Annotated in this window: 51 protein-coding genes and 1 riboswitch (1 of these 52 running past the window's edge); of the genes, 21 read left to right on the forward strand and 30 right to left on the reverse strand. The window is 72.5% G+C overall.

The annotated features are described in order from the left end of the window. The 5 genes from dnaK to BM237_RS20555 form a co-directional block, all read right to left on the reverse strand. Positions 1–1328 (reverse strand): molecular chaperone DnaK (gene dnaK, locus BM237_RS20535; RefSeq protein WP_093851192.1); only part of this gene is annotated, 1328 nt, incomplete at its 3' end. 216 nt (positions 1329–1544) lie between these two features. Beyond that, positions 1545–1730, reverse strand: a complete 186-nt coding sequence (locus BM237_RS20540; protein ID WP_093851193.1) for a DUF397 domain-containing protein — start codon at positions 1728–1730, stop codon at positions 1545–1547. Continuing rightward, positions 1727–2608 carry a helix-turn-helix domain-containing protein gene (locus BM237_RS20545; RefSeq protein ID WP_093851194.1) on the reverse strand — a complete coding sequence of 294 codons (882 nt, stop codon included), beginning with the start codon at positions 2606–2608 and terminating at the stop codon, positions 1727–1729. The genes BM237_RS20540 and BM237_RS20545 overlap by 4 nt, the downstream gene beginning before the upstream one ends. 139 nt (positions 2609–2747) lie before the next feature. Further along, positions 2748–3449 (reverse strand): hypothetical protein, encoded by a 702-nt coding sequence (locus BM237_RS20550; RefSeq protein ID WP_093851195.1) that lies wholly within the window; start codon positions 3447–3449, stop codon positions 2748–2750. A 107-nt stretch (positions 3450–3556) separates the two neighbouring features. Then, the gene (locus BM237_RS20555; protein WP_093851196.1) at positions 3557–3967 is read right to left on the reverse strand and encodes a nuclear transport factor 2 family protein; all 411 of its coding nucleotides are present in this window, start codon (positions 3965–3967) and stop codon (positions 3557–3559) included. An 88-nt stretch (positions 3968–4055) separates the two neighbouring features. Between BM237_RS20555 and BM237_RS20560 the strand changes: the two genes are divergently transcribed. Continuing rightward, positions 4056–4496 (forward strand): MarR family winged helix-turn-helix transcriptional regulator, encoded by a 441-nt coding sequence (locus tag BM237_RS20560; protein WP_093851197.1) that lies wholly within the window; start codon positions 4056–4058, stop codon positions 4494–4496. 86 nt (positions 4497–4582) lie between these two features. On the opposite strand, the gene BM237_RS20565 is transcribed toward BM237_RS20560, so the two are convergent. After that, the gene (locus BM237_RS20565; RefSeq protein WP_093851198.1) at positions 4583–5575 is read right to left on the reverse strand and encodes an alpha/beta fold hydrolase; all 993 of its coding nucleotides are present in this window, start codon (positions 5573–5575) and stop codon (positions 4583–4585) included. 507 nt (positions 5576–6082) lie between these two features. On the opposite strand from BM237_RS20565, the gene BM237_RS20570 reads away from it, so the two are divergent. Both BM237_RS20570 and BM237_RS20575 read left to right on the forward strand, forming a co-directional pair. After that, the gene (locus BM237_RS20570) at positions 6083–6466 is read left to right on the forward strand and encodes a hypothetical protein (RefSeq protein WP_139238140.1); all 384 of its coding nucleotides are present in this window, start codon (positions 6083–6085) and stop codon (positions 6464–6466) included. Then, a complete protein-coding gene (locus BM237_RS20575) occupies positions 6441–8549 on the forward strand; it encodes a caspase, EACC1-associated type (RefSeq protein WP_093851200.1) in 2109 nt (702 codons plus the stop codon). Before BM237_RS20570 ends, BM237_RS20575 begins: the two co-directional genes overlap by 26 nt. A 235-nt stretch (positions 8550–8784) precedes the next feature. On the opposite strand, the gene BM237_RS20580 is transcribed toward BM237_RS20575, so the two are convergent. From BM237_RS20580 to BM237_RS20595, 4 genes are all read right to left on the reverse strand, one after another. Continuing rightward, entirely contained in the window at positions 8785–9261 is a 477-nt protein-coding gene (locus BM237_RS20580) for a hypothetical protein (protein WP_093851293.1), read from the reverse strand. A gap of 68 nt (positions 9262–9329) precedes the next feature. Then, positions 9330–10397, reverse strand: a complete 1068-nt coding sequence (locus BM237_RS20585) for a DNA polymerase III subunit beta family protein (RefSeq protein ID WP_093851201.1) — start codon at positions 10395–10397, stop codon at positions 9330–9332. Between the two features lie 66 nt (positions 10398–10463). Continuing rightward, positions 10464–11105, reverse strand: coding sequence for a DJ-1/PfpI family protein (locus BM237_RS20590; RefSeq protein WP_093851202.1), 642 nt, complete (start codon positions 11103–11105; stop codon positions 10464–10466). A 54-nt stretch (positions 11106–11159) separates the two neighbouring features. Then, entirely contained in the window at positions 11160–12137 is a 978-nt protein-coding gene (locus BM237_RS20595; protein WP_093851203.1) for a GlxA family transcriptional regulator, read from the reverse strand. 154 nt (positions 12138–12291) lie between these two features. On the opposite strand from BM237_RS20595, the gene BM237_RS20600 reads away from it, so the two are divergent. Beyond that, complete coding sequence (locus BM237_RS20600; RefSeq protein WP_245793854.1) at positions 12292–12642, forward strand: VOC family protein; 351 nt, start codon at positions 12292–12294, stop codon at positions 12640–12642. A 260-nt stretch (positions 12643–12902) separates the two neighbouring features. Beyond that, positions 12903–14324 carry a rifampin monooxygenase gene (gene rox, locus BM237_RS20605; protein ID WP_093851205.1) on the forward strand — a complete coding sequence of 474 codons (1422 nt, stop codon included), beginning with the start codon at positions 12903–12905 and terminating at the stop codon, positions 14322–14324. A gap of 235 nt (positions 14325–14559) precedes the next feature. Here the strand turns inward: rox and BM237_RS20610 are convergent, their stop codons facing one another. The 4 genes from BM237_RS20610 to BM237_RS20625 all read right to left on the reverse strand — a co-directional run bounded on the left by BM237_RS20610 (position 14560) and on the right by BM237_RS20625 (position 20426). Continuing rightward, positions 14560–18276 carry a CHAT domain-containing protein gene (locus tag BM237_RS20610; protein ID WP_245793855.1) on the reverse strand — a complete coding sequence of 1239 codons (3717 nt, stop codon included), beginning with the start codon at positions 18274–18276 and terminating at the stop codon, positions 14560–14562. Further along, the gene (locus BM237_RS20615; protein ID WP_093851207.1) at positions 18273–18950 is read right to left on the reverse strand and encodes an RES family NAD+ phosphorylase; all 678 of its coding nucleotides are present in this window, start codon (positions 18948–18950) and stop codon (positions 18273–18275) included. Before BM237_RS20615 ends, BM237_RS20610 begins: the two co-directional genes overlap by 4 nt. Beyond that, on the reverse strand, positions 18950–19660 hold the full coding sequence (locus tag BM237_RS20620; protein ID WP_093851208.1) for a hypothetical protein: 711 nt from the start codon (positions 19658–19660) through the stop codon (positions 18950–18952). Before BM237_RS20620 ends, BM237_RS20615 begins: the two co-directional genes overlap by 1 nt. 148 nt (positions 19661–19808) lie before the next feature. Then, positions 19809–20426 (reverse strand): hypothetical protein, encoded by a 618-nt coding sequence (locus tag BM237_RS20625; protein ID WP_425443721.1) that lies wholly within the window; start codon positions 20424–20426, stop codon positions 19809–19811. A gap of 160 nt (positions 20427–20586) precedes the next feature. Further along, positions 20587–20771: riboswitch (cobalamin riboswitch) on the forward strand. Positions 20772–20801: 30 nt separating this feature from the next. Between BM237_RS20625 and BM237_RS20630 the strand changes: the two genes are divergently transcribed. The 5 genes from BM237_RS20630 (at position 20802) to BM237_RS20650 (ending at position 24730) form a co-directional block, all read left to right on the forward strand. Beyond that, positions 20802–21512 (forward strand): energy-coupling factor ABC transporter permease, encoded by a 711-nt coding sequence (locus BM237_RS20630; RefSeq protein WP_093851210.1) that lies wholly within the window; start codon positions 20802–20804, stop codon positions 21510–21512. Next, positions 21512–21976 carry an energy-coupling factor ABC transporter substrate-binding protein gene (locus BM237_RS20635; protein ID WP_245793858.1) on the forward strand — a complete coding sequence of 155 codons (465 nt, stop codon included), beginning with the start codon at positions 21512–21514 and terminating at the stop codon, positions 21974–21976. Before BM237_RS20630 ends, BM237_RS20635 begins: the two co-directional genes overlap by 1 nt. Positions 21977–21980: 4 nt before the next feature. Beyond that, the gene (gene cbiQ / locus BM237_RS20640; protein ID WP_093851211.1) at positions 21981–22730 is read left to right on the forward strand and encodes a cobalt ECF transporter T component CbiQ; all 750 of its coding nucleotides are present in this window, start codon (positions 21981–21983) and stop codon (positions 22728–22730) included. Beyond that, the gene (locus BM237_RS20645; protein WP_093851212.1) at positions 22727–23608 is read left to right on the forward strand and encodes an energy-coupling factor ABC transporter ATP-binding protein; all 882 of its coding nucleotides are present in this window, start codon (positions 22727–22729) and stop codon (positions 23606–23608) included. The genes cbiQ and BM237_RS20645 overlap by 4 nt, the downstream gene beginning before the upstream one ends. 294 nt (positions 23609–23902) lie before the next feature. After that, on the forward strand, positions 23903–24730 hold the full coding sequence (locus tag BM237_RS20650) for a pentapeptide repeat-containing protein (RefSeq protein WP_093851213.1): 828 nt from the start codon (positions 23903–23905) through the stop codon (positions 24728–24730). Between the two features lie 157 nt (positions 24731–24887). On the opposite strand, the gene BM237_RS20655 is transcribed toward BM237_RS20650, so the two are convergent. Then, on the reverse strand, positions 24888–26420 hold the full coding sequence (locus BM237_RS20655; protein WP_093851214.1) for a fused MFS/spermidine synthase: 1533 nt from the start codon (positions 26418–26420) through the stop codon (positions 24888–24890). 206 nt (positions 26421–26626) lie between these two features. After that, the gene (locus tag BM237_RS20660) at positions 26627–28051 is read right to left on the reverse strand and encodes a non-reducing end alpha-L-arabinofuranosidase family hydrolase (protein WP_093851215.1); all 1425 of its coding nucleotides are present in this window, start codon (positions 28049–28051) and stop codon (positions 26627–26629) included. Positions 28052–29771: 1720 nt separating this feature from the next. On the opposite strand from BM237_RS20660, the gene BM237_RS20665 reads away from it, so the two are divergent. Continuing rightward, on the forward strand, positions 29772–30887 hold the full coding sequence (locus BM237_RS20665) for a hypothetical protein (RefSeq protein ID WP_093851216.1): 1116 nt from the start codon (positions 29772–29774) through the stop codon (positions 30885–30887). 79 nt (positions 30888–30966) lie between these two features. On the opposite strand, the gene BM237_RS28800 is transcribed toward BM237_RS20665, so the two are convergent. Together BM237_RS28800 and BM237_RS20675 are read right to left on the reverse strand one after the other, a co-directional pair. Next, positions 30967–32958: an SNIPE associated domain-containing protein gene (locus tag BM237_RS28800; protein ID WP_107415248.1), complete on the reverse strand. Its 1992-nt coding sequence runs from the start codon at positions 32956–32958 to the stop codon at positions 30967–30969. Between the two features lie 382 nt (positions 32959–33340). After that, positions 33341–33931: a tellurium resistance protein gene (locus BM237_RS20675; RefSeq protein ID WP_245793860.1), complete on the reverse strand. Its 591-nt coding sequence runs from the start codon at positions 33929–33931 to the stop codon at positions 33341–33343. Between the two features lie 287 nt (positions 33932–34218). On the opposite strand from BM237_RS20675, the gene BM237_RS20680 reads away from it, so the two are divergent. The 6 genes from BM237_RS20680 to bla all read left to right on the forward strand — a co-directional run bounded on the left by BM237_RS20680 (position 34219) and on the right by bla (position 40058). Then, the gene (locus BM237_RS20680; protein WP_425443722.1) at positions 34219–35640 is read left to right on the forward strand and encodes a hypothetical protein; all 1422 of its coding nucleotides are present in this window, start codon (positions 34219–34221) and stop codon (positions 35638–35640) included. After that, complete coding sequence (locus BM237_RS20685; protein WP_093851218.1) at positions 35637–36143, forward strand: hypothetical protein; 507 nt, start codon at positions 35637–35639, stop codon at positions 36141–36143. The genes BM237_RS20680 and BM237_RS20685 overlap by 4 nt, the downstream gene beginning before the upstream one ends. A 33-nt stretch (positions 36144–36176) precedes the next feature. Next, complete coding sequence (locus BM237_RS20690; RefSeq protein ID WP_093851219.1) at positions 36177–36848, forward strand: vWA domain-containing protein; 672 nt, start codon at positions 36177–36179, stop codon at positions 36846–36848. Between the two features lie 8 nt (positions 36849–36856). Next, positions 36857–37990 (forward strand): protein phosphatase 2C domain-containing protein, encoded by a 1134-nt coding sequence (locus BM237_RS20695; RefSeq protein WP_093851296.1) that lies wholly within the window; start codon positions 36857–36859, stop codon positions 37988–37990. Continuing rightward, positions 37987–38943: a hypothetical protein gene (locus BM237_RS20700; protein ID WP_093851220.1), complete on the forward strand. Its 957-nt coding sequence runs from the start codon at positions 37987–37989 to the stop codon at positions 38941–38943. The genes BM237_RS20695 and BM237_RS20700 overlap by 4 nt, the downstream gene beginning before the upstream one ends. Positions 38944–39119: 176 nt before the next feature. Beyond that, positions 39120–40058, forward strand: coding sequence for a class A beta-lactamase (bla, locus tag BM237_RS20705; RefSeq protein ID WP_093851221.1), 939 nt, complete (start codon positions 39120–39122; stop codon positions 40056–40058). A gap of 225 nt (positions 40059–40283) precedes the next feature. On the opposite strand, the gene BM237_RS20710 is transcribed toward bla, so the two are convergent. The 6 genes from BM237_RS20710 to BM237_RS20735 form a co-directional block, all read right to left on the reverse strand. Further along, complete coding sequence (locus BM237_RS20710) at positions 40284–40958, reverse strand: lytic polysaccharide monooxygenase auxiliary activity family 9 protein (protein WP_483883297.1); 675 nt, start codon at positions 40956–40958, stop codon at positions 40284–40286. A gap of 672 nt (positions 40959–41630) precedes the next feature. After that, positions 41631–42074 carry a PIN domain-containing protein gene (locus BM237_RS20715; RefSeq protein ID WP_093851223.1) on the reverse strand — a complete coding sequence of 148 codons (444 nt, stop codon included), beginning with the start codon at positions 42072–42074 and terminating at the stop codon, positions 41631–41633. Then, positions 42071–42331, reverse strand: coding sequence for a ribbon-helix-helix domain-containing protein (locus tag BM237_RS20720; RefSeq protein ID WP_093851297.1), 261 nt, complete (start codon positions 42329–42331; stop codon positions 42071–42073). The genes BM237_RS20715 and BM237_RS20720 overlap by 4 nt, the downstream gene beginning before the upstream one ends. A gap of 548 nt (positions 42332–42879) precedes the next feature. Further along, complete coding sequence (locus BM237_RS20725; protein WP_425443725.1) at positions 42880–44286, reverse strand: AAA family ATPase; 1407 nt, start codon at positions 44284–44286, stop codon at positions 42880–42882. A gap of 466 nt (positions 44287–44752) precedes the next feature. Continuing rightward, positions 44753–46132, reverse strand: a complete 1380-nt coding sequence (locus BM237_RS20730) for a class I SAM-dependent RNA methyltransferase (protein WP_093851224.1) — start codon at positions 46130–46132, stop codon at positions 44753–44755. Positions 46133–46199: 67 nt separating this feature from the next. Next, complete coding sequence (locus BM237_RS20735) at positions 46200–48257, reverse strand: APC family permease (RefSeq protein WP_093851225.1); 2058 nt, start codon at positions 48255–48257, stop codon at positions 46200–46202. A gap of 140 nt (positions 48258–48397) precedes the next feature. Between BM237_RS20735 and BM237_RS20740 the strand changes: the two genes are divergently transcribed. Further along, positions 48398–50122 carry an SDR family oxidoreductase gene (locus BM237_RS20740; RefSeq protein WP_245793864.1) on the forward strand — a complete coding sequence of 575 codons (1725 nt, stop codon included), beginning with the start codon at positions 48398–48400 and terminating at the stop codon, positions 50120–50122. On the opposite strand, the gene BM237_RS20745 is transcribed toward BM237_RS20740, so the two are convergent. Beyond that, a complete protein-coding gene (locus BM237_RS20745; protein WP_425443723.1) occupies positions 50019–50573 on the reverse strand; it encodes a MarR family winged helix-turn-helix transcriptional regulator in 555 nt (184 codons plus the stop codon). The two genes, BM237_RS20740 and BM237_RS20745, sit on opposite strands and share 104 nt — an antisense overlap. A gap of 95 nt (positions 50574–50668) precedes the next feature. Here BM237_RS20745 and BM237_RS20750 point away from each other — a divergent pair, with 95 nt between their 5' ends. The 3 genes from BM237_RS20750 (at position 50669) to BM237_RS20760 (ending at position 54273) form a co-directional block, all read left to right on the forward strand. Further along, on the forward strand, positions 50669–52816 hold the full coding sequence (locus BM237_RS20750) for an MMPL family transporter (RefSeq protein ID WP_093851227.1): 2148 nt from the start codon (positions 50669–50671) through the stop codon (positions 52814–52816). 108 nt (positions 52817–52924) lie between these two features. Continuing rightward, positions 52925–53593, forward strand: a complete 669-nt coding sequence (locus BM237_RS20755) for a potassium channel family protein (RefSeq protein ID WP_093851228.1) — start codon at positions 52925–52927, stop codon at positions 53591–53593. Then, positions 53590–54273: a potassium channel family protein gene (locus BM237_RS20760; protein ID WP_093851229.1), complete on the forward strand. Its 684-nt coding sequence runs from the start codon at positions 53590–53592 to the stop codon at positions 54271–54273. The genes BM237_RS20755 and BM237_RS20760 overlap by 4 nt, the downstream gene beginning before the upstream one ends. Positions 54274–54378: 105 nt before the next feature. Here the strand turns inward: BM237_RS20760 and BM237_RS20765 are convergent, their stop codons facing one another. The 5 genes from BM237_RS20765 to dut all read right to left on the reverse strand — a co-directional run. Continuing rightward, positions 54379–55161, reverse strand: a complete 783-nt coding sequence (locus BM237_RS20765) for a DUF3159 domain-containing protein (protein WP_412719462.1) — start codon at positions 55159–55161, stop codon at positions 54379–54381. Positions 55162–55164: 3 nt separating this feature from the next. Next, positions 55165–55572, reverse strand: coding sequence for an OB-fold nucleic acid binding domain-containing protein (locus BM237_RS20770; protein ID WP_093851230.1), 408 nt, complete (start codon positions 55570–55572; stop codon positions 55165–55167). A gap of 147 nt (positions 55573–55719) precedes the next feature. Then, complete coding sequence (locus tag BM237_RS20775) at positions 55720–56430, reverse strand: ABC transporter ATP-binding protein (RefSeq protein ID WP_093851231.1); 711 nt, start codon at positions 56428–56430, stop codon at positions 55720–55722. A gap of 180 nt (positions 56431–56610) precedes the next feature. Further along, positions 56611–57399 (reverse strand): DUF3710 domain-containing protein, encoded by a 789-nt coding sequence (locus tag BM237_RS20780; RefSeq protein WP_093851232.1) that lies wholly within the window; start codon positions 57397–57399, stop codon positions 56611–56613. A gap of 1 nt (position 57400) precedes the next feature. Further along, positions 57401–57671: the final stretch of a dUTP diphosphatase gene (gene dut / locus BM237_RS20785; RefSeq protein WP_237883939.1), read on the reverse strand. The gene runs 290 nt beyond the window's last position; only the last 271 of its 561 coding nucleotides appear in the window; its start codon lies beyond the right edge, outside the window; it ends in the stop codon at positions 57401–57403.

The raw sequence follows: 57671 nt of genomic DNA on the forward strand, positions 1-57671 counted from the left end.
CCGCGCGGCGCCGGCGGCAGCCCGGTCAGCTCGAACATGCCCAGCTTCTTGTTGTACGCGGCGATCTCCCGCTCGCCCTGGTACACCTGGATCTGCACGCTGGGCTGGTTGTCCTCGGCGGTGGTGAAGATCTCCGAGCGCTTGGTCGGAATCGTGGTGTTGCGCTCGATCAGCTTGGTCATGATGCCGCCCTTGGTCTCGATGCCCAGGGACAGCGGGGTGACGTCCAGCAGCAGGACGTCCTTGACCTCGCCCTTGAGGACACCGGCCTGCAGCGAGGCGCCGATGGCCACCACCTCGTCGGGGTTGACGCCCTTGTTCGCCTCCTTGCCGGTGAGATCGCGGACCAGATCCGTCACCGCGGGCATCCGTGTGGACCCTCCGACCAGCACGACGTGGTCGATCTCGGAGACCGGGATCCCCGCGTCCTTCACGGCCTGGTGGAAGGGCCCCTTGCAGCGCTCCAGCAGGTCGGCGGTCAGTTCCTGGAGCCGGGCCCGGGTCAGCTTCTCGTCCAGGTGCAGCGGGCCCTGGTCCGACGCGGTGATGTAGGGCAGGCCGATGGTCGTCTCCGTGGCGGAGGACAGCTCGATCTTCGCCTTCTCCGCCGCCTCGCGCAGCCGCTGGACGGCCATCTTGTCCTTGGACAGATCGACCCCGTGGGCGTTCTTGAACTGCTTGACCAGGTGGTCGACGATCCGCTGGTCCCAGTCGTCACCGCCCAGGTGCGTGTCACCGTTGGTGGCCCTCACCTCCACCACGCCCTCGCCGATCTCCAGCAGCGAGACGTCGAAGGTGCCGCCGCCGAGGTCGAAGACCAGGACCGTCTGGTCCTCCTTCTCCATGCCGTAGGCCAGGGCGGCCGCGGTCGGCTCGTTGATGATGCGCAGGACGTTCAGGCCCGCGATCTCCCCGGCCTCCTTCGTCGCCGTGCGCTGGGCGTCGTTGAAGTAGGCGGGGACGGTGACCACCGCGTCGGTGACCTTCTCGCCCAGGTACGCCTCGGCGTCCCGCTTCAGCTTCTGCAGCACCCGCGCGGAGATCTCCTGGGCGGCGTACCGCCTGCCGTCCACGTCTCCCGTCGCGGGGAAGCGCCAGCCCTCCTCGCCCATGTGCCGCTTGACCGAGCGGACGGTGCGCTCCACGTTCGTCACCGCCTGCCGTTTGGCCACCTCGCCCACCAGCACCTCGCCGTTCCTGGCGAACGCCACCACCGAAGGGGTGGTCCTGGCGCCCTCGGCGTTGGCGACGACCGTGGGCTCGCCGGCCTCCAGCACGGACACCACGGAGTTGGTGGTGCCCAGATCGATGCCTACCGCTCGTGCCACTTGTGGTCCCTCCTCTCGCCACCGCCGCCCACCGGCGCACGGTGCGGGAACCGGGCTTCTTATGCCTGCACCTCCTGCATAAAACTTGAGCCGACCCAAGTCAAGCGCGGCCGGGCGCTGCCGGAGGCCGTCACCCGGGAACACGACGCGGCGGGCGGCACCCCATGGGGTGCCGCCCGCCGCGTCGGAGCTTCTTCCGCCGGGACTCGTCCCGCGCTACTCCCCCGTTATGTGCCGCACGAACCGGCCCCAGCCCTCGCGGCCGACCGCGAAGGCCGGGCGGCTGATGTCCTTGGAGTCCCGCACGTGCACGGCCTGCCCGGTGACGGCGACCTCCACGCAGTCATCGCCCTGGGCGCTGCTGTAGCTGGACTTGAACCAGCCGAGTTCCGTCGTCCTCACAACTCTCCTCGCATCCGCTCCAGCAGGCCCGCGGACTCTTTCGGGGACAGGGCCTGCGAGCGCAGTCTCGCATAGCGCTTCTGGATGCGACTCACCTCTTTCCGGTCAGCGATCAGGCGCCCGTTCTCCTGTCCCTCCGAGTACGCCAACCACTGTCCGTCCGGTGTCTCAAGCAGCCGGACGGGACCGGCGAGGCAGGCGTGTTGCTCGCTGTCCGCAGCCATGACCTGGAGCGTCACGTTACGCCGGGAGACGAGGCCGAGGATGTGGTCGAGCAGTTCGCGGGTGACTTCGATCCCGCCGAGACGGCGCATGAAGACAGCCTCCTCAACGATGAAGTCGAAGGTGGTGCCGGGCCTCTCATGGAGCAACCGCTGCCTCTCCAGACGGGCCCGTACGGTAGCTTCCAGATCCTCGTCCGTGAGGGGCGGAATGTCGTTCTCGCAGAGGGCGCGCATGTACCCCTCCGTCTGCAGCAGCCCCGGCACCAGCCTGCACTCGTACGTGGCCAGGCTCACCGCGAGCCGTTCCAGGCGGGCCCACTGGCGGAACCAGGCGGCCAGGCCCGGTTCGCCGCGCGTCAGGTGCTTGGCGGCCTTGCGCAGGGCGCCGGTGTCGCCGAGGGCGATCTCGGCCAGTTCCACGAACGACTCGTCGGGCATCCGGCGGCCCAGTTCCACCGAGGCCACCGTGTGCTTGGAGTACCGCACCCAGGTGCCCAGTTCGGCGCGGCTGAGGCCGGCGTGCTCGCGCAGGGCCTGGACGACGGCCCCGAAAGTGCGCAGGCTGCTGGAGGGGTTCGGCTCCCCTCCCAGATCCACTCCCGCGTCCGTTTCCGGGTCCACTTCCTCCGTGGCGCAGGCGTCGTCCGTGGTCATGAGCGGCCCTCCCGGTGCTGTGCTGTACGCGCGGTCTCCCCCGCGGCCGAACCCGCCCAGAGTTACCGAAAGGGCCGCGCACCGTCCACCCGGAGTGCGCGTACGGTCACCCGGCGTACGCGGTCCGCCGCCCGGGCGGTCAGCGCAGCGGCTCGAAGGGGACCTCGCCCTCTTGGGCGTAGTAGGCGTGCAGCAGCGAGACCCTGGCGACCCGGCGTCCTTCCGCCACCGCCTCCCGCGCCGCTTCCCGCCCGGTGAAGTCCCGCCGCTCCCGCTCGTGTTCGACGAACGGCTCGATGGTGGGCGGGGCGTACAGCAGCGGCAGGTCGGCGCCGTCCCGGACCAGCGTGACGACGAGGTGGTCACGGGTGCGCGCGTCGCGGTACTCGTACCGTTCGGAGGAAGGGGAGAAGTTCAGGGGCAGCGGTTCCGGCGAGCCGGTCCACCGGTCCTCGCCGAGCGCCTCCGTCCACTTCTCGCCGACCTCGCCCGGGTCGCCGTCGAGGACGACGTACCGCTCCAGCCGCCACTGGCAGCCCAGCGGGCCGGGCGGCTCGCCCTCGAAGGCGGGGTGGCGCAGGCAGTGGTCCTTCGCGGCGGCGCCCAACTGCCGTGACACGCCCGGCAGGCGGTCGACGATCTCCTCCAGGCGGCGTTCCCCCTCCGGACCGGCATCGCGACTGGCCGCGTCGACCTCGCCGGTGCTCGACAGGACGTCCATCGGCTCGGCCAGCCACACATAGCCGTACCACCCCGCCGTGGCCAGGGCCGCCAGCACGGCCGCCGCCACTCCCACGCCGACGACCCTGCGCCGCGCCCGCGATCCGGTCTTCCCCGTCATCCTCGACTCCTCCCGCACCCCTGTCACCGCACCACGCTATGCCCCGGCCCGCTCAGCGCCCGGACGGGGATCGCGGCAGGGGCGGGCTCCGGGCCCGCCCCTGCCCGTCACCCCTCCTGCGCCCAGGCGAGCGTGATCCGCATGTCGCCGAACCGCCAGCCCGCCGGGGTCCTTACGGCGGTGCCCGCCACCCGCAGGCCGCTCGTGCGGTGGGGCGGTCCGCCGTCGCGGTGGAAGTACACGATCTGGTTCGCGGTGGCCTCGGCGCGGTCGCCGTCCACGCTCACCAGCACGTCCCCGTGCACATGCTGGGTGCGCTCCCCCTCGACCCGGCTCCGCCGCAGAAGGGCGGTCACCTCGCCGAGACCGTGCAGATCGCCGCGCGGTGAGTGCACCACGACGTCGTCGCTGTAGACGGTGTGGGCGTCCTCGTGGCGGTGTTCGTCCAGCAGGTTGGCCAGACGGGCGAACAGGTCGGCGATCTCGATGCGGTCGGCGGTCCGGGTGTCGTCGGGCACGGCATCCCCCTTGCGGTGGAAAAAATGTTGGCCCGACCAACACTAAGGCAGTGTGTTGGTCGGACCAACACCGTTTAGAGTGGAACCCATGGACGAGCCCCCCGAGCGCCTGACGACGAAGCCGAGCTGGCTGATCGGCCAACTGTCCTTGTACGCACGCCGGTTGGCCTTCGACGGCTTCGCGGCCACCGGGGCGCGCGGATACCACTACCGTATCCTGGCCGCTCTGCACGAGTTCGGGCCCGCGAGCCAGGCCGAGCTCGGCCGCCGGTGCCGAGTCGACCGCAGCGACGTCGTGGCGGCCGTCGGCGAACTGGCCGAGCGGGGCTTCGTCGACCGGACGCCGGACCCGGACCACGGACGGCGCAACAGGGTGACGCTCACCGATGACGGCCTGCGGCAACTGCGGCGCATGGACGAGGTGCTCGACCGGGTGCAGGACGACCTGCTCGGGCCGCTGTCGGCCGAGGACCGGCAGATCCTGACCCGCCTGCTCGGCCGCGTCCTCACCCACCACGAACCGCACTGATCCACCCGCCCCGCCCGCCCGGCACACGGCGCCGCGCGGGGGCGCCGCCCAGGTGGTGCGGGCGGAGGTACGGCAGGAGGCGCGGTTCAGGCGGGCAGGGTGGCGAGCCAGTCGGTCAGCAGGCGGTTGACCTCGGCGGGACGCTCCTGCTGGACCCAGTGGCCGCAGCCGTCGAGGACGTGGGAGGCCACCAGGCCGGGCAGCGTGGCCGGGTACGCCTCGATCGCGTCGGCCAGCCAGGTCGTGGAGGCGTCCAGGCCGCCGCCGATGAACAGCGAGGGCTGGGTGACGGGGGCGCCGTCGTAGGCGGCGAGGTCCTCCCAGTCGCGGTCCATGTTGCGGTAACGGTTGAGTGCCCCGGTGAAGCCGGTGCGCTCGAACTCCCCGGCGTAGAAGTCGAGTTCCTCCTCGCCCAGCCAGGCGGGCAGCCGGTCGGCGGGGAACCGCTCCCGCATCGTCGCGCCCCTGCCGACGAAGTGCGGGTCGGGGGCGCCGGGTGCGGGCATGGTGTCGGCGGACAGGGCCGCGTAGAGGCCCGCGAGCCAGCCGCGCACATCGGGTTCGATCTCGGCCTCGGCGCGGCCGGGCCGCTGGAAGTAGGAGACGTAGAGCTCCTCCTCCCCTCCCATCCGCGCGAAGACCTCGCCGGGGCGCGGCCCGCCGCGCGGGCTGTAGGGGACGCTCAGCAGTCCCACGGCGCGGAAGACCTCCGGTCTGAGCAGCGCGGAGTTCGCGGCGATGGGCGAACCCCAGTCGTGGCCGACGACCACCGCCGTCTCCTCGCCCAGGGCGCGTACCACCGCGACGTTGTCCTCCACCAGGTGGAGCATCCGGTAGGCGTCCGTGGCGGCCGGTTTGGAGGAACGGCCGTAACCGCGCACGTCGATCGCGACCGCCCGGTATCCCGCCGCCGCGAGGGCCGGCAGCTGGTGGCGCCAGGAGTACCAGGACTCCGGGAAGCCGTGGACGAGCAGCACCAGCGGCCCGCTGCCCTGCTCCACCAGGTGGATCCGGCCTCCCGGCGAGGGCACCGACCGGTGGGTGGTCTCCGTGGTGTGTCGCCCGTCGTGCTGCGGCATGGGGGCCTCCTCAAGGGCCGTGGGGCGCCGCCACGGTGCGGGCCGGTCCTCTCCGGCCCGTCGGCGGCTCGGCTCCGATCATGTGGGAGACCCCGCCCGGAGGGCGAGCCCGTTTGCCGGTCCGGCAAGCACGGATCCCGGCGGCGTGTGCCGGCACGGCCGGTCGCCCGCACCCGGTGGTTCCCGGGAGGGCGAACCCGTTCGGGGCACCGGTGAGTTCCTCATGAGTCGAGGGCGGCAGGTACTTCACCCGCTTTTCCGGCGGGGTGAGCCCCTGTCAGTCTCCTGTGGAATGCTGTGATCGTGGGCGCCGTCCTCCGGAGGACGGCGCCGTCTGCCGGAGCGTTCCCGGGGGGGTGCCATGACCGGTTGGTCCGGGTCGGACCGCAGCGGGGGCGAAGTCGGCGACTGCGCCGAGGCCGCCGCTCGCTCCTCCGCCGTCCACACGCGCGGCTCCAGGTCTCCGGGCGGCCCTCGTCGCACTCGGCAACGGAAGGTGAGGAAGTCATGGGCGATATGACCACGGAGTCGCTGGTGCTGCGGGTCGTCCCCGAAGCGGACGAGGATGGCGCCGAACTGGATTACCTGGCGGGCCAGTTGCGGACCGAACTGCTCGAACTGGATGTGGCGGGCGTCGATCCGCTGGCTGCGGACGACCTGCCCCCGCTGGCCAAGGGTGTGGGCACCACGGTGGGCGCGCTGCTCGTCCGGGTCGGCATAGCACAGGGCGCGCGTGCCGTGGTGGGCGCCGTCAAGCGGTGGGCGGCGCGCAGTGAGAAGTCGGTGGAGATCACGTTCGGCGAGGACTCGCTGAAGGTGACGGGCATCAGTTCGGAGCAGCAGGACCGACTGATAGAGATCTGGCTTGAGCGGCAGAACATCACTTCCTGAGCTGCCGCCCGGGCGGCGGTCCGCGCTCGTCGTCGCCGTGTCCGCGTACGCGGACGCCGGGCTGGCCCGGCTTCGGGCCCCGGCCAGGGACGCGGAGGCGCTCGCGGAGGTTCTGGGCGCCCCGGACATCGGCGGCTTCGACGTGCGCGGGCTCACCGACCCGACAGCGCAGGAGATCCGCAGCGGCGTCGACGACTTCCTCTCCGGGCGGGGCACGGACGAGCTGCTGCTGGTGTACTTCTCCTGCCACGGTCTGCTCGACGCGCGCGGGCGCCTGTACTTCGCGGGCGCGGACACCCGCAAGGGGCGGCTCGCCTCGACCGGTGTCGAGTCCGGATGGCTGCTGGAGCAACTGGACGAGTGCCGGGCTCGGCGCCAGGTCGTCATCCTGGACTGCTGTTTCAGTGGTGCGTTCGCGCAGGGGGCGAAGTCCGGCGAGCGTGACGTGGACCTGGAGTCCCGGATCGTGGGGCACGGGCGGGGGCGGGCCGTTCTGACGGCCTCGCGGTCCCGTGAGTACTCCTTCGAGGGCGAGAGCCTGACGGGGACGGCCGATCCGGAGGGTTCGGTGTTCACGACCGGTCTGGTCGACGGGCTCCGTACGGGCGCCGCCGACGCGGACGGCGACGGGTACATCTCGGTCGAGGACGCGTTCGACCACGCGTCCGCGTATGTGGCGGAGCGGGGAGCCGAGCAGACACCGCAGCGCTGGGTGTTCGGAGGCGAGGGACGGATCTGGCTCGCACGGGCGGCCACCACGCCCGCGACCACCGGCGCGGCGAAGCTGTGGTGGCCGATCCAGCGGCGTCGCCGGTCGCGACGTCCACACCCGGCCGGTGGCAGGCCCATCGCCCTGCGCGCTACCGCCGGGCCTGCGCCCACACCAGCGCCCGCATCCCCGCCCGCGCCCACGTCAGCGCCCACCCCTGTACCCACGCCGACGGCTGCGTCCGTGCGGGACCATGTCTTCCGTACCCGTGGCCGCACTCGTAGCGACCCACTGCACGCCTTGCCGGTCTGGGGCACCTCCGGCATCCCCGAGCAGGAGCGGCGGGTCACAGCCATGACCATTCGCTCCGGGGTCTCGATCCCGTTGGTCGCCATCTCGGTCGACGGCGGGCCCCCGCAGGTCTGGGAGGCTGTGCAGGGCCGTCACGTGAGCACACTGCCCGGCCTTGACGGCGAGGTCCGGACCATCACCTACGGTCCGAATGGGGATTTCCTCGCCATCTCAAGCGACGACGGCAGCATTCGGCTCTGGGATGAGACCCGGAAACGGCCGCGCGTCCTGGCGGACGGCGAGGCGACACTCGCCACACGAATCGCCATCGCCCCCGGGAGCCGACGGCTCGCCGCCGACGGTGCCGACGGCTCGATCGTCGTCTGGGACACGTTCACGGGGCAGGTGGAGCGCAGCATCGGCAAGGACTCCCAGGGGCGTGATCCGCTCATCACCGCACTGGCCTTCAGCCCCGACGGGTTCACTCTGGCCATGGGGACCAGCACGGGGGTGGTACGGGTGGTGGACACGCACTCGGGTAAACAGGTGGCAAGGGTGCAGTGCCACGAGAGTGAGGTGGCCGGTCTGACGTTCCGGCCCGACGGCCAACGGCTGGTGAGCGCCGGGGGCGCGGACGGCTCCGTGGTCCTCTGGGACACTCGGAAGTGGCGTAAGCCCCGGTACCTCTTCCTGGTCGGCAGCGGGCATGTGGGGCGCGTCGCGTTCAGCCCGGACGGGGAACTCCTGGGTGTCGGTGCCGGATCCGGCGTACACCTGCTGGACCCGGACACCGGCGGCCAACTGGCCGCTCTGGGCCAGGGATCCGGTGAGGCCACCGATGTCTTCGCTTTCCCGCACTCCCACCTCCTGGCTACCGCCGGCACCAACGGTGAAGTGAGTTTCTGGGATCCAAGGACCGCGCGGCGGCTGTATCTCATGACAGGCGGCCACCGGACCAAGCCCGAAGCCCTCGGTTTCCTCCCGAGCGGTCGGCATCTCATCACAGCGGGCCGCGACGGCGTGTACGTCTGGCAGTTCCAGTTCGGCGGCCGTGCGGTCGCTTACGTCTGGGAGCTGCTGTAACACCCGAAACTCCGTTCGCACCGGCCGCTTCGAAGCCACCTGCACGCCCCACCGGCCACAGCGTGTCCAGGGCCCGGATCATGGTCCCGTGCGCGGAAAGCGGGCAGCTGATCGGCAGTGCACGCCCCCTCGACCGTCGCGGACCGCACACCACAGGCGCTGGTCATCGGACGCGGGTACGGCACGGTGCCGGGGCGGTTCGGGAGAGTGCCGTCCGAGGCGCGCTGTACGCGCGTCATGCGGCGGGGCCCGGGGCGGAGGACCGGCGGGTGGTGTCCCGCCGGGTGATGGCCTCGGCCACCTGCTCGACGGCGGTGCGCAGGGAGTCGCCGTAGGGGTCCCGGGGGAGGTCGGGGGTGTGCCCGCGGGCCGCGTCGATGTGCTCGGCGGCGGCGTCGAACGAACCGAGCCGGCGGTAGTCGTCGGCGAGGTTGAGGTGCAGGGAGGGGTGGAAGGCGGCGATACGCAGACCGGCGTGGTGTTCCTGGAGACGCTGCTCGGTCACGGCGTCGGCGGCGTCCAGGGCCCGGACGTCCCAGGCCAGGGCTTGGGCGGGGTCCTCGTGGAGGTCCGCCAGGTGGTGCGCGAGGGCGCAGCGGTGCAGCGGGTCGCCGGTGGGGCCGATCTCGGACCACAGATCCAGGAGTCTGCGGCGGGCGGCCCGCGCCTGGCCGGTCTGCCCTTCGGCGACGGCGGCGCCGATGGCCTCCATCGTCGGGTCGGGGGTGGCAGGTGTGGTGGAGGTGGTGGTCACTGGTGGGTGCTCCTCGTGGTGGTCGGTCAGGCGTGGTGGTCGGGGCCGGCGGGCATGGCCCAGGTGGTCAGGTCGCCGCGGTCGGCGGAGCGGACCGTGGCGGGCAGATCGGTCCCGCGCAGGTCGAGCATCACGTCGGGGCCGATGGCGGTGCTGACGGCCGGGTAGAGGGTGGTCAGCTCGAAGAAGACCCGCACTTCCCCTCCCGTCACGGTGGCCGGGAGCAGGGCGCCGGGGTGTTCGCCGGCCGCCGGGAGGGCCAGTCCGTGCCGGGTGGCGTGCAACTCGATCCGCTCGCCCGGGTGCTCCTCCAGGGCCCGCAGCAGCGCGTCCTTCGCCACCGTCGCGCGGGTGGTGGCCTCCGGCAGCGATGCGAGCATCAGGTGGTGGTCGGGGAACTCCTCCGTCAGCACCCGGCAGTGCCGGTCCTCCCGTCCCGCCATGCGCAGCCGGATCCCGTACGGCGTCGCCTCGATCCGCACCAGCGGGCTGCGGCGCATCTCGCCTGCCGCGGACCGCAGTTCGCCACCGTCGACCGTGGCGGCCCAGGCGGTGGCCGCCGGTTCGGCGGGCACGAGCGTCCGGGTCGAGAGCCGGTACCGGTCGGTCGCGGTCAGCGCGACCGCCTCGGCGGTCGCCTCGACGCGCAGCCCGCCCAGCACCGGCAGCTCCGGATCGCACGCGGTCGCGGTCAGAACCTGCTCGACCGCGTCGGCCAGTACGGGCCCCTTCAGCGCGGCGACCGGCCGGCTCGGCACGCCGCCGAGCGAGGACTTGAGCGCGGCGGCATCCCTCCGTACCGCCGCCGCATCCCCGAGGACCTTCGCGACGTGCTCGTCGATCAGCCGGGACGCCTCGCCGGGCCCGGCGTCGAGCACCGCCTCGGCGGTGGTCAGCGGCATGGTGATCCGGCGGAGCCGGCGCAGGGTGGTGGCCCGTGGCACCTGCTCGGCGCCGTAGTAGCGGTAGCCCGAGACCGGATCGGTCTCGGCGGGGGGCAGCAGCCCGGAGTCGGCGTAGAAACGCAGCGCGCTGGGGGTCAGACCGGTGCGCTGGGCGAAGACCCCGATGGGCATCAGCTCGGAATTCGGCACCCCGTCATCGTCGGGCTTCAAGCAGGTCGAAGGTCAACACCGGGTGCGGGGTGAGGGGTGAGGGGTTCAGGCTCGGGCGCCGACGACGAGGTCGCTCGCGCGCAGGGACTCCACCAGGGCGGCGGGCGCGGTGGCGGTCGAGCCGGCGTTGTAGGGCGGCTGCGGGTCGTACTCGACGACGAGCTGCACGGCCTCGGCCACCTCGTCGCCGGCCATGCGCCCGGCCAGGTGGAGGGCGAGGTCGATACCGGCCGAGACCCCGGCGGCGGTGGCGTACTTGCCGTCGGTGACGACCCGCTCCGGGACGGGGACGGCGCCGAGGGCACGCAGGCGGTCCAGACAGATCCAGTGCGAGGTGGCCCGCCGTCCGGCCAGCAGTCCGGCCGCGCCCAGCAGCAGGGAGCCGGAGCAGACCGAGGCCGTCCAGGCGGTGGCCGCGTCGGCGCCGCGCAGCCAGTCCAGGACGGGCCCGTCCGCGAGCAGGTCCGCGACACCGGGGCCGCCGGGGACGAGGACGGCGTCGGGCGCCGTCACCTCCGGCAGTGCGGCGTCCGCGGTCAGGGCCAGACTGCCCATGTCGGTGCGGACGGGGCCGGGACGGGCGGCGGTGAAGACCACCTCCGCGCCGGGGACGCGGGAGAGGATCTCGTAGGGGCCGACGGCGTCCAGCGCCGTGAAGCGGTCGTACAGCAGGATGGCGATCCGCATCGTCGTTCTCCGGTTCGGTGGGTTCGGTGGGTTCGGTGGGCTTGCGGGCTCGGCTCAGCGGGCCTGGTGGGCTCGATGGGCGGTACGGAAGCGGCGCCGGTACTCGGCGGGCGGTACGGCCAGGGCACGGACGAAGGCGCGCCGCATCGCCTCCGGGGTGCCGTAGCCGCAGGTGCGGGCGATCTCCTCGATGCCGTCCCCGGTGTCCTCCAGGAGCCGGCGGGCCGTCTCCAGCCGGACCCCGTCCACGTAGCGTCCGGGCGTCGTGCCGACCTCGGCGGCGAAGGCGCGGGCGAAGTGGCGGGGCGACATCGCGGCGCGGCGGGCCAGGGCCTCGACCGACAGGTCGTCGCCGGGGTGTTCGGCGATCCAGCGCTGGACCTCGCGCAGCGGGTGCCGCTCGGCGAGCTGGGCGGCCAACTGCGTGCTGAACTGGGCCTGGCCGCCAGGCCTGCGCAGGAACATCACCAGGTGTCTGGCGACCAGGAGGGCTGCGTCCCGGCCGAGGTCCTCCTCCACCAGGGCCAAAGCCAGGTCGATCCCCGCCGTGACGCCGGCGGAGGTGGAGATGTTCCCGTCCCTGACGTAGATCGGTTCGGGATCGACCTCGACGTCCGGGAAGCGCCGGGCGAGGCTGTCGCAGCGCGCCCAGTGCGTGGTGACCCGCCGTCCGGCCAGCAGTCCGGCCTCGGCGAGCAGGAAGGCTCCCGTGCACACCGACACCACGCGCTCGGCGGCCGGGGCCAGTTCGGCGATCCGCCGCACCACGGCCGGGTCGGGGGCGACCGTGCCGCGCCCACCGGGCACCAGGAGGGTGCGGGGCGGCCCGACGCGGTCGAGGTCCTCGTCGGGCAGCAGGCGCAGCCCGCTGCTGGTGCGCACCGGCCCGCCGCCGGGTCCGGCGGTCGTGATCCGGTACGTGCCCGGCCGCCCGGTCGCCGCGCACGCTCCCGCGAACACCTCCAGCGGGCCGGTCACGTCCAGGCTCTGCACGTCGTCGTAGAGGACGATGAGCACGCTGTGGGGTTCCATGCGCCTCAGCCTGGCAGCCGGCCCAGATGGCAGCAATGACGGATTTCCCACCTTTCCCGCCATGGCGGAGCCCACCCCCGCGTGCCGGTGACCGGGCCGGTACGGCGGACGCTCCGGAGCCCGGGGGCGCCGGACCCGCCAGGTCCGCGTGACCGTGGATCTGTTCGCAGGCATCTCCGTGGACGACTACGCGGCGGCACCGGACCGGTGCGAACGGCTGCTCGACTCCCCGCCGACGTTCGTCGCGAGCGAGACGGAGGCCGTGCGGGAACCGGGCGAACACCGTTCGGTGTTCATCGAGGGACGGCCCGAGCACGCCGGCCACGCCCTGCACACCGTCTTCGTCGACGGCCTCGACGACCTCGCGGCCGGTCTCACCGCCCGGGGCCTCACCGCCCGGGGCCTGGAGCGGGCCAAACGGGAGACCTGTCCGAACGGCATCCGCAAGGCCACGTACCGCGCCCCGGAGGGGAACGGGATCGGGGTCGGCGGCGCTCCGTTCTGATCGCGGGCGGCTCCCAAGGCCGACCCGCACGGCCGACTGGCACAGTCGGTGCCCGGCGAGGGAAGAGATCCACCCCGCCACCTTCAACCTATAGCGCACCGGGGGCCTTGCGGCAAGACCCGGGTCATGCCGCAGAATCGTCGCCCTGGGCCGGAAACCGGGTAAATGACGGGTTTCACACACTGTGCGCGCTTCCATGTGCTTACGGGAAGCGCGGAGCGGCCGGCCCGGGACCGAATCTCTTCACATGGGGGACTTCCGTGATCGACGTGATCATCGCCGGCGCCGGGCCGACCGGTCTGATGCTGGCCTGCGAGCTGCGGCTGCACGGTGTACGCGTGGTGGTGCTGGAGAGGGAGGAGGAGCCGACCAGGGTCGTCCGCGCGCTCGGCCTGCATGTGCGCAGCATCGAGGTGATGGACCAGCGCGGTCTGCTGGACCGGTTCCTCGCGCACGGCACGCAGTACCCGGTCGGCGGATTCTTCGCCGGCATCCCCAAGCCCTCGCCCGAGGGGCTGGACACCGCGCACTCTTACGTCCTGGGCATCCCGCAGCCGGTCACCGACCGCCTGCTGGCCGAGCGCGCCGCCGAGCTGGGCGCCGAGATCCGGCGCGGCCGCGAGGTGACCGGGCTGGAGCAGGACGGGGACGGGGTGACCGTCGAGCTGGCGGACGGTACGCGGCTGCGCTCGCGCTACGCCGTCGGCTGCGACGGCGGCCGCAGCACGGTGCGCAAACTGCTCGGCGTCAGCTTCCCCGGCGAGCCCGCCGGGGTCGAGACGCTGCTGGGCGAGATGGAGGCGACCGAGGACCCGGCGGTGATCGCGTCCGTGGTGGCCGATGTGCGCAGGGCCCAGCTGCGGTTCGGCGTCGGGCCCGTCGAGGAGGGCGTCTACCGCGTCGTCGTACCGGCCGAGGACCGCACCGTCCCGCCGACCCTGGAGGAGGTCAGGAGGCAACTGCGGGCGGTCGCCGGCACCGACTTCGGCGTGCACTCGCCGCGCTGGCTCTCCCGCTTCGGCGACGCCACCCGGCAGGCCGAGCGCTACCGGGCCGGCCGGGTGCTGCTGGCCGGCGACGCCGCCCACATCCACCCCCCGGTCGGCGGCCAGGGTCTCAACCTCGGCATCCAGGACGCCTTCAACCTGGGCTGGAAGCTGGCCGCCGAGATCACCGGCTGGGCGCCCGAAGGGCTGCTGGACAGCTATCACGCCGAGCGGCACCCGGTGGCCGCCGACGTACTGGACAACACCCGCGCGCAGATGACGCTGATGTCCACCGATCCCGGCCCGCGGTCGGTGCGCCGGCTGGTGTCGGAGCTGATGGACTTCGAGGAGGTCAACCGGTATCTGACCGAGAAGATCACCGCGATCTCGGTCCGCTACGACTTCGGCGGGGACCACGAACTGCTCGGCCGCCGGCTGCCGGATGTGAAGCTGGGGCGGGGCCGCCGCCTGTACGAGCTGACGCACGGCGGACGCGGGCTGCTGCTGGACGGGACCGGCCGGCTGTCGGTGGCGGGCTGGGCGGACCGCGTCGACCATGTCACCGACGTCGGCGGGGAGTTGGACGCGCCCGCGGTGCTGCTGCGGCCGGACGGCCATGTGGCGTGGGCGGGCGGGGAGCAGTCCGGGCTGCTCGACCACCTGCCCAGGTGGTTCGGCCCGGCCACCCCCGGCTGAGCCGGGGTGGGCGTAGCTCGGGACGGGGCCGGGGCGGCCGCCGCCCGCTCCGCCCTCCCCGGGCTTCTCTCCTTGTCGCTGCCGGCGCCGAAGGTCCCTTGTTCCGTTCAACGCCCCGGAGGTTCCGGCGCCTCCGTTCTGCACTCACCGGTCACTCCGCGGGGACGGGCGCACACCCGGGCAGGCGACGATCCGCGTCGCCTGCGGACGGGTCCCGCCCTCCCGGCCCGCCGCCTCAACCCGCGGGCAGGGGAGCCGGGTTGCCCTGGTGGGTGAAGGCGGCCCAGTGGTGGAGGCGGTGGAGGTCGGGACGGGCGGCCTCGCGGCGCAGGAGACCGCCGAGGGTGGGCGGAGGCTCGCGGTGCGGGTCGAGCATCCACATCTGGGCGGCGCGCAGGGCGTCCGGCGGGGCCAGCCCGCCGGTGGTGAGGTGGTGGTGGAAGACCGCCATCATCACGGAGGTCGGCCCGTCGCGCACCGCCCAGCGGGACCCCACGACATCGGCGGCACCGCCCGCGACCAGTGCGGTGGCGAGGGTCAGCGCCTCGTCGTGGTGGCGCGTGCTCAGATCGGTCTCACAGGCGCTGAGCACGACCAGCGGGCCCGCCGCGTCCGGCCGGCGCCCGGCGGCGCCGTCCAGGATCGCGGCCACGGTCAGCCGGTCGGCGTCCCGGCCCGCGCCGGGCGGGGACGCCAGCCGCAGCGCGGAGTCGGTGGGGCGCGGCGCGGCGAGGGCGTGGCAGGACAGATGGAGCACGGACGCCGGCGACGCACCGCCGGGCAGTACGGCGAGCAGTTCCTCCGGCGTGCCGGCGGCGTCCCGGGTCCCGTCGGCGGTGAGGAACTCGCCGTAGCGGAGCGCCCCGGGGTAGCAGGCGGTGCGCAGAGCGACCGTCTCCACCTCCGCCCACGGCAGGGTCAGTTCCGGGTCGGCGACCAGGACCTGCCGTCCGGCGGCGGGAGGGATCCGGCGCCGGCCGGCCGCGGCCAGGAACTGGGCGCCGGAGGGGGCGTAGCCGAGGACGGCCTCCTGGCAGGCGTACCGGTGGCCGTGCTCCCCGGGGCCCCGGGTGCATGCCGCGTGCCACGGCACGGCGCCGAGCCGACCGCAGGGCACCAGCACGATCCGCGGAGGGCGGGCCGGCCCGTCCGGCGCCGGCGGACGTACGGCCGCGAGCAGCGGTCCCATCACCGCCTGCCAGGCCCACTCGCACAAGGTGTCCAGCGCCTCCTGCCAGCGCTCCTCGCGGCCGGCGAGCCGTGACGCGTCCGCGTCCGGGTCGGCGAGCGCCCGGGAGCGTTCCGCCGCGGCGTCGAGGTACCGCTCCAGCGACGGGCCGCCCGGGTCCTTCAGCTCCGGTAGGGGGAGCGTGGCCGGGGCCGCGCCGGGGCGCAGGATGAGCGCGTGGCCGGGGAACGAGTCGCTGGGCAGTGGCATGCCGGGCACCAGGTAGACCAGCGCGTCGGTACCCGTGGCGGCGAGACCGGCGGTCAGCCCGGCCGCGTCCGCCGCGCCCACCAGCTGCCGGACGCCCGGGCCTTCCCCGGCGCCGGGGCGGACGCCCAGCACGGTCAGCGCCCTGCGCCGCAGGGCGCTGGGAACCGGCGGGCCGGCGGCCGGATGCGGGTCCGCGAGGGCTCGGGCGGGGACCTGGGCACGCCACTGCCGGGCCAGTTGGGGGTGGCCCGCCGCGTCGAGGAGTTCGGGAACGCTCCGGGAGGCGGCGGCCGTCCGGAGCACCAGAGCGCGCCCCTTCTCCAGGTCGGCCACCGCGTCGGCAGGCCGCCGGGTGAGGAGGGCCGTGAAAGCCAGCCGCCGTGACAGCAGGGCGCCGCTGAGGGCCGCCGACAGCCCGTGGTCGGCCCCGGCCTGGAGCAGGACGTCGGCGGCCAGTTCACCCAGCGCCTCGCGGGTGACCTGCACGAACGCCCGTCTGTCCGCGTGCCTGTGCGGGCCGCCCCGCGCGGCGCGCACGACATGGGCCTCGGCCAGCTTCGTCAGGATGTCCACACGGTGCTTTGCGCCACGTCCCCCGGCGAGCAGCGCGCGGGCCCGGGTCAGCTCGGTGACGGCCTCGTCCAGCAGCGCCGGGGCCTTCTCGTCGCGCAGTGCGGCCTGGAACAGCAGCAGGCCGAGTTCCGCGCGCCGGTCGTACTGCTGGTCGTGGTAGATCTCCGGGTCGGCAAGGCTCCGGCGGAGCCTGGCGATCTCCTGCTCCAGGGCTTCCGGCCCGGTCCGCTCCGGCCCGGTGGCCCGCCGGACCCGGCGCGCGCGTGCGCTCAGTTCGTCGAGCCGGCTCAGCCGCTCCGCCAGTTCCTCACGCCGGCCGCTCTGCGGCGGCAGGGCGGCGTACCGGCCGCGGAGCTCCTCCCTCAGACTCGGCAGCGCCCGGTGGTCTCCGGTGCGCTGGGCGCGGTGCAGCTCGAGGTCGGCGGTGGAGAGCACCAGGCCGAGCGCGAACGGCGCGTCGGGGGGCACCGAGCCGTCGCTCTCCAGGGCGGCGCGCAGGCCGCGCAGGGTGGCCAGGGACGCCTCCGCGTCGTGGAAGCTGCCGCCGAACATGGCGGCGTGCTCCAGGACCTCGGCCAGATCCGCCCCCAGGGCCAGCGCCCACCAGGAGCCGGCGGGGCTCGCCCGGACCGCCTCTCCGAGCAGGGCGGCGGCGTCCTCCAGATAGCCCGGATCCCCGGTCCGGTAGGCCAGCAGCCGGTCGAACCTGGCCGCCATGCGCCGCTCGCGCAGGCCGAGGTGGGCGACGAAGTCCCTCAGCCGGCTGTCGAGGTGGGGAACCAGCCCCGGTTCCACGGTGGCGCCGACCGGCCACTCCGCGAAGCGGTCGCCGCCGTCGCCGTCGCCCTCCGGTTCCGGCGCGGGGCGCTCCACGGCGCTGAAGTCGGCCGATCCCGGCGCCAGGGAGTCCAGCGCCACCAGCAGATAGGCGTGGAGCCTCGCCACCCGGGCGCGCTCGGGCGCGCCCGGCGGCAGCGCGCGCAGTGCCCCGAGCACCAGGTCGGCGGCGCGGCGGACACCGTCGGCGTCCGCCGCGCCGCGGGCCGCCGCCCTGCCCAGCAGCGGTACGACTTCCGGGTCCAGTCCCAGGAGCGCGAACGAGCTGTCGTCGAACCCGGACCGCAGGGCGACGACCAGGTGGGCGAGTACACGGGTGAACCGTGGGGTGCTGTACGAGCCGGCCAGGTCCAGCAGGCCGCGGACGGCGGGGAGCAGGGCGTCCTCGATGCCGGAGACCTCGAAATGAGTCTCGGTCCCGGAGGGAGGCTCGGAGTCGGAGCCGGAGGGAGGGGAACCGGCGGCGAGCATCCGCTCGATGTCCTGCTTGATTCTCACGCTCTGCCGGTGGAACTCCCGGTCGAACGGAGCCTGGTCGACCGGGGCCCCGGCGATACGGTCGGCCACCTCCCGGGCCTCGGTGAGGTCCCGGCGCAGCGTCCGCGTCAGCGCCCGTCCGTCGGCCGCGGCGAGCAGCGCGTCCAGAAGGGCCGTGCGGGTGCCGTCGGGGCGGGGCAGGGCCCAGGGCGCGAGCAGGACGAGCAGCACCATGCGGGCCTGCAGCGCGACCGTGTCGGCGAGCGCCCCGTTGCGGTCCGTCCACCGCAGGCGCCGCAGCGCCTCGGCCCGCTCCCCGGGATCGGGGGACGGGCTCTCCCGCCTGCTCATACAGCGCGCGCCGAGCAGGAGGCCCAGGCACACGAAGACGGCGGAGAAGTCCTCCCCGCTCTCCACCAGCTCCCTCTCGACGGCGGCCAGCCGGCCGATCACCGGCCCCAGGTCCTCCTCCGCGGGCCATGTGCCCGGCGCCCGCGGGCTGCCCAGCAGCCGCCAGGCCTCAAAGACCGCTTCGGCCGCCCGCTCCCGCGGCTTTGCCGCCCCGGTGCCGTCGCCCCCTCCGCCCCCGGCGGCCGCCGGCTCCCCCGCCGCCACTTCCCCGCTCACCTCCGTACCGGCCGGGAGATCTCCGCGCGCAGCGGTTCCAGGAGCCCGTTCGCCCGCCCGGTCCCGGCGTCGGAGCCGAGATCCAGGATGCCCCTCCCGGGCATTACGTCCAGTGGTTTGCCGTCGCAGTGCGCGAACCGGTCGTGGAAGAGCACCAGGGCGTGCCGCGGCCTGTCGTGCCGGGACTGCCAGATCAGTCCCATGGCGTCGGGGGCCTGCGCCCGGATCTCGCTCGCCCAGCGCCTGGCCGGCACGTAGTTCCTCTCGTCCTCCAGCAGCGCGGCCTCCTGGCAGACCGCGGCCAGGTCCCTCGACTCGATCAGGGAGACCAGGGTCAGCTCGCACCTGGTGCGCAGCACACTCAGCGAGCGGCCCCGGACCGTGGCGTAGGGGATGCGGCGGCGGCCGGCCGGCGGTTCGAAGGGCCGGGATCGCAGCACGCTCTCCGCGAGGGCCGTGGTCGCGGTGTCCGCCAGGTACAGGCAGTGGTACGGGTCCAGCGGCGTGCCGTCGAAGCGGTTGCCGTCCCTGAACTCGAAGGGGTCGGCGAGTCTCGGGTTGAACTCGTTCGGTTCGTAACGAGTGTTGTGCACCCGCCACAGCTCCGTGCCGGCCGGGATCACCCGGCGGTTGGGGCGCAACTCCAGCGAGGTCATGGGGAAGAGGCCGCTCATCAGTCCCCCTCCACCAGCGCGGCGGCCGCTTCGACCAGCCGTCGGCCGGGCAGCCGGCCGAGGAGCGCCGCCGGTGTCCCGCCCAGCCAGGTGTTCGCGCTGAGCCACCAGGCCGCGGCCCCCCAGGGGTCGATGTCCGCGAGGAGGAGACGGTTGACCTCAAGGACGACCTCGTGGGGGGTGCCGCCGTCCGCGGCGAACTGGAACCGCGGGTAGCGGTCGCCGCGTTCGGGGTCCAGAAGCCTGATCAGCTCGGGCGGCGGTGCGCCGGCGCACCGGGCCCGCGCCTCGTCCGCGGAGAGGGCCGGCGCCCGCAGCAGCTCGTCCGGTGCGCCGTCGGCGCCTTCCTCGGCGGCGGCCTCGGCGACGGCCCCGGCGGCGGGGGGCTGCGAGGGGGCCGCCGCCAGCAGCGCCACCAGCTCCCGTGCCCCCGCCACGGCCCCCGGCCCGGGCGGCGCGGCGGTCAGCCGGACGGAGTCCAGCGCGGCGCTCACCGGATGGCCGAACGGCAGCGGCAGCAGGGCGAGGCGGACGCCCTGGAGTGCCCTGCGGACCGCCGGGCCGTCGTCGGGCGCCGCCGCGGCGAGTGCTTCCAGTCCGGCGAGCAGTTCCGCGTACCGCTCGTCGTCGAGCGCCTCGCGGATGGCGGCCCGGTGTTCCCCGATCAGCGCGAGCAGCCTGTCGGCCCGGCCTTCACCACCCTCGTTCATCCGGCCCCCTTTCCTCCGATTTCCTGCGGTCCTCTCCGGTCCTCTCCGGTTTCCTCCGGCCGTCCCGGTCCGCCCCGGCCCGAATCCTCCGGTGAACGGAGGCGACCGGTGTCTCCGCCACGGCCCGGCGCCCTTGGTGGCAACGCCACTATGCCGACCCGCCGGGCGTACGGTGGCGGGAACCGGCGCTTTCGCCGCCGGACGACCGGAACACGCCCAGGTCGGTCCTCATCTCGCGCCGCGCCTCCCGCAGCCCGCGCCACAGCGCGTCGATCCTCTCCTGTGCGGCGGCGGCGCAGTCCCCCGCCCGCGGCACACCGTCGTCCAGGCGCCGGAGCATGCCGTAGACCGCGCCCAGTTCGCGGCTGAGGGCGCCCGTGAGTTCGAGCACCCGCTCCGGCACCCTCAGCTGGGCCTCCGCGTACACCTCACGGTGCCGGTCGCGCGCCTCGGTCAGCCGCTGCCGCACGGGGCGCGGGTCCTCGTCACGGCCCAGGGCGTGCAACTGGTCGGTGAGCGCGGCCAGATACCGCCGGGTCGCGGTGTTGAACGCCACATAGCACGACCGCAGCTCCTGTGTCCCGCTGCGCCGCTCCCACGTCCGCTCGGCCCGCTCCTGTTCGCGCTGCCGGCCGCGGTCCGCCGCGCGCTGGGTCAGCAGCGCGGACAGCAGCGTCCCGACCACTCCCACGGCCGCGGCCAGCAGGGTGGTCGCGCTCCCCACGTCCATACGGCCTCCGCTGCTCCGCTCCGCGGTGTCGATCACGTCACACCACCAGCGAAGCAGCGCACCTCCCGCGTGTGAACGCCCCGCCCGGAGAACGCCCGGTATCCGGCCCGTCACCGGCCGGACGCGCGGACCGAGGGGCCCGCGAGGGGGCTCATGCGCGGCATAAGGCCTGCTTGCCAACGCTTCCGCGCGCGCACTACTGTCGCCACGCCTTGGTGAACGGGAAATCCGGTGCGATACCGGTGCGGCCCTCGCCACTGTGATCGGGAAGTCCGGCTCCAGCCCTCGCGGGCGGCCACTGGGTCCTTCGGGACCCGGGAAGGCGGAGCCCGGGCGGTGGTACCCGTCAGCCAGGAGACCGGCCAGGGCGCGTCAACCATCCACGAGGTGCTGGAGAGGGTCTGTCCGGTCATGCACATAGCCGAGGGCTTCCTGCCCCCCGCGCACGCGGTCGCCTGGGGCGCCGCGTCCGCTCCGTTCATCGTCCACGGAGTCCGCCGTCTCACCCGTGAGGTCAGGGAACATCCCGGGAGCACTCTGCTCCTGGGCGCCTCCGGGGCCTTCACGTTCGTCCTGTCGGCCCTGAAGCTGCCCTCGGTGACCGGGAGTTGCTCGCACCCCACCGGCACGGGGCTGGGGGCCATCCTGTTCCGGCCGCCGATGATGGCGGTGCTGGGCACCATCACGCTCCTGTTCCAGGCGCTGCTGCTCGCGCACGGCGGCCTGACCACGCTGGGCGCCAACGCCTTCTCGATGGCGATCGCCGGCCCCTGGGCCGGGTACGCCCTCTACCGGCTGTTGCGGCGGTCCGGCGCGCCGCTGATGGTCGCCGTCTTCTCCGGCGCCTTCGCCGCCGACCTGTCCACCTACTGCGTCACCAGCGCGCAGCTGGCGCTGGCGTTTCCCGACCCGTCCGGCGGATTCTGGGGCGCGCTCGGCAAGTTCGGCTCCATCTTCGCCCTCACGCAGATCCCCCTCGCGGTGAGCGAGGGGCTTTTGACGGTGTTCGTGATGCGGCTGCTGGTGCAGTCCAGCCGGGGCGAGCTGACCCGGCTGGGCGTGCTGGTGTCCGGCGGGCGGGCCGGGGCGGAGAAGGCCGCCGGCAGCGGGGCGGTGGCGTGATGAACGTGACGAGGAAGGGCACCGGGATCAACGTCCTGCTGCTGCTCGCCGTGGCCGCCCTCGCGGTCCTGCCCCTGGCCCTCGGCCTCGGCGACCACAAGGAGGAGCCGTTCGCCGGCGCCGACGCCGAGGCGGAGACGGCGATCACCGAGATCGAACCGGACTACGAGCCGTGGTTCTCCCCGCTGTACGAGCCGCCGTCCGGTGAGGTCGAATCGGCGCTGTTCGCCCTGCAGGCCGCGCTCGGCGCGGGCGTTCTCGCCTACTACTTCGGCCTGCGCCGCGGACGCCGCCAGGGCGAGCGGCGGGCCGGGGGACCGGGGGGAGCACCGTCGGAAACCCTGCCGGGGGCACGGCCGGAGGCGCGGCCGGAAACCCTGCCGGGGGCGCAGTCGGGAGCGCCGCCGGAGGAAGCCGGGGACACCGCGGGGGGCGCCGGGGCCTCCGGGGCCCGGGGAGTCTGATCCCGTGCTGCCGATCGACGCGGCGGCGCACAGCAACCGCTGGCGCCGCCGCCACCCCGTGGACAAGGCCGTACTCGGATTCGGCCTCACCTCGCTGGCGCTCTGCCTGCCGCCCTGGCCGGGCGCGGCCCTGGTGGCCCTGACCGCGCTCGCCGTGCTGCTGGGGCCGGCGGGCGTGCCCGGACGCAGGCTGTGGCGCGCCTGCCGGGTGCCCCTGGGCTTCTGTGTGACCGGCGCGGCCACGCTGCTGGTCCAGGTCGCCGGCCCGGAGGGTCCGCTGTCACTCGCCGACGGCGGTCCGGCCCGCGCCGGGGAGCTGCTGCTGCGCACCTCGGCGGCCTCCCTGGGCATGCTGCTGTTCGCCTTCACCACCCCGATGTCCGACCTGCTGCCCCGGCTGGTGAGGGCCGGCGTACCCGCGCCGGTCGTGGACGTCGCCCTGGTGACGTACCGGATGAGCTTCCTACTGCTGGACTCGGTGCGCCGCGTCCGCGAGGCACAGGCCGCCCGGCTCGGGCACACCACCCGGGCCGCGGCCTGGCGCTCCCTGGCCTCTCTCGGCGCCACCGCGTTCGTACGCGCCTTCGGCCGGGCCGCCCGGCTCCAGGACGGGCTCGCCGGACGGGGCTACGACGGCGCCCTGCGGGTGCTGGTGCCCGAGGCGGGCGTCTCCGCGCGCTTCACCTCCGGCAGCATCGCGCTCCTGGGTGCCGTGACCGGCCTCACCTTCGCCCTGGAAGGACCGCTGACGTGAGCGAGCCGGCACTCGTGGCCCTGCGGGAGGCGTCCTTCTCCTACGAGGACGGGCCGCCTGTGCTCAGCGGCCTCGACTTCGAGGTGCGCCGGGGGCGCACACTCGCCCTGCTGGGCCGCAACGGCAGCGGCAAGACCACGCTGATGCGGCTGCTGAGCGGCGGACTGCGGCCGGACACCGGCGAGTTGACCCTGCGGGGGCGGCCCGTCGCCTACGACCGCAAGGGGCTGACCCGGCTGCGGACGACCGTCCAGCTGGTCGTGCAGGATCCGGACGACCAGCTCTTCGCCGCGTCCGTCGCCCAGGACGTCTCCTTCGGGCCGCTGAACCTCGGGCTGCCGGACGCCGAGGTGCGGGCGCGGGTGGACGAAGCGCTGACCGCCCTGGACATCGGCCACCTGGCCGACCGTCCCACCCATCTGCTCTCCTACGGCCAGCGCAAGCGGACCGCGATCGCGGGGGCGGTCGCGATGCGGCCGGAGGTGCTGGTCCTGGACGAGCCGACCGCGGGGCTCGACCCGGACGGCCGGGAGCGGCTGCTCACCACCCTGGGCGGGCTGTGCGAGGGCGGCACGACGGTGGTGATGGCCACGCACGACGTCGACCTCGCCCTGCTCTGGGCCGACGACGCGGCGCTGCTCACCCCGGACGGGGTGAGCACCGGACCGGCCGCCGCGATGCTGGCCCGCACCGACCTTCTGCACCGGGCGGGGCTGCGTCTGCCCTGGGGCGTCGTGGTGGAACGGCTGCTGCGGGCACGGGGCCTGCTGGCCGCCGGCGACGACGGCCCCCGTACTCCGGAGGAACTGGCCGCGCTCGCCCGTACCGTGCCGCCGCCTCCCGGCCCCGCTCGGACGGCTGACACACCCCGGGACTGACCCACCCCGGGCGGGTGCGGTCGCCCGGGGCGCCGCGTCCGCCCCGCTCAGGACCGGACGCCGGTGATTCCGCCACCAAACGGCGCTTCCTCTCCCCGTGAGCAGCCGGCGACGGGGAGGACGGACAGCGGACGACGGAAGGCGATCGGTCGCGACACACCGGTCGCATAGGATGGAGGGTCGGCTTTCCAGGGCGAACCCGCGCGAACCCGCGTGAACCCGTGTGAACGCCGCCGGACATCGCAGGGGATTCAGCGGTGTTCCACCACCCGCCCCACCAGGAGAACGACCGTCTTGTCCCAGCAGACCCCGAACGCCGCCGACCCCGGGCTGCGGGCCGACTGCGGTAAGTGCTTCGGCCTGTGCTGCGTGGCGCTGCCCTTCGCCCGCTCGGCCGACTTCGCCGCCGACAAGGCCGCCGGCGCCCCGTGCGGCAACCTCCGGCAGGACTTCCGCTGCGGTATCCACGAGCGGCTGCGCGACAGCGGTTACAACGGCTGCACGGTCTTCGACTGCTTCGGAGCCGGGCAGAAGGTCTCCCAGGTGACCTTCGGGGGCCGCAGCTGGCGCGAGGAGCCGGGTTCGGCCCGCACGATGTACGAGGTCTTCCCGGTCATGCGGCACCTGCACGAACTGCTGCGGTACACCGCCGAGGCGCTGGACCTCCCGGCCGCCCGGCCCGTCCACCGCGATCTGCGTCGCGCCTACGACCGGATCGACGCGCTGACACGGGACACGGCCGAGTCGCTGCTCGCAGTCGACGTGACTGCTCTGCACGGGGAGGTGAACACGCTGCTGCTGCGGGCCGGTGAGCTCGCCCGCGCCTCGGTGCCCGGCCGCAGGAAGGACCACCGGGGCGCCGACCTCATGGGCAAGCGCATGCGGAACGCCAAGCTGCGCGGCGCCCGCATGCGCGGTGCCTGCCTGATCGCCGCCGACCTGTCCGGCGCGGACCTGCGGGAGGCGGACCTCATCGGTGCGGACCTGCGGGACGCGAACCTGTGCGGCGCGGATCTGACGGGAGCCCTGTTCCTCACACAGCCGCAGCTCGACGCCGCTCGCGGAGACCGGGCGACCCGCATCCCGGCGGCGCTCCAGCGGCCCGGGCACTGGGCCGTGTGAGGCCCTGGGCCACGCCGCGCCCGGCCACCGTCCGCACGGCCCTGCCCGGCGCCGGAGAGGCGGAAGCCCGGTACGCACCGGTACGCACCGGGCCACGGGCGCGCAGGCGCGGGACGGCTTGTTCAGGCGCGCCTGCAGGGCCCGGACGCACCTCCCCTCACCGGCCGCCCCGTGAGCCGTAGGGCTGGAGGAGCTGGTCGACGGGCGCGTGGTCGTCGGTGAGCGGCCGGGCGTCGCCGATCCAGGAGGCGAGGCCGTCGCCGGTGGCGATCTTCCAGCCGGTCTGCCGGGCGTCCAGCGCTTCCTGGGCCGCGCGCGGGTCGACCGGCCGGTCGGAGGCGAGCACCACCAGATTGCCGCCGTCGGCGGCGGCCGCGGCGAGGCCGATGTCGGCGGGTTCGCCCATCAGGGCGACATGCTCGAAGACCTCGGCGAGGGTGGCCGCTTCGGCACGTGCGAAGGCGAGATCACCGTGGTCGATGAGGTTGGCGACGTACAGGCCGTCCTCGTCGAGCACCCTCCGCACGTCGGCCAGCGCCTCCGCCGTGGTGAGGTGCCACGGCACGCTGACGCCCCCGAAGGCGTCGCCGACGACGAGGTCGCGGCTGCCGGTCTCCAGCCGCCGCAGGCCGAGCCTGCCGTCCTCGACGCGTACGTCGACACCGCTCTCGTCTCCCAGACCGAGCCGTTCCCGGTCGATGCGCACGACCCCGCCGTCGATCTCGGACACGACGCTGCGCGTCCCCGGCCGCGTGGCCGCGAGGTAACGGGGATAGGTGAGCCCGCCGCCGCCCAGGTGGTGGGCGGCGAGCGGCTCGCCCTCGGGAAAGGCCGTGTCGACCGCCGACGCGATGGCGCGCACGTAGGTGAACTTCAGGAAGGTCGGGTCCTCGAGGTCGACGTAGGAGTGCCGCAGGCCGTCCAGGACGAGTGTGCGGCCGCTGTCCCGGTCGGGGTCGGCGACGACCCGTGCGCAGTGGTACCTGGTCTCCGCGTCGCAGCCGCCGGGCACGACCGTGGCGGCCAGGCCGCCGGCGACGACCGCGAGTGCCAGGGCGGGTGCGCCGCTCCACCCGCGCGTTCGCCACTCGACCAGCGCCGAGCCGGCCACCAGCAGCGTTCCCAGGCCGATCAGGATGCCGCTGACCGGCAGCCGCGACACGAGGACGAAACCGGTCAGGACGGTGCCGAAGATGGCGCCCGCGGTGCCGACGCCGGACAGCCGGCCGACGACCGTTCCGGTCTCGGCGAGACTGGTGAGACGCAGCTTGGTCACGATCGGCGTCACCGCGGAGAGCAGCGCGCCCGGCACCAGGATGGTCAGCGACGCGATCGTCAACAGCGCCGGCGGCGCCCACTCGGCGGTGGTGCGCAGTACGGCGGGGGTGAGCGCCACGACCGCTCCCGACACCCCGAGCGAGGGGCCCAGGAGCCGGCGCGGGTCGACCCGGTCGGCGACGCGCCCGCCCAGCCAGGAGCCCAGCGCGATCGCGGTGAGGGCTATGCCGATCACCATGGTGCTGGTTTCGAGGGTGAGGCCGAGGTAGGGGGCCAGCAGCCGCAGGGCGACGATCTCGACCACCAGGACCGCGGCCGAGGAGCCGAACACGAGCACGGCCGCGGCGCGGGATCCCAGACCGTGGCCGCGAGGTACGCCCTCGGCGACAGACGGAGAAGACGATTCGGTCACATGGGACATCCTCGCATGCGCCGCGCCGGCCGAACGAACATGACGGAAGCCCTTGTTGCCCGGCTGTCCGCCCACCGCGGGTGTGCCCCGCGCGTCGAGGGCGCGGGGTACGGTCCGGAGCGCCGCGGTGCGGGCGGGACGGACCGGCTCGGCCCGCCCGGTGACCGCGCCGCACCACGGTCACCGGGGATCGGGGATCGGGAAGGTCAGCGCCGCAGGGTCAGGACACCCGGCCGCCACGGCAGCCGGTTGTAGTCGCCGCCCGCGCGCGGGTCCTTGCCCTGGTAGAGGAACTGCAGGTTGCAGGGGTCGATGGTCATGGTCTGGTCAGGGTTGTCGCGGACCAGGTCACCGTGGCTGATGTCGTTGGTCCAGGTGGCGCCGCTGTTGGCCTTGCCCGCGAAGGGGTTGCTCTCACTGGCGGCCTGCGGGGTCCACGAGCCGCTCAGGCTGGAGGCCGTGAAGGACCGGAAGTAGCGCCCGTTCGCGCCCATCGCCTCGACGATCATGAGGTACTGGTTCTGGCCCTTGACCTTGTAGACCTGTACGCCCTCGAACAGGTTGGCCTTCGTGTCGCTCATGATCGTCGTGTACGACGAGCCGAAGTTGCCCGGGAAGTTCCCGAGCGGCATGCTCGCCCGGTAGATCTTGCCGTTGTCACCGGCGAAGAACAGGTACATGTTCCGGTCGTCGGCGATCAGGGTCTGGTCGATCGGGCCGGTGTCGGAGCCGGAGATGCTCCCGGTGAACAGCGGCTGCGGGGAGGACCAGCCGTTGGGGTCGGTGGGGTCGCTCGACGTGCGGTAGATGAAGGGCCACGCACCCCACTGGTACGCCAGCACCCAGATGTTCCTGGGCGCGAAGTAGAACAGCGTGGGCGCCACCGCGGCCTGGTTCATCCCCCTCTGGCCCGCCGACGCCATGTCCGACCAGTTGGTGAAGGGGCTGAACATCATCGAGCCGTACGACGATCCCGAGGCGCTCGTCGCGTAGACCAGGTTCCTGCCGTTGTGCTTGACGGCGGTGAAGTCCTTCACCGCGTCCCACCCGTGCGCCGGCTGCGCCAGCACACCGGTCGACGTCCAGCGGTACGTCGAGGGGAGGGAGCACACTCCGTCCGTCGGCGGCGTCTCGGACAGGCCCGTCCACTTCTGGTTGCCGCCGCCGTTGCACGTCCAGATCTGCACCGCCGTGCCGTTGGCCGTCCCCGCGCCCGCGGCCTCCAGGCACAGCCCGGACTCCACACCGACGATCGTGCCGTCGGAGTTCACCCGCCACCGCTGGTTCGCGCCGCCGGAACAGGCCCAGATCTGCACCCGGGTACCGGCCTCGGTGGCGTGGTCCGGAACATCCAGGCACTTGTCGCCGTATACGGTCAGCTGGTTGTCGTCCGTCAGCGTCCACTGCTGGTTGCTCCCGCCCCAGCAGTCGTAGATCTGCAGTTGCGTGCCGTCGGCCTGTTCGCCGCCCAGCACGTCGAGACACCGGTTCGAGGCGACACCGCGTAAGGCGCCGCTGTCGGCCGCCTGGGCCGAGGGGGCGACGAGCATCGCCGCCAGCGCGGCCAGGGCCGCGGCCGCGGCGGCGAGCGCCGCGGATGGATGCCTGCGGATGGAACTTCCTCTGCGCATGGGGACTTTCCCAACCTTGAGTGGGCGGTTCCGGCCGGCCTCCTCCCGTGCTCAGTCGGAGGTCGTCCGGACTGTCGGTGTGGTGCGGTGTGGTGCGGTCTGCGAGCACCGCGGCAGACCGCTCGTGGCCTCCCGGTCCTCCGCGGCCTTCGAAAGACCAGTGGTGGTAGCCGACCCGTGAGCACGGGAGAAAAGTTGATGAAGCCATGACATACGCATACGGCAGGCTCCTTGCGGCTCGGCGTTCGTGGGGGGCGACCCGGAGACGCCCCGCTGCGAGCCGGAGCGACCCCAAATGTTCGTGATATCGAACAACGGTCGAAGTGTCGAGCAACCTGAATGATAGGGAACCGGTGGACGACGTCAATACCTCTCGCACGCACCGCTGAAGACACCGAAACACCCCCTGGCGCCCGCGGGTGCTCGCCCGGAGTCAGGGCGATGACGCCCACTTCGCGCCGGGTGCGGGCCACGGGTCAGGGTGGTGACGAGGCGGCGGGGACGCAGGATGTCCTGCTCACGCCGGATGCGGCTGGAGGGCTCCGTGCGGAGGACCGGACGTCGCCCGCGAACACGTGATCAGTGGTGACCCCAGAACTGGTGGCGCCGGAAAACGTCCATGCGCCAGTGCATCTCGAGGGAAGCGGTCGGTACGCGTTCCCTGCCCAGGCTGTGGCGGATGTGCTGGTAGAGGCCGTGCGGTGACAGCTCCGCACCGGCGACCAGCTCGGACAGCAGCGGCTCCGTTCACGGGAGTGTCGCCATCGGCCACCACGAGGATCTCTCCCTGACCATCCGGATGGAGGTAGGGCAGTTCCCCGCCCAGCCGACGACACAGACCTCCCCAGGTGATCGTGGTTCTGGTACGTGCCACGTCCTGAAGGACGGTGCGTACCCGGTCGGTGAGAGGACGAAGGATGTCCATGGGCGACCGAGCGGTCACCCGGTCCCCGCCCACGGCGGAGACCGGGCTGTCGCCCGGGAAGCCGACGGTGCCGTTCCCCTCCGCCCGCGGTCGGCGCCGGAAATTTCCACGCCAGCGTCCCAGTGTTTCCCTCTCCGCCTCCGGCAAGGGAGAGGGGAGGAAGAGACGTATTCGGTCGGCCTCCGCGAGGGCGGAAGCGACTTCGGGCGTGGACACTGTGCCCCGGCTGGTTCCAAAGTCGTGGAGGATGGCCCGAACGGCCCGCAGCGAGGGATCCACCGAGGGCTTCGGTTCCTGATCGCGTACCCACTGTTTGAAGTCACGCATCAGGCCAGTGACCGCCTCACGACCATGGGGCGAGAGCCACAGGGCGTAGACGGGTTCCATGTCGCCGCGGACCATGTCGATGGCCATGACGGACAACACGTCCGTACGCGAAGACGTACACGGTGAGCGCTGCATCAACCCCGTTCACACCGAACCCTCCGATTCAGCCGCCCCGGGACTGTCCGTCCCGCTGGCCAGTCTCCGAACGGGCTCCTGACGGGCCGACCCAACATGAGCGGAGAAAACGTGGATCACATCTACGGGACGATTCCCTCTGGCCGGGTCAGCAGCGACGTCCGAGAGATGGGCGGCCCATCCGAGACGATGAAGGTGATCGGAACGGAGATCAGCGCAACGGGACCCGGCCGCACGACCAGGCGTTAGTGTTGCGGCCCACGGGACATCCGTCGACGGCCGTGCTGGTCACCGGGTCACCGTGTCGAAACGTCAGCGAGGGGGGAACTCGCCATGATCGAAGATCCGATCGACGCCGCCGACGGCGACGACGAGGCCGACCGGAAGGTCGTCGAACAGGAGCGGGCCGAACTCAGGGAGTTCATCAAGGGGCTGAGCACGGACGACATCAAGTCGGGCGACTGGTTCGCCAAACTCAGCGCCGAGGCCATGCGCTCCTACGCCGCCAAGGTCGACTGGCAGTACTTCCAGGAGCGGTACGCGGGCGTACCCGCGGATGCCGTCATCGACCAGCGGATCAAGATGGCGGCCCGGTACGCCGCGCTCGAAGGCGGACTCTCCGCCGGGGCCTACACGGCGACCGTCGTCGCCACCCTCGGGAGCCTCGGCGGTGCCTCCGCAGCGACCGTCCCGGCCGCCGTCGCGACCATGATGGTCGACGTCGCGTTCGTCACCCGGCTCCAGCTCCGCCTGGCCTACGACATCGCGGTCCTCTACCGGATCTCGCTCGACCTGTCCGACCCCGAAGACATGTGGAAACTCATTCGCGTGGCCTTCACGGTCAAGAGCGGGGAAGCGGCCCGAGAAGGCGTGGCCAAGGCGGTCCCGGCCATCGTCCGACCGTTGATCAAGCGCTTCTACTCCGGAGATGTACTCACCGCCGCGAAGGCGCTCCCGGTCGTCGGGAAGTACCTCCTGCAGAAGAACGTCATCAAGATCGGTATTCCCCTGATCGGCGTCCCCCTCGCGGTGGTGCTGAACCGCTACACGACGCTGCTCGCCGGGCGGCACGCGCAGGCCGTCTTCCGGAATGAGGCGCGGGTGATCGAACTCGCCGGGAAGCTGAGCGAGCGGAGCCGGCACCCGCAGCTGATGCTGTGGGTCGCGTGGCTCGTCATCATGGCGGACAAGAAGATCACCGATGACGAGGCCCTGCTGATGCGGCATCTGGTGAGGCTGTTCCGGGAGCGGCATCAGACGGTCGACGAACGGCTCGCCCACCTTGTCGACATCGACCCCGCCGAGGTGTGGGAGCGCATGGACGCCGAGCCGGGGGATCTGAGCGACGTACTCGACGCGGCCGACCGGGTGGCCGCTGTGGACGGTGACGTCAACAAGTCCGAGAAAGCTGTCATATCCGAGCTCCGGGATCGCTGCGGCCGAGTCTGACGCCGTCGGTTCAAAGGGCCGGGCTCCGTTGTCAGCGGCCCGGCCCCGTACGGACCACCGACCCTCCGCTGGCTCGCCGTCAGCCGCCGGCGGTGCTCCGGGCCGCCGCGACACTGGCCCGCCACTCCGGTGCGTCCGGCTCCTCGTGGAACTCCAGAAGATGCTGGCCGGCGTAGCGGGCGAGGGCGTCGCGAACCTGGGCCGGGGCGACGTGGAAGAACTCGCGGCGGGCGTTGACCCGGTTGACCCGCCGGTCCTCGAACTCCCGGTGCAGTGCGCGCTCCAGCCCGACGGCGTCGTCGCTGTAGATCAGCGCGTGCACGTCGAAGCGGAACGGCACGGAGGCATCGCCGAGTTCGTTGACGCGGTCCATGGGGTCGAGGCGGCGGGTGAGGCCGATCTTGACCATGGACTCGCCGAAGGCGCCGATGTTGGAGATGACGTACACGTACCCCGCCCGGCGGTTCGCCTCGCGGCGGTCGATGACCTCCTCCTCCGCGTCGATCTCGCCGAGCTTCCGCTCCAGTTCCGCGATCTGGGCGGCTTCCGCCTGACCAGCGGAGCGGGCCCGGCCCAGGGCCAGGACGAGGCGGTTGCGCTCCTTGTCGAGCCGGGCGCGCTCGCGGGCGATCTCCCGCTCCAGGCGCTCCTCCTCGCGCTGTCGCTCCCGCTCCTCGCGGCGGCGTTCCTTCTCCTCCTCGACCTTGGCGAGGTGGTCGGCGGTCAGTTCCAGTTCACGCACCCGCAGCCGGTGGTACTCGTCGGTCACCCGGATCTGCATGGTCCTGCCCAGCCGTGCGATGGTCTCCCGGGACTTCGCCAGCCGGTCGACGAGCGAGGCCAGGCGGTGCGGCTTCATCCCCCGCACGGCGGCGTCGGCCTCAGCGTTGTAGGCGCGCAGCATCAGCTTGGAGAAGTCGCGCACCATGCGGCGCCCCTCGGCGGCGGAGCCGTTGACAGTCCACTCGGTGACTCCGACGACCGCCCGCCCGTTCTTGGTGAGCGTCTTGTACCGGTCCTTGATGCGGGCGAGTTCGGCCTTGTACGCGACGGCGTCCGCGAGCGGGTGGCGGTACTCGTAGATGCCGGCCTCCTGCAGCAGAGCCACGTCGTCGGTGACGACCAGGCCGCTTCTGGCCGCCGCCAGCCGGCGCTCGGCCTCCTGGGCCTGGACCTGCATGTCGTGCAGCATCTGCCGGGTGCCGTGGAGTTCCCGCTCGGCACGTTCGGCGGCCGCCTCCACCTTCACGTCGAGGACGGCGTCGAGGCGCTGGACCTCGGCCTGCTGCTCGGCGTGGGTGCGGCGCAGACGCTCGGTCTCCTGCGCCAGACGGGCCGCGTCGGCACCGGCGAATGCGGTCAACTCGGCCATCAGGCGGTGGTTCTCCGCCCGCAGCGCCTCGGTGTCGGCGGTCCGAGCGCGCAGTTCCTCTCCCAGCCGGGCCACTTCGGCCTCCGCCTCCTTACGGCGGCGGCCGAAGAGACCTCCGCCGCCGGAGGGCTGCGGCGGCTGCTGCGGTGCGGGGGCGGCCGGGGTGGGTGACGCGAACGGCGCGGGATCGGAGGCGGGGGCATTGAAGGGGCTCCCGGCGCCGGGAGCCGGCCCGGGGAACTGCTGTCCGGGAAGCGGCTGCCCGGGGAGTGGGTGTCCGGGGACGGGTTGAGCGCCGGGGCCGGTGTGCTGCGCGTACCACTGGCGCCACTGCTGCAGGCGGTCGGCGAGGTTCTGGCCGTCCCGCTTGTCCATGTTCCTGAACTCCACCGCCCATCCGGCGACGTACAGGGTGAGGGCCCCCTGGGTCAGTCCGCCCGCCCAGCGCAGGTCGGCGATCTCGGCGAGGGCGTGTGAGACGAGTCGCTGGCCGACCCAACCCTGCGCCCGGAACAGCACACGGCGGTCAGTGAGGGCGAGCACCCCCATGACGCCGTCGTGGTGTGCGACGGCGAGGGCCTGCACGGTCTCATCGGGCGTCAGCACCTCGGGGAGGCTCTTCACGGAGCCCTTGACCGGGAACCAGAGGCCCTTGATCGCGGCTGCCGCCGCGTCCACGTCGGGCCGGGAGGACTGCATGGACAAAGGAGTGGGTCGCTTTCTCTCGGTCGTCGTCGTGCCGACCCCGGTCGGACGGGCTGTCGCCGGCTGTCGGTGGGAACGCGGAGCGTGCGGGTGCGGAATCCGAAGAGGGGTGGGCCTGCGGGCGATGCGACCATCGCCTTATGAGTCATCGCGAGTCTCTGGTGATCAGAGCTCACCACGCCCTACACCCTCATCGACGCCAATCATAGAACACTCGTTGACGCAGTTCACAAGGAATGCCATGCTCATCGCGAGCGGCACCGCACGACATGGACACCTTGAGCACAGGGGTTATGACATGAGGCACCTTGGGCGCAGAGGCGTGCATATGGCCCGACCAGGGGCGAAGACGGCACCGGGCATGGAGCACCCCGCCTCACAGGGCGGGCTTCACTCCGGGCACCCAGTCGAATCCGAAGCCGTACGCCTGGTCGATCAGTTGCTGGTTCGACGCCCACGGCTGCGCGGTGAACCACCGCGCCTCACGCCGGAGTCCGAGGCCGTCCCGCTCCGGCGCCATCGAGGCGATCGCGCAGGCGGTAGATCCGGCCGGGGAGTCGTCGAGGTGGATGCGCCATGTGCCGCTCGGCGCGCTCACGGTGACGACCCCTCCCAGCGCGCGGAAGTCGACCGCACCCGCATAGAGGTACACGTAGACCAGGAGCCGGGTGAACCGATGCCGATACTCAAGGCTGACGCGGAGGGTCTCCCCGCCGGAGGCCGCGCCGGTGCGATCATCCTGATCGAGACTGACATAGGGCCAGGAGGTGAGACTCCCGAACTGGGCGCCGAGGGGCTGCACCGCGGTACCCGTTCCGTCACTGGTGAGGACCATGCAGCCCAGGTCGAGGTCGGCCTCGGCGGCGGCCGACCAGTTGAGGTTCACCTGGAGGGCGCCTCGCCCCGCGACCCTCGCGTGCGGCGCCCGCTCCGTGAGGTCCACCAGTCGTTTCGGCTGCTCCGGCACCCTCTCCCGAGCCTCGGTCCGCTCCCCCGTTCCCAGACGGATGACTCCCCGTCGGCGACCGTCCCCACTCACAGCACATCCTCATAGTTCGGCATCAATGATCACATTCCACATCGTTCTGATACATCATCAGGTATGACGTACTATTGCATGAACGGTGAAGAGAGCGTGTAATCATTCACCGTTCAACCATGCGCTGGGGCACATGCGACGCTTCACGCCTCGCGCCCACCGCATGCGGATTCGCACGACAGCCCGGGAACGCCGGGCAGGGGTGAGGAATGTCCGTGGGGGGACGACCCGACAAGCAGGTGACGGCGCATCACCTCAAGGACGCAGCGCGGGATCCCGCGCTCGCGCCACGCGCCGAAGAACTGCTCGCACTGGCGGAGGCACTCGAATCCGCCGACGCCGACGCGCTCGATCCATGGGCCGATCTCGACCTGGCGGAGCACTTCGCCCGGCCGGAGAGCATCGCCAAGCCCGCGGCAGACGACCGCGGCACACGGTTCGACGCCACGCTGGACTGGGTCCTGGGGGCCCTGGTCTTCCTGCCCCTGCTCTTCACCTGGGCCGGCCTGTGGAAGGCGACCAGCGCCTACGAGGCGCTGGTAGGCGCCGATCCCGAGGCCGCGAGCCGGCCCTTCCTGCAACTGTGGCAGTCCGGCTTCCAGGGGCATCTGGACGAGGTGTTCCGGTTCGGCCACGTCGCCGTGGGCGGATGCCTGTCCCTGATGATGCTGTTCGCGCTCACGGCGGTGCACGGCTACCGGCGCACGCATGCCGAGTGCCGCGAGGAACAGGCGCAGCGGCACACCCGCGCGACCCTCGCCCGGCTGGTGCCGGTCCTCACCCGTGCGCAACTCTGCCTCAACGAGCACCGGTTCGCCTCGCCCCAGCGGTTCGCGGCGGAGCTCAACTCGGCGGCCGGCCGGATCCAGCGCATGCACACCAAGGCCATCACCACCCAGGAGCAGCTCACCCGGGCCGCCGAACTGGTGGGCAGGGCCATGGAGGAGGCCGGGCAGCGCCTGGCCCAGGCGGAGACGTACGTACGCCCGCTCGAGGACGCGGCGGCCCGGTTCGAGGAGACCGTGCGCGACAGCAGCACCGCGATCCGGACGGCCGTACAGGACCTGGACGAACCGCTGTCGCGGGCGGGCGACCGGCTGACGGACGCGGTCAACGGGCAGAGCGGCGTACTGGACAAGGCCCTGGACGAACTGCGGGCGACCGGGGACGGCATGCGCGACGTCCTCACCCGCACGACGGACCGGCTGGAGACGGCGGTCACCGGCAACAGCGACAGCATCCGCGGCGCGCTGTCGGACACCGCTCAGCGCGTCGAGGACTCCCTGACGGTACTGGCCGCCTCGCAGCGCGGGTTCACCACCGGTATCGAGGTGGTCGCCGATCTCAACGGCAGGCTCATCAACGATCTCGGCACGGTGGCCGAACGGACCGGTGAGGCGGCGGAGGCCTCCCGTGAGGCCGTACTGGACATCGACGCCCGCAGCAGGGCCCTGCACGAGGCGGCGGACCGCTTCGCCTCCGTCGCCGACGCACTGGAGCGCGCGGTCCGCGAGGCCGAGACGGCCCGGGCCGGGGCCGAGACCGCGCAGGCCGAGGCCGAGGCCGCCCGGGTGCGCGCGGAGGAGGCGCTGCGGCGGCTCGAGGAGTCACGTGCCGAGAGCGAGCCTGCGCGGTGAGCCCGGCAAGAAAAAGGAGAGGGCCGCGGTTCAGCCCCCTGCACCTGGCCGGATGGCTCTTCGCCGACATGCTCCTCGTGCTCGCGCTGGTCTCCATGGGCGACCGGGGGGATCCGCTGGCGGCCCGGGAGGCCACCCGGCCCTCCCCCTCGCCCAGCGCTTCGGCCGAGGCGGAGCCGTCCCCCGAGCCGAGTCCGGCGGGGCCGCGGTCCGTGGAGCGCAAGCCGGTGAAGCTCAGCGTAGCGGCGGCTCCCGGCGACACCGCTCGCATGGTGAAGCTCCTGCGGGCCGCCACCGCCCGCCACGAAGGCCGCAGCGCCGCCTTCGTACTCACCTTCGGCCACGCCCGCGAACCGGGCGACGGCCAGGCGTACGCGGGAGAGATCAACAGCGCTCTGCGCAAGGCGCGCCCGGAGATGTTCACCGACGCGACCACACGCGACTTCTGGAACGGCGGCGCCTCCGGCACGGCCGATCTGGAGATCTACTTCTACACCGGCTGACGGCTGCGCCGTCCCACACATTCTGGAGATTCCATGCAGATCCTTCCCTTCTACATGGTGTGCGACGAGTCCGGCTCGATGTCCGGTCCCGGCGTGGACGCCATCAACGACGCCCTCCCCGAGCTGCACCAGGAGATCAGCACGAACCCGAGCGTCGCGGACAAGACCCGCTTCGCCCTGATCGGCTTCTCCACGCAGGCCTCCGTGCTGCAGCCGCTCGCCGACCTGAGCGAGCTGACGGAGCTGCCGTCCCTCTCGGCCAGCGGGGTGACCTCCTTCGGGTCCGCCTTCCGTCTGCTGAGGGGCACCATCGAGAAGGACGTCGAGGCTCTCAAGGCCGAGGGGCACGACGTATACCGGCCGGTGGTGTTCTTCCTGTCCGACGGCATCCCCACGGACGACGACTGGCGTTCCGCGCTCGGGGAACTGCACGCGGAGAAGTTCCGCTACGCACCGAAGATCATCGCCTTCGGGATCAGCGACGCCGACGCCGCGATCATCTCGGAGGTGGCCAACTTCAAAGCGTTCATCCAGGAGAGCGACAAGGTCAGCCCGGCGGTCGCGCTGCGCGAGTTCGCCTCCAGCCTCACCCGGTCCATCGTCAACTCCGCCACCAGCATGGCTGCCCAGGGTGGTGAGGGCTTCCAGCTCCAGGTCGAGGACCAGGTGACCGGTTTCAGTAGTCTCTCCCTCGACAAGATGTGAGCGGCCCGATGAGTCACGAAGGAATCCACGGAACGGACGGCGGCGCGGGCCGCTTCGGCGCTCCCGTCAGCACCCACGGCGTCGACGGCATCGACGCGCAAACCGCGAGCCTGCCTCCGGGGATCATGGCGAACCCCCCGGCCGACCCGGTGACGCGGGCCATTCCCCCGGCGGCGGAACAGGATCCCCGGCCGGAGGAACACGCCGAGCCGTCAGCCGATACGGCGGGCGAGGTCCTGCGGGGAGTGCCGGGGCACACGGGAAAGCGTCCTCCCACCTACCCGCCCCACCCCCTGCGTCCCCCGTCCGTACGGGGAGGGGACGACTTCGCCGCCTTCTCCCCCTCGGTCCTGCTGGACGGGGCCACGGTGGAGCGGCTGACGGTACGCGCCGCATCGGTGCGCGGCGACTCCCACAACTGGGAAGGCACCTGCCGCCAGGACGCCATGACGGTGACGCGGATCGGCCCGCCGGAGGCGGAGATGCTCCTGCTGGCCGTCGCCGACGGGGTCGGCTCGGCGAAGTACTCGCACATCGGCTCGTACCGCGCCACCCGCCAGGCGGCCGTCCACCTGGACCGGGAGGCCGAGGGCATCCACGCAGCGCTGTGCGCCAGGGACGCCACCGAGCTGTCCGCCATCGCCAACAAGGCGATCGCGGGCGCGGGCGCGGAACTGCGCGAGGGGTGGGAGAGGACCGCCCGGCACGAGAACCGCCCTTACGCGGACGGGGACTACGCCACCACCCTCCACGTCCTGCTGGTGCCCACCGACGCCCGCATCCGCGACCGCGTCGTGTTCAGCGTCGGCGACGGCGGTCTGTTCGTGCTCCGCGAGAGCCACTGGCACCACGGGAATCCGGCCGGCGACGGTGTCATCGACACCCGTACCGAGGCCCTCCCGCACGCCTACAGCACCGTCAAGTCAACTCTGCTGAGGACGGCGCCGGGCGAGGTCCTCCTGCTCGGCACCGACGGCATCACCAACCCCCTCACCCAGAAGGACCCGGAGTTCGCCCAGCGCCTCGCCCGTGCCTGGGGCGGCGCGGCCCCTCCCCTGTCCGACTTCCTGTGGCAGGCCCAGACCCGGGCCAAGTCCTACGACGACGACCGGACCGTCGTCTGCGTGTGGGAGGAGGCGTGAGCGCGGAGGACGGCTCCGACATCGCCCGGTCCTCGCTCGCGCTGGGAGACCGGGTCGGCAGCGGCGGGCAGGGAGATGTCCACGCGGTCGCCGGCGGGACCCTGCTGTTCAAGGAGTACAAGTCCCCCTCCACGGCCGACGGGAACGCCCTCGCCGGCCTGGTCGACTTCCGGCAGGGGCTGGGACAAGGCGACCGTGACCATCTGGACGCCCGTGCCGCTTGGCCCCTGTGCCGGGTGACCGACGAGGGCGGCCGGGCGGTCGGTTTCCTCATGCAGCGTGCCCCGTCCCACATGACGTGGCGTACCTCCGCCGGAAAGACCAAGCTCGTCGAGCTCCAATACCTGATCCGGCCGCCCAAGGCGGCCTGGCAGGAGGTGTCCCAGCCGACCCCGGAGCAGCGCAGGATACTCGCCCGGGCATGTGTCGAGGCCATCGACTGGTTCCACGGCGCCGGGCTCGTAGTCGGGGACATCTCGCAGGCCAACGTGCTGTGGTCTCTCGCCCCGGAGCCGACCGTCCACTTCCTGGACTGCGACGGCTTCCGGCGAGTGGGACACGGAGCGGTGCAGGCCCAGGCGGACACCCCCGACTGGAACGACCCGCTCGCCCCGTCCACGGAGGCGAGCGTGGACACGGACGCGTACAAGACGGCCCTCGTGGCGGGCCGGATCCTGGCCCGCGATCCGTACCTCGCCCCAGGGCAGGAACTGCAGGCGGTCGCCGGTTGTCTGAACGACCGGCAGGACGCCGCGGTGCGCAGGCTCTTCGCGCAGGCCGCCGGGGAACGTGGGACCCGGCCCCGCCCGGGTGAGTGGCGGACCGCGCTGAGCGACCGCGGCACCATCGCTCTCACAGCGGCCACGCCGCGGCCCCGGCCCGTCATGGACCGCACGGTCCTGGACGGAGTCCGCGACCGCAAGCCCATCCGCCTGCGTACACCCGGGCTGTGACGCGGCGCCCGGTGGATGCTCCAAAGCGCCACGCGGTGTGAGTGAGGTCGCGACGAGTACCGGTGCGCGGGGCCGCGGGCTGCCGCCGTGTCGCCGAACAGCGGTGCAGTCGGCCCTCGGTATCTTCTTGCAGGCGTGCGACCCACACGAGCCACCGGCAAGAGAGAGGCAGTGAATTGCCACAACCAGCCATCAGCCGCCGCACTCTCCTGGGGGCGGCAGCGGTCCTGTCACTGGCCGGGTGCACCAAGGACGGCGGGTCCGCGTCCCTCACCCCCACCGCTGCTGAGAAAGAGCCCGCCTCTTCGCCCTCTCCCCCGGCCACTCCGGCGAACAGGAGCCATGAACGGCTCGTTCAGTTGGAGCGGGAATTCGACGCACGGCTCGGGGTGTACGCCCTCGCCACCGGTACCGGCAGCACCATCGCCCACCGTGCGGACGAGCGGTTCGCGTTCTGCTCGACGTTCAAGGGGCTGGCGGCGGCAGCGGTCCTCGACCGCAACCCGATCTCGCACCTGGACACGCTCGTCACCTACACCGGAAACGACCTCATGCCGCACTCCCCGTTCACCCGGAAGAACGTGGACAGGGGGATGACCATCCGCCAGTTGTGCGATGCGGCGGTCCGCTACAGCGACGGCACGGCCGGGAATCTCCTCATCCGCGAGCTCGGTGGTCCGGAGGAGCTGACGGCATACGTGCGCGGCCTCGGCGACACCGTGACCCGCATGGACCGCATCGAGCCGGAGATCTCACAAGCGGTGCCGAACGACCCCCGGGACACCTCCTCCCCCAGGGCCATGGGCGGCGACTACCGAAAAGTCGTCCTGGGGAACGCCCTGTCGGCCGAGAAGCGGGCCTTTCTCCGGGACCTCCTGGAACGCAACACCACGGGGGACCAGCGCATCCGGGCCGGACTTCCGCAGGGGTGGAGGGTGGCCGACAAAACGGGAACCGGCCAGTACGGCACGCTCAACGACATCGCCGTCGCATGGCCCCCGGGATCCGAGCCACTGGTCATCGCGATCATGTCCAGCAAGGCCGTGCAGGACGCCGAACGGGACCAGGCCCTCCTCGCCGAGGCCGCCGCGTACGTGGCGAAAACCCTGGTCTGAGAGGTCGTCCGGAGCACCCGGGGAGGCGCCCTGACACGGCCCGCCGGTGGGGAGCCGGTCGCCGTGCGGCTGCCGCGCGATCGGGTGTGTTGACCCCGGGAGCGCGGGGAGCCCCGTCGGGGCAGGGTGACCAGAAGGGTCCCCTGCCCCGACGGGGCTCGGTCGGCCGGGCTGCGGGTTACCGGCACCCGGCCGAGGTGGGTGCCGTGTGCGGCGCTCTCCGGCTCAGCCGAAGTTCACGTCGCTGCACCACATGTAGGCCTGGTCGAGGTGCGAGGCCTGCCAGATCACGAACAGGATGTGGTGTCCGCTGTAGCCGGAGGTGTTGACGTTGAACGTGATGTCCTGCGCAGGGGCGAAGCGGCCGGTCTGCGTGATGAAGTCGAGGTTGCCCCAGCCCAGGGTCTGGGTCTTGGGGTTGAAGCCCTGCTTGCTCACGTAGACCTTGAAGTAGTCGGCACCGTGGGATGCCTGGTCGTGCAGCCGGACCGTGAAGTTGTTGCTGACGTTGGTCGTCTTCCACGCCCCGGGCCTGTTCAGGCTGGCGTTCCTCGAGAGGTTGTTGCTGCAGAGCGTCCCGTCGGGGGTCCGCGCCTGGAACTGACCGCCGAGGCCGTCGCGGAGGGCGCTCATCCAGTTCCACATGGTGTCGGGGTTGGCCTGGAACGCCTGGTAACACATGGGGTCTTCGGTCTGCATGGCCGGGTTCGTGTGGTTGCTGCCCCACGTCTTCCAGCACTGGTACGCACGGGAGGCGGGGTCGACGATGCTGCCGTGAGCCTGGGCGGGGGCCGACCAGGTCAGTGCGCCGGCGACCAGGGCGAACAGCATGACGAGCGCCTGGAGAGGCCGGCGGAGGGCCGACCGGGAACGTCCGGTTAACGAGCTCTGTTTACGCATGTGGGGGGAACTCCTTCCAGTTGCGATGCACCATGGGAGCGCTCCCAACAGTACGGATTCTGAGTGAAATGTCAATGAAACAAACGGAGTTGATTACAGGGACGGGCAGCGAGCAGGGAATCTTCCGAGAGCCGGGCTGCCCAAGCCCGTAAAGATCCGCCAGGCCGATGAGGAGCAGATCGTCACGGCCGGCCGCAGACTCGATCAGGTCCGGGCAGGAGCCGCGCAGGGGGAACAGGGTCGGCGTGGCGCCGGTGGTGTCGTAGCCCTGACCGGTGGGCAGGCCGCGAATGCGCTCCAGGCGTTGCAGTGCGTCAGGTTTCCGGGCGAGGCCCTCGCACCGCAGTGGACACGAGGGGTACTTCGTCCGAAACCGCAGGTCAGGCCGCTTTCGCGGGCGGAGCGACCATTCCACCCGGTGCATGGCCGGAAACAGGTCGAACGTGGTGCCCGGCTCGGTGAAGCCGCGGGTCAGGAGCGCTTCGGCGCGGGCTTGAGGATGGCGACGCACTCCACGTGGTGGGTCATCGAAAAGGCGTCGGCCGGAATCGCTCCCAGGAAACCGCAGGCCAGAGAGGTTTTCCCGCTCTCTCGGGAGTCCATGGGCACCGTGAGCGCCAGACGGGCGTCATGGCCCACGGGATCGACGACACGGCCGGGCACCCTCCGGCGTCAGATCGGAAGGTCGTCGGGCAGGACCCGGAACACCTTGTACCGGCCCAGCGGACGCACAGCCCGGAAATCGCGACGGTCGAGCGTGAGGACGGCGTCGGTGTCGTACTCGGCGGCGAGGGCCACGTTCACCGCATCCGCGAGATCCAGGTCCAGGTCGCGATACCGGGCACGCACCGACTGGGCGACATCCAGATGGTCTTCCGTGATCTCGGGCAGAGCGATACGGCCCCGGCGCATCCAGTGCCGGATGTCGTCGACCGCGCTGAGCGCCGCTTCACGGCCGAGCTCGCGCGTGGCGACATGGTCGATCTCCGCGAGCAGCAGCGGGGACATCACCAGGAGCCCGGCGGCCATGATCGCCTCGTTCGACGCGTGGTGCTCGGGATGGGCGGAGTCGAGCGCCGCGAGGAGCCCGGAGGTGTCCGCGATGACGATGATCACGCGGCGGTCCCCGGCTCGGTCTCGCGACTCACGGCGTCGGCGACGGTGTCACGCACTTCACTCTTGCCGGGAGTACGGCCTGCCCCCCGGAAGGTGCGGGAGAAGAGAGGCTCGTCCCAGACACGGTTGGCCATGGCCGCGAGATGGATGCCCTGACGGATGATCTCGGCCTCGCTGATGCCGCGCCGCTTCGCGGCTTCCTTGATGATCGCGAGGTCTTCCGGGTCGGCGTAGACGTTGGTTCGCTTCATAGACATGTACCACGAATAGCACATGTACCACAGTGGTGTATACATTCCGCGATCGGCGCCTGTGTACGGCGCGACCGTCACGGACGGCGCCGTCACCTGCTCCGGCGGGCCAAGGACCTGGGGCCCGGAGAGCGGGTGCGCCGGTGCACTGCTCAGCCGCCCCCGCAGTGCGCGGGCCATTGCGTGTTCAAGCCGGTCGACGAGGAGGCCGAGAGGGTCGACCGAACTCCATAGCCGCCATTCGCCAATGTGCCCGGATGTGCAGGTCGCCACATCATCTGGTGAGTGCGGCTCCCAAGGGTCTCGACAGCAACCGGACTGTGGTCCACACCAGAACTAGCCTGCGGCACCCTGACCGAGCAGCACATCGTGACGATCCACGAGCCCGGGCTGCGCGCAGGGCCGCGCGAGCCGTCACGGAGAGCCCGGGACAGCCCGACGCGGCCGTGTTCCCGCTTCGGACAGCGGCACCGCATCTTCACAGACGGCCTGGGTCCGTATCTCCAACAACCGCGCATTCACCTGTGCTCCACTGGCGCCCCGTAAGAGCCGGACTACTCAAGCCCGTAAAGAGCCGCCAGGTCGATGAGGAGCAGATCGTCGCGGTCGGCCGCGGACTCGAGGAGGTCCGGATGGAAACCGTGGAGGGAGAACAGGGCCAGCGTGGCGCTCTTCGTGTCGTAGCCCTGCTCGGTGAGCAGGCCGCGGATGTGCTCCAGGCGTTGCAGATCGCCGGTTCCGCGGCGGGCGGCGGTGGCCTTGGCCTCGCCGATCAGGGCGATCCGAGCGCGCGGCGCCTGCGGACGCTCGCCCAGGGCGAGGGCGATGACGTCGACCTCGTGCTTGGTGCGGGCCGCCGGGTCGGCGACCTCGGTGGTACCGACCGGACCGGGCAGACCGCCGGGGAGCAGGGTGTGGGCGTAGCGGCGGGTGAAGGTGCGGGCGAGGTCCTCGAAGTGCGGGCCGAGGATCTTGGAGTTGAAGGTGGGGGCGGCTGCCTGCCACGCCTGTTCGGCGAAACCCTGCTCGACGGTGGCCGCCTGCGGCAGTGTGACCAGCTGGTTGAAGCGGATCACCGGGTCGGCCAGGGTGATCACCGGGTGGCGGGGGCGGAGGATGTCCTGCTCGCGCTGGATGTAACCGGTGGACTCGAGGACATCGAGCGGGTGGGTGACGGCGTTGCGCCGCCGTTCCAGGGCCGCGCCGATTTTGGTGGGCGTGGTGGCGCCCTGTGCGATGGCGGTGAGGATGTCGTAGTACAGGGTGTGATGGGTGATGCGCGGGTCCTCGCGCAGCAGGTACTCGGTCTCCGTGCGTGAGTACACGGCTCGCCCGGGGTCCAGAAGCGTCCGGGAGAGCCAGGCGGCGAAGCCGTCGTTCGGGTGCGGACGGGCGGCTACCGGCCGGTAGCCGGGGGCCCCGCCGAGAACCGAGTGGACCTGCAGGGCGGTCAGCGGGTCGTCGATCTGCCAGAACTTCCCTGCCGCCCGATAGTCGAAGGCGCCCAGCCTCAGGTCGACCACCGCGCGGCCTCGCAACGGCTTCGTCCCCGACAGCAGTTCGTGCATCACGCTCATCGCCGACCCGCAGAGGATCACCCGTGGTCCGGGACCGGCTCCGGTGCCGCGCTGCCGCTCGTCGTAGAGCTGCTGGAGCACGCCCGGGATCTCGGGAGAGTGCTGGAGGAGGTACGGCAACTCGTCGATCACCAACAGCGGCGTTTTCGAGCGCACGGTGACGTCCAGGGCGTTGGCCAGGACGTCGCGCCAGTCGGTCAGTCGCAGCGTGCCCGGGCGCAGTCCGGCGTGGACCGCGATCGCGTCGCTGAACCGCTGTATCGCCGGCAGCCGTCCCTCCTCCCGCACCGCCGTGATGTACAGGCCACCGATCCGCTCCGACAGAGCCTGCAGAAGGTACGACTTCCCGTACCTCCTGCGTCCCGACACGATCCCCAGACGCATCGCCGGGTCCGGGTCCGTGACGAACTCGGTGAGCAGGTTCCACTCACGGTCGCGGTCGACCACGTCCGCTGGTTTGGTCAGCACGGCCTCGCCCACCGGAACCTCCATCATCCTGCCCCACTACGACGGAATGCGTCTAAGTATACTTAGACGCATTCCGTACATCCCCGCTTGGTCGAGATCGACGGGGAGGAACGTGGGCAACGAGTGTCGCGGAGCCGTCCCGGCGACTCCGGCAAGGCCGCCGCGCACATCACGGCACGCCGCTTCCGCCGGTCCTGCCGTGGGGAACCGGGCGTCATACGAACGTCAGGATTCCGGGCGAGGCCCTCGCACCGCAGTGGGGACGAGGGCTGCTTCGCTGCGGAACCGCAGGTCAGGCCGCTTCCTTGGGTGGAGCGGCCGTTCCACCCGGTGCATGGCCGGAAACAGGGCGAACTGGTGCCCGGCTCGGTGAAGCCGCGGGTCAGGAGCGCTTCGGCGCGGGCTTGAGGATGGCCACGCACTCCACGTGGTGGGTCATCGGGAACAGGTCGAAGGCCCGCAGGAAGTGCGGGACGTAGCCCTCCTCGCGGAAGTAGGCCAGGTCGCGGGCGAGGGCGGCCGGGTCGCAGGCGACGTAGGCGATCCGGCGCGGGCCGAGGGAGGCCACCTGCCGCACCGTCTTGCGCCCGGCGCCGGAGCGGGGCGGGTCGAGGACGACGATGTCGGCCTCGGTGATGCCGGTGCGCGGCAGGACCTGCTCGACGCTGCCGCGCTCGACGCGGACGCGGTCGAGGTCGGCGAGGTTGTGGCGGGCGTCCTCCACCGCCCGCTTGGAGGACTCGATGCCGAGCACCGCGCCCTTGTCCCCGACACGCTCGGCCAGGGCGCCCGCGAACAGCCCGGCGCCGCAGTACAGGTCGAGGGCCATCTCGCCCTTGCGCGGGGTCAGGCCGGTCATCACGGTCTCGACCAGCAGTTCGGCGGCCTTGGGGTGGACCTGCCAGAAGCCGCCCGCGCTGATCCTCCAGGTGCGCCCGGCGGCGCGCTCGCGGACGAAGGGGCGGCCGTGCACCCGGTGCACGGCCCGCTCGCCGCCGCGCTCCGCGCCGCGCCCCCGGGGCTCCTCGCCCCGCAGTACCGACACCGGCCGGTCCAGCTCCACCAGGGGCAGGCGTCCGCCGGGGCGGGGGGTGAGCTGGACCTGGCGGTCGCCGGAGCCGGTGGCGGCGGTCGCGTCGACGGTGGCGATCTGCGGCCACCGGCGCTTCTCGACGCCCAGTTCGCTCACTCCCGGCGCGGCGATCAGGCAGCGGTCGATGGGCTGCACCTCGTGGGAGCGGTGGCGCAGCAGCCCGGCGCGGCCCTCGTCGTCCACGCTGTAGTGGACGCGGGTGCGCCAGGCCGGGACCTCGCCCTTGGGCACCTTGTCGCCGGGGGCGGGCTCGACGGTGCCGTCCCAGCCGGCGTCCTCGGCCGTGAGCCCCGCCAGCCGCGTCAGCTGCTCGGCGACGACGGAGGCCTTCAGCCGCCGCTGGGCTCCGGGAGCGGCGTGCTGCCAGTCGCAGCCGCCGCACAGGCCCGGACCGGCGAACGGGCAGGGGGCCTCGACGCGGTCCTTGGAGGGCTCCAGGATCCCGACGGCGTCGGCGCGCAGGAAGCGGGAGTCCTCCCGGCCCTCGGTCACCTTCACGACGACCCGCTCGCCGGGCAGGGCGTGGCGCACGAACAGCACCCGCCCCTCCTCGGTGCGGGCGATGCAGTGGCCGCCGTGCGCGACGGGACCGATCTCGACCTCGTACTCCCGGCCCACCAGCGACGGTGCGGTTTCGGGGGACGCGGCGGGGGGTGTTGCGGGGGGCATGGGGAGCGGCTCCAACGGACGGCGGGGCGCATGGACGGCAGTCCTCCAGCCTACCGGTCCGTCCGGGTCACTCCTCCCGCCCGTCGCCCTCCCCCCGGACCGCGGGCCCGGCGGGGCCGCGGCGCACCGCGCCGGGCGCGCTCCACTCGGAGCGCCTGCGCGCCCTCAGCCGGGCGCGCTCGGAGGACTCCAGCTGGTAGGGAACGGAGGTGACCATCACGCCGGGGGTGAACAGCAGGCGGCCCTTGAGGCGAAGGGCGCTCTGGTTGTGCAGGAGCTGCTCGTACCAGTGGCCGACGACGTACTCGGGGATGTAGACGCTGACCACGGCGCGCGGGCTGCTGCGGCGCAGGTCCTTGACGTACTCCACGACCGGCCGGGTGACCTCGCGGTAGGGGGAGTCCAGGGTCTTCAGCGGGATGTCGAGGCCGCGCCGGCTCCACTCCTCGAACAGGGCGCGGGTCTCCTCGGGGTCGACGTTGACGCTGAGGGCCTCCAGGACGTCGGAGCGCATCATCTTGGCGTACGCCAGCGCCCGCAGGGTGGGCCGGTGGACCTTGGAGACCAGGACGATGGAGTGCACCCGCGAGGGCCTGGCCATCTCCTCCCGCCCGGCCTCGGCCGGCAGCGCCAGTTCCTCGGCGACCCGGTCGTAGTGGCGGCGGATGGCGGTCATCATCGCGTAGAAGAGCGCCATGCCGATGAGGGCGACCCAGGCGCCGTGGCTGAACTTGGTGACCAGCACCACTACCAGGACCAGGCCGGTGAAGAAGGCACCGAAGGAGTTGATGGCGCGGGAGCGCATCATCCGGCGGCGGGCGGCGGAGTCGGTCTCCTGGGCGAGGCGGCGGTTCCAGTGCCGGACCATGCCGGTCTGGCTGAAGGTGAAGGAGACGAAGACCCCGACGATGTAGAGCTGGATCAGCCGGGTGGAGTCGGCGTCGTAGGCGTAGACGAGCACGCCCGCGAAGACGGCCAGCAGCACGATGCCGTTGGAGAAGGCCAGCCGGTCGCCGCGGGTGTGCAGCTGGCGGGGCAGGTAGCGGTCCTGGGCGAGGATCGAGCCGAGGACGGGGAAGCCGTTGTAGGCGGTGTTGGCGGCCAGGAAGAGGATGAGCGCGGTGGCCGCGGCGACCAGGAGGAAGGGGAGCGAGCCGTTGCCGAAGACGGCCGCGGAGACCTGGGCGATGACCGGGTCCTGGTGGTAGTCGGGGCCGGCGGGGCGGCCGTCGATGAGGATGTCGGTGGCGGGTGTCTCGGACATCTTCACGCCGGTGGCCAGGGCCAGGGCGATGATGCCGCCGAACATGGTGGCGGCCAGCGCGCCCATCAGCGCCAGGGTGGTGGCGGCGTTGCGGCTCTTGGGGCGGCGGAATGCGGGGACGCCGTTGCTGATGGCGCCGACGCCGGTGAGGGCGGCGCAGCCGGAGGAGAAGGCCCGCAGGAGCAGGAAGAGCAGGGCGAAGCCGGTCAGTTCCGCGGTCTCGGCGCCGACCTCGTATCCGGCGCTGGGGGCCGACATCTCGTCGCCCAGGACCAGGCCGCGGAAGGCCCCCCAGACGATGGTGCCCAGTACGCAGGCGACGAAGAGGTAGGTGGGGGCGGCGAATATCGTGCCGGACTCGCGTACGCCGCGCAGGTTCAGCACGGCCAGCAGCGCGATGACCGCCACCGCCGTACCGGTCTTGTTCTCGGAGACGAACGGGATGGCCGAGGCGAGGTTCTCCACCCCGGCGGCGACCGACACCGCCACCGTCAGGACGTAGTCCACCAGCAGGGCGCCGGCGACGGTGAGCCCGGCGCGGGGACCGAGGTTGGCGGTGGCCACCTCGTAGTCGCCGCCGCCGGAGGGGTAGGCGCGGACGTTCTGCCGGTACGACGCCACCACCACGAACAGGAGCACGACGACGGCGAGGGTGATCCACGGCCCGAAGCGGTAGGCGGAGAACCCCGCGATGGAGAGCACCATCAGGACCTCGCCCGGGGCGTACGCGACCGACGACAGGGGGTCGGAGGCGAAGACCGGGAGGGCGATGCGTTTGGGCAGGAGCGTCTGGGTGAGGCGGTCGCTGCGCAGCGCACTGCCGATCAGGATCCGTTTGGACACGTCGGTCAGCTTGGACACGCACAGGATCGTAAGCCTCACCTCCCCGGCCCACCCAACCGCCGCCGGGCCGGAGTGCGGCAGGTCACGGCGGGAGGGCGCGCCACCGGCGCCCGCTCCCGCGAGTTGCGGGAGGCGGGGGCGGGGCCAAGCATGGCCGTATGGCGGAGAGGACGGGCCGGCACATGGACGGCGGCGACGGCGACGGTACGGACCGCACCGGCGGTATCGGAGGGAACGGCGGGAACGGGAGCGCGGGCGGGGAGGGGGGAGGGCCTGCGGGCCGGCCGCTGCGCTGCCTGGTCACCGGGGCCACCGGCTACATCGGCGGCCGGCTGGTGCCCGAGCTGCTGGCGGCCGGGCACACCGTGCGCTGTCTGGCCCGCACCCCGGCCAAGCTGCGCGACTACCCCTGGGCGGGGCGGGCGGAGGTGGTGCGCGGGGACGTCACCGACGCCGCGTCGGTGCGCGCGGCGATGGAGGGCATGGACGTCGCCTACTACCTGGTGCACTCCATGGGCGGCGGCTCCCGCTTCGAGGCCACCGACCGCGAGGCCGCGCGGATCTTCGGCGAGCAGGCGCGGGCGGCCGGGGTGGGCCGGATCGTCTACCTGGGCGGGCTGACCCCGTCCGGGGTGCCGGAGGAGGAGCTCTCCCCGCACTTGCGCTCCCGCGCCGAGGTGGGGCGGCTGCTGCTGGCCTCCGGCGTGCCGACGGCCGTGCTGCGGGCGGCGGTGATCATCGGTTCGGGTTCGGCCTCGTTCGAGATGCTGCGCTATCTGACCGAGCGGCTGCCGCTGATGATCACCCCGAGCTGGGTGCGCACCCGGCTCCAGCCGATCGCGGTGCGCGACGCGCTGCGCTACCTGGCCGGCTGCGCGTCGCTGCCGCCCGAGGTGAACCGGACCTTCGACATCGGCGGCCCGGAGATCCTCACCTACCACGACATGATGCAGCGCTACGCCGCGACGGCCGGGCTGCCCAGGCGGGTCATCGTCCCGGTGCCGGTGCTCTCCCCCACCCTGTCCAGCCACTGGATCGGCCTGATCACCCCCGTCCCGCGCGCGCTGGCCCGGCCGCTGGCGGAGTCGCTGCGGCACGAGGTGGTCTGCGCCGAGCACGACATCGCCCGCTACGTCCCCGACCCGCCCGGCGGTCTGCTGAGCCTGGACCGGGCGCTGCGGATGGCGCTGAAGCGGATCAAGAACGCGGAGGTGGCCACCCGGTGGTCCTCGGCGTCCGTCCCCGGCGCGCCCAGTGATCCGCTGCCCACCGACCCGAACTGGGCGGGCGGCAGCCTCTACACCGACGAGCGCGAGCGCACCGTGGCCGCCTCGCCGCAGGCGCTGTGGCGGGTGATCGAGGGCATCGGCGGTGAGAACGGCTGGTACTCCGCGCCGCTGGCCTGGGCGGTGCGCGGCCGGCTGGACCGGCTGGTGGGCGGGATCGGGCTGCAGCGGGGGCGGCGGGACGCCGAGCGGCTGCGGGCGGGCGACTCGCTGGACTTCTGGCGGGTGGAGGAGATCGAGCCGGGGCGGCTGCTGCGGCTGCGGGCGGAGATGCGGCTGCCGGGGCTGGCCTGGCTGGAGCTGCGGGCGGACCGGGGACCGGACGGGGAGACCGTCTACCGGCAGCGGGCGCTGTTCCACCCGCACGGTCTGCTGGGCCAGGCGTACTGGTGGGGTGTTTCGCCGTTCCACGCGGTGGTATTCGGCGGGATGGCGCGCAACATCGCCTCGGCGGCCGAGGCGGGGGCCGCGGGCGTCGGGCGGCGGCGTGGGGCTACCTCTGGGGCGGGCCCCCGTCCGGGTGGTGGCGCAGCGCGGCCAGCTCCTCGTTCATGGCTGCCAGGAAGCGCACGACGGCGCGGAGTTCCGCGTCGCTGAAGCGCTGCCGCACGGTGTCGGTGGCACGCGCGAGGGGACGGAAGTACTCGCGGGCCACCTCCCGGCCCCGGGGGGCGTAGTGGAGGTGGACGATTCTGCGGTCGGCCGAGTCCCGGGTGCGCCGGATGTGGCCCGCGCGCTCCAGGCGGTCCAGGCAGGCGGTGACCGCGCCCGAGGTGAGCTGGAGGCGTTCGCGCAGCAGCCCGGGGGTGACGGGCCCGTCCCCCTCGCCGTCCAGGATCTCCACCAGGGCCTGGACGTCGGTGGGGTGCAGGCCGTGGGACTGGGCGAAGTCGTGCGCCATACGGCTGAACTCGCCGTTCATGCGGCGCAGCAGTACGGCGAACGCCTGGAGCCCGGTCGGACCACCGTCGGGGCCGGCGGGGGGCTCGGTGGAGGCGCCGGCGGGTTCGCCGGCCGGTTTGCCGGTGGGGTCGTCTGAGTCGTGCACTCCCCCACGATATACAGTCTTGATCGTCAAGTTTCTCAATGAAAAAGATTTAAGCCCGCGCAGGCGGTGCCCACGTCCTTCGTTCAGGGGAGTCGATGAAACCCACACCGCGTGTCCTCAGGTGGCTGGTGCCCGCCGCGCTGATCGTCGTCTGGCTGGCCGTCGGCGGCGCCTTCGGCCCGTACGCCGGGAAGATCAGCGAGGTCTCGACCAACGACCAGGCCTCCTTCCTCCCCGAGAGCGCCGAGTCGACCAGGGTGATCGAGGCGCAGGAGGACTTCCAGACCTCCGAGACCGTGCCCGCCATCGTCGTCTGGGAGGCCGAGGAGGGCGGCATCGACGCCGGCCAGCGGCAGCAGGCCGAGCAGGTGCTGACCGAACTGGCCCAGGCCCCCGGCGTCGCCGGCCGTCCCTCCCCCGTGCAGCCCTCCCAGGACGGTGAGGCCCTGCAGGCCGTCCTCCCGCTCTCCTCCGACCTCGACGAGAAGCTGGGCGACGTCGTCGACACCGTCCTGGAGACCGCCGGCCAGGTGGAGGGCGCCGAGGCGTACGTCGCGGGCCCGGCCGCCACCCAGGCCGACCTGTCCGAGGCGTTCGCCGGGATCGACGGACTGCTGCTGGGCGTGGCGCTCAGCGTGGTGCTGCTGATCCTGCTGCTGGTCTACCGCAGTCTGCTGCTGCCACTGGCGATCATCCTCGGCTCGGTCTTCGCCCTCGCACTGGCCACCGCGATCGTCTACGTCCTGGCCGAACGGGACGTCGTACGGGTGGACGGCCAGGTGCAGGGCATCCTGTTCATCCTGGTCATCGGCGCCGCCACCGACTACGGGCTGCTGCTGTCGGCCCGCTTCCGCGAGGAGCTCGCCCACCGCGGCGACCGCCTGGGCGCCGCGCGGACCGCGCTGCGCCGCTCCCTGGGAGCCATCGTCGCCAGCGGCTCCACCGTCGCCCTGGGCCTGCTGGCCCTGCTGCTGAGCGATCTGCGCAACAACCAGGCCCTGGGCCCGGTCGGCGCCATCGGCATCGCCTGCGCGATGCTCAGCGCCCTGACCTTCCTGCCCGCGGTGCTGGCGGTGCTCGGCCGGTCCGCGTACTGGCCCGCCCGCCCCAAGCCGCCCGCGGACCCGTCCGACCCGTCCGCCGCCCGGGGAGTGTGGGGCCGGGTGGCGGCCCTGGTGGACCGCTCCCCGCGCCGGGTGTGGGCGGTGTCGCTGGCGGGCCTGGCGATCGCCGCCGCCTTCTTCCCGGCCCTGTCGTCCACCGGCGTGCCGACCAAGGAGATCTTCGTCGGCGGGGCCCCGTCCGTCACCGCCCAGGAAAGGCTCGACGAGCACTTCCCCGGCGGTTCCGGCAACCCCGCCGTGATCATCGCGGACGCCGACCGGGTGCGGGAGGTCACCGCCGCCGCGCAGGACACCGAGGGCGTGGTCTCGGCCGCCCCGGTCACCTCCTCGGGCCGCCCCGGCGGAGGCGAGCCGCTGGTCGTCGACGGCCGGGTGAGCGTCCAGGCCACCCTGTCGGCCGGGGCCGACTCCGACGCGGCCCTGAACACCGTCGAGCGGCTGCGGGAGCAGGTGCACGCCGTGGACGGCGCCGACGCCCTGGTCGGCGGCTACACCGCCCAGCAGCTCGACACCCGTGAGACCGCCCGTGAGGACCGCGCGCTGATCATCCCCGTCGTCCTGGTGATCATCCTGGTCATCCTGATCGGGCTGCTGCGGTCGGTGGTGATGCCCGTGTTGCTGGTGGCGACCGTGGCCCTGAACTTCCTGGCCACCCTGGGCATCGCCGCCCTGGTCTTCGAGCACCTCCTCGGCTACAGCGGCACCGACCCCTCCATCCCGCTGTACGGATTCGTGTTCCTGGTCGCCCTCGGGGTGGACTACAACATCTTCCTGATGACCCGGGTCCGCGAGGAGACCCTGGTGCACGGCAACCGGATGGGCGTGCTCAAGGGCCTGACCGCCACCGGAGGTGTGATCACCTCGGCCGGGGTGGTGCTGGCCGCCACCTTCGCGGCACTGGTGGTGATCCCGCTGTCCTTCCTGGTGCAGATCGCCTTCATCGTCGCCTTCGGTGTGCTCATGGACACCGTCCTCGTGCGCTCCCTGCTCGTCCCGGCCCTCGCCAGGGACATCGGGCCGGCCGTGTGGTGGCCCAGCGCGCTGAGCCGCCGCGGCGAGGAGACGGGGACACGGCCCGGAGGGAACCGGGAGGAGCGCCCCGCGCCGGATGCCGGGTAGCGTTACGGCGCAGGACGGATCCGCAGGTGCCCCGGCCGGGGCGGGAAGGACGACGCACCATGCGGGCCCGGGTCGTCACGGCACAGGAAGGCACGGGGTAGCGGCCTCATGCACATCGTCATCATGGGGTGCGGGCGCGTGGGCGCCGCGCTCGCCCGGACCCTGGAGCAGCGGGGTCACACGGTTGCGATCATCGACCGGGACGAGGCGGCCTTCCGCCGCCTGGGCTCGTCCTTCGGCGGACGCCGGGTGGAGGGGATCGGCTTCGACCGCGACACCCTGCGCGAGGCGGGGATAGAGGAGGCCGGGGCGTTCGCCGCCGTCAGCAGCGGCGACAACTCCAACATCATCGCCGCCCGCGTGGCACGCGAGATGTTCGGCGTGGAGAACGTGGCCGCCCGTATCTACGACCCCCGCCGCGCCGAGGTCTACCAGCGGCTGGGGATCCCGACCGTCGCCACGGTCCGCTGGACTGCCGACCAGATGCTGCGGCGGCTCCTGCCCTCGGGGGCGGAGCCGCTGTGGCTGGACCCGACCGGAGGCGTCCAGCTCGCCGAGGTGCACGCCTCCTCCGCCTGGGTCGGGCACCGGGTGAGCCGCCTCCAGCAGGAGACGGGCACCCGGGTCGCCTTCATCACCAGGCTGGGCGAGGCGATGCTGCCCACCTCCGACACGGTGATCCAGGAGGGCGATCTGGTGCACGTGATGATGCGCTGCGACCGGGTCGGCGACGTGGAGGCCGCGTTCTCGCGCGGCCCCGAGGGGGAGGCACGATGAGGGTCGCGATCGCCGGAGCCGGCGCGGTGGGCCGTTCCATCGCCGGGGAACTGCTGGAGAACGGCCACGAGGTGCTGCTGATCGACAAGGCGCCCGGCGCCATCTCGGTGGAGCAGGTGCCACAGGCCGAGTGGCTGCTGGCCGACGCCTGCGAGATCACCTCGCTGGACGAGGCCGCGCTCCAGCGCTGCAACGTCGTGATCGCCGCGACCGGCGACGACAAGGTCAACCTCGTGGTCTCCCTGCTGGCCAAGACGGAGTACGCCGTGCCGAGGGTCGTGGCGCGGGTGAACCACCCCAAGAACGAGTGGCTGTTCAACGAGTCCTGGGGCATCGACGTGGCCGTCTCGACCCCGCGGCTGATGTCCGCGCTGGTCGAGGAGGCCGTCAGCGTCGGCGATCTGGTGCGGCTGCTGCGCTTCAGCCAGGGCGACGCCAACCTGGTCGAGCTGACCCTGCCCCCCGAGTCGGCGCTGGCCGGCACGCGGGTGGGCGAGGTGCGGTGGCCCGAGGACACCGCGCTGGTGACGATAATCCGCGGCAGCAGGGTCCTCACCCCGGGCCCCGAGGACTCCCTGGAGCCGGGTGACGAGCTGCTGTTCGTCGCCGCCCAGTCCCGCGAGGAGCAGTTGGAGGAACTGCTGTCGGTGCGCCGGGAGCCGGAGGACGACTCCCGGTAGCGGCGGGCTCCGCAGACGAGGGCGGCGGCCCCGGCCTGTCGGCCGGGGCCGCCGCCCTCGCCGTGTGCCGTACGGCCGCCGCGGGGCCGTGAGGGGGCCGGGGGCTCAGGAGTCCGTCCGCGCCTCGCCCGCCACGCGCTCGCGCTCCTTGTCCCGCTCCTTCTTCCTCTCCGCCTCCGCGGCCTCCTCAGCCTCCGCGGCCTCCATCTCGGCGATCACGTCGATCGGCGGCGGGGCCTTGGCCAGGAAGACGTAGGTCAGGTAGACGCACAGCAGCAGCGGCGGGATGCCGAGCGCCACCTTCACCCAGCCGAGCTGGGTGGCGTCGCCCCAGAAGTAGATCGGGAAGAGGATGGCCGACTTGGCCAGCAGGACGATGCCCCAGGCCCAGGTCGCCTTGGTGTAGGCCGTCAGGCGGCCGGGGTTGCGGGTGCGCCAGGAGAGGTTCTCGCGCATCAGCGGCCCGAGCAGCACCCCGATCAGCGGGAAGCGCACCATCGCCGAGAGGCAGTACGCGACCGCCAGCCCCAGGGTGTAGAGCATGCCCGGCAGGTAGAAGTTCTTGGCGTCGCCCGACATCATCGCGAAGACCGCGCCGATCCCGACCCCGAAGACGCCGCTGAAGGCGTGCTTGAGGGTCTCGCGCTGCACCAGGCGGGCCAGCGCGAGCAGGACGCTCAGGCCCAGGGCGGCGACGGCCGCGAGGTGGATGTCGCGCCTGATCGTGTAGACCAGCACGAAGACCAGTCCGGGCACGGTGGTGTCCACCATGCCCCGTACTCCGCCGAACGCCTCCATCAGCGCCTTGTCCGTGACCGTCGGACCGGGCGCGCCGGCCTCGGCCCCGGGCCCGTCCACGCCGGCGGCCGGCTTGTCGAGAGAGGTCACCCGCTACTCCTGTCCGCTGTCCTGTCCGATGGGTCGCAGCTCGTACTTGGGGTTGAACAGCACCGGGCGGCCGCGGTTCATCGCGATCCGCCCGTGGGCGATCAGCCTGCGGCCCGGTTCTATGCCCGCGATGGACCGGCGGCCGAGCCAGACGACGTCCAGCGGGGCGGACCCGTCGAACAGCTCCGCCTCCAGCGCGGGCACGCCCGCCCTGGGGCGCTGCGTCACCGTGCGCAGCGTACCGGTGACCGTGACGATCTGCCGGTCGCCGCAGTCGCAGATGCGGGTGCAGCCGCTCTCCTCGGTGTCCTGCCGGAGTTCGGCGGAGAGCAGATCCTCCTGGGAGGAGGCCAGACGCCCGAGGAGGCGCCGCAGCCGGCCGCCCCTGTCGAGTCGGGTAACGCCACTCATACGGCCAGCCTACCCGCGCCCGTCACCCCCCGTAATGCCCCGGAGGGCCCCGGAACCGGATGTGACCGAAGGCTCCTTCCCCGGCGTCCTCCGAGCCCCCGGCGGACCCGGCGCTCCGCGACGCGCACCGGGCTCACGGCTCGCGGTTCAGGGCCGGACCGGCAGTGGACGGAGTTCCGGGCCGGCCTCGCTCAGCCGTCCGTCGCGCAGTTCCAGGACGCGGTCGCAGCGGGACAGCAGCCAGGGCTCGCGGGTGGCGACCAGCGCGGTGGTGCCGCGGGCGCGGACGGCGGTGTACAGCAGCTCCAGCACCCCGGCGGCGTCGCCGGGGCCGAGCAGGGCGGTGGGTTCGTCGGCGACGAGCAGCGCCGGCCGGATGGCCAGCGCGCGGGCGACGGCGACGCGCTGGCGCCGGGCGCCGTCGATCTCGTCGGGCCGCAGCCCGGCCAGTTCGGCGAGGCCGGCCTCGGCCAGCAGCCGGGAGACCCGCTCGTCGCGCTCGCGCGCGGGGATGTTGCGCAGCCGCAGCGGAACGCCGACGTTCTCGGCGACGGTGAGGACCGGCAGCAGCCCCGGGGAGGGGAAGACGATGCCGATACGGTCGCGGCGCAGCCTCAGCCGCTCCTGCTCCCCCATGCCGTCCAGCCGCGCCCCGTCGACGGTGATCCGGCCCGAGACGGGGGTGTCGAGCCCGCCGACGAGGCCCAGGAGTGTCGTGCGGCCCGCGCCGGGGCGCCCGGTGACCGCGACGAACTCACCGCGCCGGACGGTGAGCGACAGGCCGCGCAGCACGGGCGGCGCGGCGGGTGCGTGGCCGTAGGAGTGGTGCAGGTCCTCGACGTCGACCACGGCGCCCATACGGCCTCCCCTTCCGGACGGCTCCGGACGGTGCCGAGCCTAGCGCCGCATCGGCCGGGGTTCACCCCGTCCGGCGCCGGAGCCCGCCGCCGACCGCGGCCGGCCGTCACCCGTCACGGGCGGTGCGGCGGGGCTCCCCGCCGGAGCCCCGCGCCTCACGTCCCGAGGACCGCGTCCCGCTCAGCGGACCTCGGTGATCTCCGGGCCGCGCTGGAGCTTGTCGATGCCGCCGGCGAAGCGGGAGCCCTCCTGGGCCTGCTCCTGCTGGACGCCGTCGGGCACCATCTGCGCGTCGTCGGGGAGCTTGAGGACGATCGGGTCGCGGGGCGCCATCGGGGATTCCCCGCGCACCACGACCGTGTCGCGGAAGATCTGCTCCAGCAGTCCGGCGGCCTGCGGCTGCACCGCGCCCTGGCCGGAGATGACACCGCGCAGGAACCAGCGGGGGCCGTCCACTCCGATGAAGCGCACGACCTGCATACCGCTGTTGCCGTCGGGCAGCCTGACCGGCACCTGCGCGCGCAGCTCCCAGCCCAGGGGTCCCTCGACCTCGTCGATGATCCCGCCCTTCTGGGTGATGCCCGAGGCGATCTCCTCGCGCACCTCGTCCCAGATGCCCTCGCGCTTGGGGGCGGCGAACGCCTGGAGCTGGACGGCGCTGTCCTTGAGCACGATCGTCGCGGCGACGATGGCGTCACCGGCGACCTCCACCCGCAGCTCCATGCCCGGCACTCCGGGCACGAACATGCCGCCCAGGTCGACCCGGCCCTCGGCCGGGGCGTGCAGCTCGCTCACGTCCCAGGGGCCGTCCGGCCGGGGGGCCGGGGGAAGCTTGACCCGGGCCTGCTCGCCACCGGTGCCGTCGGCGGACCCGTCCGACGCGTCGGTGCCCTCGTCGGATCGTTCCGTCTCGAACTCGTCCGAGGCGCCCTCGGGCTCTACCTGCTTCTTGCGACGACGTCCGAACACGTCACTGTCCCTTCAGATCGGCAGCCTCGTCGGCCGCGACCGCAGCGTAATGGTTGTGCTGTGCAGCGTGGTCCTGTGCGGTGCCGTCCTGTGCGGCGTGGCCGCCCGTGGAGCCGAAGCCCCCCGCCGCTCGCGCCGATCCCGGCAGTTCCTCCACCTCGTGGAAGCGCACCTTCTCGACTTGCTGGACGACGAGCTGGGCGATGCGGTCGAACCGCTCGAACCGCACGCTCTCGCGCGGGTCCAGGTTGGCCACGATCACCCTGATCTCC

This window comes from Streptomyces mangrovi, assembly GCF_900114215.1.
Lineage (GTDB): Bacteria > Actinomycetota > Actinomycetes > Streptomycetales > Streptomycetaceae > Streptomyces > Streptomyces barkulensis.

What these genes read in the sequence shown, in the direction of transcription:
- BM237_RS20545 (WP_093851194.1), bottom strand. Translation starts at nt 2,608, where the DNA reads ATGACCACGGACGACGCCTGCGCCACGGAGGAAGTGGACCCGGAAACG.
- BM237_RS20550 (WP_093851195.1), bottom strand. Translation starts at nt 3,449, where the DNA reads ATGACGGGGAAGACCGGATCGCGGGCGCGGCGCAGGGTCGTCGGCGTG.
- BM237_RS20560 (WP_093851197.1), top strand. Translation starts at nt 4,056, where the DNA reads ATGGACGAGCCCCCCGAGCGCCTGACGACGAAGCCGAGCTGGCTGATC.
- BM237_RS20565 (WP_093851198.1), bottom strand. Translation starts at nt 5,575, where the DNA reads ATGCCGCAGCACGACGGGCGACACACCACGGAGACCACCCACCGGTCG.
- BM237_RS20570 (WP_139238140.1), top strand. Translation starts at nt 6,083, where the DNA reads ATGGGCGATATGACCACGGAGTCGCTGGTGCTGCGGGTCGTCCCCGAA.
- BM237_RS20580 (WP_093851293.1), bottom strand. Translation starts at nt 9,261, where the DNA reads ATGGAGGCCATCGGCGCCGCCGTCGCCGAAGGGCAGACCGGCCAGGCG.
- BM237_RS20590 (WP_093851202.1), bottom strand. Translation starts at nt 11,105, where the DNA reads ATGCGGATCGCCATCCTGCTGTACGACCGCTTCACGGCGCTGGACGCC.
- BM237_RS20595 (WP_093851203.1), bottom strand. Translation starts at nt 12,137, where the DNA reads ATGGAACCCCACAGCGTGCTCATCGTCCTCTACGACGACGTGCAGAGC.
- BM237_RS20615 (WP_093851207.1), bottom strand. Translation starts at nt 18,950, where the DNA reads ATGAGCGGCCTCTTCCCCATGACCTCGCTGGAGTTGCGCCCCAACCGC.
- BM237_RS20620 (WP_093851208.1), bottom strand. Translation starts at nt 19,660, where the DNA reads ATGAACGAGGGTGGTGAAGGCCGGGCCGACAGGCTGCTCGCGCTGATC.
- BM237_RS20630 (WP_093851210.1), top strand. Translation starts at nt 20,802, where the DNA reads ATGCACATAGCCGAGGGCTTCCTGCCCCCCGCGCACGCGGTCGCCTGG.
- BM237_RS20635 (WP_245793858.1), top strand. Translation starts at nt 21,512, where the DNA reads ATGAACGTGACGAGGAAGGGCACCGGGATCAACGTCCTGCTGCTGCTC.
- BM237_RS20660 (WP_093851215.1), bottom strand. Translation starts at nt 28,051, where the DNA reads ATGCGCAGAGGAAGTTCCATCCGCAGGCATCCATCCGCGGCGCTCGCC.
- BM237_RS20665 (WP_093851216.1), top strand. Translation starts at nt 29,772, where the DNA reads ATGATCGAAGATCCGATCGACGCCGCCGACGGCGACGACGAGGCCGAC.
- BM237_RS28800 (WP_107415248.1), bottom strand. Translation starts at nt 32,958, where the DNA reads ATGCAGTCCTCCCGGCCCGACGTGGACGCGGCGGCAGCCGCGATCAAG.
- BM237_RS20690 (WP_093851219.1), top strand. Translation starts at nt 36,177, where the DNA reads ATGCAGATCCTTCCCTTCTACATGGTGTGCGACGAGTCCGGCTCGATG.
- BM237_RS20695 (WP_093851296.1), top strand. Translation starts at nt 36,857, where the DNA reads ATGAGTCACGAAGGAATCCACGGAACGGACGGCGGCGCGGGCCGCTTC.
- BM237_RS20710 (WP_483883297.1), bottom strand. Translation starts at nt 40,958, where the DNA reads ATGCGTAAACAGAGCTCGTTAACCGGACGTTCCCGGTCGGCCCTCCGC.
- BM237_RS20720 (WP_093851297.1), bottom strand. Translation starts at nt 42,331, where the DNA reads ATGTCTATGAAGCGAACCAACGTCTACGCCGACCCGGAAGACCTCGCG.
- BM237_RS20725 (WP_425443725.1), bottom strand. Translation starts at nt 44,286, where the DNA reads ATGCGTCTGGGGATCGTGTCGGGACGCAGGAGGTACGGGAAGTCGTAC.
- BM237_RS20730 (WP_093851224.1), bottom strand. Translation starts at nt 46,132, where the DNA reads ATGCCCCCCGCAACACCCCCCGCCGCGTCCCCCGAAACCGCACCGTCG.
- BM237_RS20740 (WP_245793864.1), top strand. Translation starts at nt 48,398, where the DNA reads ATGGCGGAGAGGACGGGCCGGCACATGGACGGCGGCGACGGCGACGGT.
- BM237_RS20750 (WP_093851227.1), top strand. Translation starts at nt 50,669, where the DNA reads ATGAAACCCACACCGCGTGTCCTCAGGTGGCTGGTGCCCGCCGCGCTG.
- BM237_RS20755 (WP_093851228.1), top strand. Translation starts at nt 52,925, where the DNA reads ATGCACATCGTCATCATGGGGTGCGGGCGCGTGGGCGCCGCGCTCGCC.
- BM237_RS20760 (WP_093851229.1), top strand. Translation starts at nt 53,590, where the DNA reads ATGAGGGTCGCGATCGCCGGAGCCGGCGCGGTGGGCCGTTCCATCGCC.
- BM237_RS20770 (WP_093851230.1), bottom strand. Translation starts at nt 55,572, where the DNA reads ATGAGTGGCGTTACCCGACTCGACAGGGGCGGCCGGCTGCGGCGCCTC.
- BM237_RS20775 (WP_093851231.1), bottom strand. Translation starts at nt 56,430, where the DNA reads ATGGGCGCCGTGGTCGACGTCGAGGACCTGCACCACTCCTACGGCCAC.